Source organism: Psychrobacter sp. CR212 (assembly GCF_059693765.1).
Genome location: NZ_JCATIF010000002.1, coordinates 1 through 57,671 on the forward strand (window position 1 = coordinate 1; position 57,671 = coordinate 57,671).

Annotated in this window: 45 protein-coding genes, 2 tRNA genes and 1 rRNA gene (1 of these 48 running past the window's edge); 29 read left to right on the plus strand and 19 right to left on the minus strand. The window is 45.7% G+C overall.

What is annotated here, in order from left to right:
* The first annotated feature begins 50 nt into the window (after positions 1–50).
* The 5 genes from rrf (at position 51) to AC58CZ_RS04395 (ending at position 2,515) form a co-directional block, all read left to right on the plus strand.
* A 5S ribosomal RNA gene (gene rrf, locus AC58CZ_RS04375) occupies positions 51–164 on the plus strand.
* Between the two features lie 267 nt (positions 165–431).
* The gene (locus AC58CZ_RS04380; protein ID WP_494223957.1) at positions 432–836 is read left to right on the plus strand and encodes a hypothetical protein; all 405 of its coding nucleotides are present in this window, start codon (positions 432–434) and stop codon (positions 834–836) included.
* A 72-nt stretch (positions 837–908) separates the two neighbouring features.
* Entirely contained in the window at positions 909–1,322 is a 414-nt protein-coding gene (locus AC58CZ_RS04385; RefSeq protein ID WP_494223956.1) for an OsmC family protein, read from the plus strand.
* 4 nt (positions 1,323–1,326) lie between these two features.
* A complete protein-coding gene (locus AC58CZ_RS04390; protein WP_494223955.1) occupies positions 1,327–1,788 on the plus strand; it encodes a flavodoxin family protein in 462 nt (153 codons plus the stop codon).
* A gap of 67 nt (positions 1,789–1,855) precedes the next feature.
* On the plus strand, positions 1,856–2,515 hold the full coding sequence (locus tag AC58CZ_RS04395; protein WP_494223954.1) for a DUF938 domain-containing protein: 660 nt from the start codon (positions 1,856–1,858) through the stop codon (positions 2,513–2,515).
* A gap of 99 nt (positions 2,516–2,614) precedes the next feature.
* Here AC58CZ_RS04395 and AC58CZ_RS04400 read toward each other — a convergent pair whose 3' ends face one another.
* Positions 2,615–3,406: a dienelactone hydrolase family protein gene (locus AC58CZ_RS04400; RefSeq protein ID WP_494223953.1), complete on the minus strand. Its 792-nt coding sequence runs from the start codon at positions 3,404–3,406 to the stop codon at positions 2,615–2,617.
* Positions 3,407–3,831: 425 nt separating this feature from the next.
* On the opposite strand from AC58CZ_RS04400, the gene AC58CZ_RS04405 reads away from it, so the two are divergent.
* Entirely contained in the window at positions 3,832–5,919 is a 2,088-nt protein-coding gene (locus AC58CZ_RS04405) for a catalase (protein WP_494223952.1), read from the plus strand.
* A gap of 281 nt (positions 5,920–6,200) precedes the next feature.
* Positions 6,201–6,989, plus strand: a complete 789-nt coding sequence (locus AC58CZ_RS04410; protein ID WP_494223951.1) for an MBL fold metallo-hydrolase — start codon at positions 6,201–6,203, stop codon at positions 6,987–6,989.
* Between the two features lie 74 nt (positions 6,990–7,063).
* On the opposite strand, the gene AC58CZ_RS04415 is transcribed toward AC58CZ_RS04410, so the two are convergent.
* The 7 genes from AC58CZ_RS04415 to leuS all read right to left on the minus strand — a co-directional run bounded on the left by AC58CZ_RS04415 (position 7,064) and on the right by leuS (position 16,088).
* Positions 7,064–7,139, minus strand: a tRNA-Lys gene (locus AC58CZ_RS04415).
* A 202-nt stretch (positions 7,140–7,341) separates the two neighbouring features.
* Positions 7,342–7,417 (minus strand) — tRNA-Lys (locus AC58CZ_RS04420).
* A 194-nt stretch (positions 7,418–7,611) separates the two neighbouring features.
* On the minus strand, positions 7,612–9,561 hold the full coding sequence (locus tag AC58CZ_RS04425; protein WP_284719809.1) for a MacB family efflux pump subunit: 1,950 nt from the start codon (positions 9,559–9,561) through the stop codon (positions 7,612–7,614).
* A 250-nt stretch (positions 9,562–9,811) separates the two neighbouring features.
* Positions 9,812–11,131, minus strand: a complete 1,320-nt coding sequence (locus AC58CZ_RS04430; protein WP_494223950.1) for an efflux RND transporter periplasmic adaptor subunit — start codon at positions 11,129–11,131, stop codon at positions 9,812–9,814.
* A gap of 258 nt (positions 11,132–11,389) precedes the next feature.
* Complete coding sequence (locus AC58CZ_RS04435) at positions 11,390–12,475, minus strand: DNA polymerase III subunit delta (RefSeq protein ID WP_494223949.1); 1,086 nt, start codon at positions 12,473–12,475, stop codon at positions 11,390–11,392.
* A gap of 161 nt (positions 12,476–12,636) precedes the next feature.
* Positions 12,637–13,350 carry an LPS-assembly lipoprotein LptE gene (locus AC58CZ_RS04440; protein ID WP_494223948.1) on the minus strand — a complete coding sequence of 238 codons (714 nt, stop codon included), beginning with the start codon at positions 13,348–13,350 and terminating at the stop codon, positions 12,637–12,639.
* A gap of 50 nt (positions 13,351–13,400) precedes the next feature.
* Positions 13,401–16,088 (minus strand): leucine--tRNA ligase, encoded by a 2,688-nt coding sequence (gene leuS / locus AC58CZ_RS04445; RefSeq protein WP_494223947.1) that lies wholly within the window; start codon positions 16,086–16,088, stop codon positions 13,401–13,403.
* Between the two features lie 236 nt (positions 16,089–16,324).
* Between leuS and AC58CZ_RS04450 the strand changes: the two genes are divergently transcribed.
* The gene (locus AC58CZ_RS04450) at positions 16,325–16,696 is read left to right on the plus strand and encodes a Spx/MgsR family RNA polymerase-binding regulatory protein (protein WP_494223946.1); all 372 of its coding nucleotides are present in this window, start codon (positions 16,325–16,327) and stop codon (positions 16,694–16,696) included.
* Positions 16,697–16,979: 283 nt separating this feature from the next.
* Here AC58CZ_RS04450 and argB read toward each other — a convergent pair whose 3' ends face one another.
* The 5 genes from argB to AC58CZ_RS04475 all read right to left on the minus strand — a co-directional run bounded on the left by argB (position 16,980) and on the right by AC58CZ_RS04475 (position 24,146).
* Complete coding sequence (gene argB, locus AC58CZ_RS04455; protein WP_494223945.1) at positions 16,980–17,882, minus strand: acetylglutamate kinase; 903 nt, start codon at positions 17,880–17,882, stop codon at positions 16,980–16,982.
* A 74-nt stretch (positions 17,883–17,956) separates the two neighbouring features.
* On the minus strand, positions 17,957–19,846 hold the full coding sequence (locus AC58CZ_RS04460; protein WP_494223944.1) for a phosphohexomutase domain-containing protein: 1,890 nt from the start codon (positions 19,844–19,846) through the stop codon (positions 17,957–17,959).
* 163 nt (positions 19,847–20,009) lie between these two features.
* Positions 20,010–20,474 carry a dUTP diphosphatase gene (gene dut / locus AC58CZ_RS04465; protein ID WP_494223943.1) on the minus strand — a complete coding sequence of 155 codons (465 nt, stop codon included), beginning with the start codon at positions 20,472–20,474 and terminating at the stop codon, positions 20,010–20,012.
* 126 nt (positions 20,475–20,600) lie between these two features.
* Entirely contained in the window at positions 20,601–22,004 is a 1,404-nt protein-coding gene (gene mgtE / locus AC58CZ_RS04470) for a magnesium transporter (protein WP_494223942.1), read from the minus strand.
* A gap of 108 nt (positions 22,005–22,112) precedes the next feature.
* Positions 22,113–24,146 carry a UvrD-helicase domain-containing protein gene (locus AC58CZ_RS04475; RefSeq protein ID WP_494223941.1) on the minus strand — a complete coding sequence of 678 codons (2,034 nt, stop codon included), beginning with the start codon at positions 24,144–24,146 and terminating at the stop codon, positions 22,113–22,115.
* 801 nt (positions 24,147–24,947) lie between these two features.
* Here AC58CZ_RS04475 and ndhC point away from each other — a divergent pair.
* The 14 genes from ndhC (at position 24,948) to AC58CZ_RS04545 (ending at position 42,264) form a co-directional block, all read left to right on the plus strand.
* A complete protein-coding gene (ndhC, locus tag AC58CZ_RS04480) occupies positions 24,948–25,571 on the plus strand; it encodes an NADH-quinone oxidoreductase subunit A (protein WP_494223940.1) in 624 nt (207 codons plus the stop codon).
* Positions 25,572–25,708: 137 nt separating this feature from the next.
* Entirely contained in the window at positions 25,709–26,377 is a 669-nt protein-coding gene (locus tag AC58CZ_RS04485) for a NuoB/complex I 20 kDa subunit family protein (protein ID WP_058024548.1), read from the plus strand.
* Positions 26,378–26,520: 143 nt separating this feature from the next.
* Entirely contained in the window at positions 26,521–28,296 is a 1,776-nt protein-coding gene (gene nuoC / locus AC58CZ_RS04490; RefSeq protein ID WP_494223939.1) for an NADH-quinone oxidoreductase subunit C/D, read from the plus strand.
* 167 nt (positions 28,297–28,463) lie between these two features.
* Positions 28,464–28,973, plus strand: coding sequence for an NADH-quinone oxidoreductase subunit NuoE (nuoE, locus tag AC58CZ_RS04495; RefSeq protein ID WP_058024550.1), 510 nt, complete (start codon positions 28,464–28,466; stop codon positions 28,971–28,973).
* Entirely contained in the window at positions 28,970–30,394 is a 1,425-nt protein-coding gene (gene nuoF / locus AC58CZ_RS04500) for an NADH-quinone oxidoreductase subunit NuoF (protein ID WP_494223938.1), read from the plus strand. Before nuoE ends, nuoF begins: the two co-directional genes overlap by 4 nt.
* A gap of 10 nt (positions 30,395–30,404) precedes the next feature.
* Complete coding sequence (nuoG, locus tag AC58CZ_RS04505; protein WP_494223937.1) at positions 30,405–33,485, plus strand: NADH-quinone oxidoreductase subunit NuoG; 3,081 nt, start codon at positions 30,405–30,407, stop codon at positions 33,483–33,485.
* A 52-nt stretch (positions 33,486–33,537) separates the two neighbouring features.
* The gene (nuoH, locus tag AC58CZ_RS04510) at positions 33,538–34,530 is read left to right on the plus strand and encodes an NADH-quinone oxidoreductase subunit NuoH (protein ID WP_200960330.1); all 993 of its coding nucleotides are present in this window, start codon (positions 33,538–33,540) and stop codon (positions 34,528–34,530) included.
* 55 nt (positions 34,531–34,585) lie between these two features.
* Positions 34,586–35,134: an NADH-quinone oxidoreductase subunit NuoI gene (gene nuoI / locus AC58CZ_RS04515; RefSeq protein WP_494223936.1), complete on the plus strand. Its 549-nt coding sequence runs from the start codon at positions 34,586–34,588 to the stop codon at positions 35,132–35,134.
* Positions 35,131–35,874, plus strand: coding sequence for an NADH-quinone oxidoreductase subunit J (gene nuoJ / locus AC58CZ_RS04520; RefSeq protein WP_404692570.1), 744 nt, complete (start codon positions 35,131–35,133; stop codon positions 35,872–35,874). Before nuoI ends, nuoJ begins: the two co-directional genes overlap by 4 nt.
* Positions 35,875–35,972: 98 nt before the next feature.
* A complete protein-coding gene (gene nuoK, locus AC58CZ_RS04525) occupies positions 35,973–36,281 on the plus strand; it encodes an NADH-quinone oxidoreductase subunit NuoK (RefSeq protein WP_025653102.1) in 309 nt (102 codons plus the stop codon).
* 4 nt (positions 36,282–36,285) lie between these two features.
* Positions 36,286–38,160: an NADH-quinone oxidoreductase subunit L gene (gene nuoL, locus AC58CZ_RS04530; protein ID WP_494223935.1), complete on the plus strand. Its 1,875-nt coding sequence runs from the start codon at positions 36,286–36,288 to the stop codon at positions 38,158–38,160.
* A gap of 5 nt (positions 38,161–38,165) precedes the next feature.
* Complete coding sequence (gene nuoM, locus AC58CZ_RS04535) at positions 38,166–39,788, plus strand: NADH-quinone oxidoreductase subunit M (RefSeq protein ID WP_494223964.1); 1,623 nt, start codon at positions 38,166–38,168, stop codon at positions 39,786–39,788.
* Between the two features lie 3 nt (positions 39,789–39,791).
* Entirely contained in the window at positions 39,792–41,270 is a 1,479-nt protein-coding gene (nuoN, locus tag AC58CZ_RS04540) for an NADH-quinone oxidoreductase subunit NuoN (protein WP_071003293.1), read from the plus strand.
* A 178-nt stretch (positions 41,271–41,448) separates the two neighbouring features.
* A complete protein-coding gene (locus AC58CZ_RS04545) occupies positions 41,449–42,264 on the plus strand; it encodes a ferredoxin--NADP reductase (RefSeq protein ID WP_494223934.1) in 816 nt (271 codons plus the stop codon).
* A gap of 101 nt (positions 42,265–42,365) precedes the next feature.
* Here AC58CZ_RS04545 and AC58CZ_RS04550 read toward each other — a convergent pair whose 3' ends face one another.
* Positions 42,366–43,145 (minus strand): hypothetical protein, encoded by a 780-nt coding sequence (locus AC58CZ_RS04550; protein ID WP_227674292.1) that lies wholly within the window; start codon positions 43,143–43,145, stop codon positions 42,366–42,368.
* 351 nt (positions 43,146–43,496) lie between these two features.
* Here AC58CZ_RS04550 and AC58CZ_RS04555 point away from each other — a divergent pair, with 351 nt between their 5' ends.
* Together AC58CZ_RS04555 and AC58CZ_RS04560 are read left to right on the plus strand one after the other, a co-directional pair.
* The gene (locus tag AC58CZ_RS04555; protein WP_494223933.1) at positions 43,497–44,384 is read left to right on the plus strand and encodes a TonB family protein; all 888 of its coding nucleotides are present in this window, start codon (positions 43,497–43,499) and stop codon (positions 44,382–44,384) included.
* 159 nt (positions 44,385–44,543) lie between these two features.
* Positions 44,544–45,419, plus strand: a complete 876-nt coding sequence (locus AC58CZ_RS04560) for a mechanosensitive ion channel domain-containing protein (RefSeq protein ID WP_494223932.1) — start codon at positions 44,544–44,546, stop codon at positions 45,417–45,419.
* Positions 45,420–45,430: 11 nt separating this feature from the next.
* Here AC58CZ_RS04560 and ybeY read toward each other — a convergent pair whose 3' ends face one another.
* Both ybeY and AC58CZ_RS04570 read right to left on the minus strand, forming a co-directional pair.
* Positions 45,431–46,036 carry an rRNA maturation RNase YbeY gene (gene ybeY, locus AC58CZ_RS04565; RefSeq protein WP_494223931.1) on the minus strand — a complete coding sequence of 202 codons (606 nt, stop codon included), beginning with the start codon at positions 46,034–46,036 and terminating at the stop codon, positions 45,431–45,433.
* Positions 46,037–46,338: 302 nt separating this feature from the next.
* Positions 46,339–47,424: a PhoH family protein gene (locus AC58CZ_RS04570; protein ID WP_494223963.1), complete on the minus strand. Its 1,086-nt coding sequence runs from the start codon at positions 47,422–47,424 to the stop codon at positions 46,339–46,341.
* A gap of 608 nt (positions 47,425–48,032) precedes the next feature.
* Between AC58CZ_RS04570 and AC58CZ_RS04575 the strand changes: the two genes are divergently transcribed.
* The 4 genes from AC58CZ_RS04575 to AC58CZ_RS04590 all read left to right on the plus strand — a co-directional run bounded on the left by AC58CZ_RS04575 (position 48,033) and on the right by AC58CZ_RS04590 (position 52,016).
* Positions 48,033–49,340, plus strand: coding sequence for an FAD-dependent monooxygenase (locus AC58CZ_RS04575; protein WP_494223930.1), 1,308 nt, complete (start codon positions 48,033–48,035; stop codon positions 49,338–49,340).
* Positions 49,341–49,448: 108 nt separating this feature from the next.
* Entirely contained in the window at positions 49,449–50,708 is a 1,260-nt protein-coding gene (locus AC58CZ_RS04580) for an FAD-dependent oxidoreductase (RefSeq protein WP_494223929.1), read from the plus strand.
* Between the two features lie 81 nt (positions 50,709–50,789).
* The gene (locus AC58CZ_RS04585; RefSeq protein ID WP_494223928.1) at positions 50,790–51,407 is read left to right on the plus strand and encodes an OmpA family protein; all 618 of its coding nucleotides are present in this window, start codon (positions 50,790–50,792) and stop codon (positions 51,405–51,407) included.
* 12 nt (positions 51,408–51,419) lie between these two features.
* Positions 51,420–52,016 carry an OmpA family protein gene (locus AC58CZ_RS04590; RefSeq protein WP_494223927.1) on the plus strand — a complete coding sequence of 199 codons (597 nt, stop codon included), beginning with the start codon at positions 51,420–51,422 and terminating at the stop codon, positions 52,014–52,016.
* Positions 52,017–52,132: 116 nt separating this feature from the next.
* Here AC58CZ_RS04590 and AC58CZ_RS04595 read toward each other — a convergent pair whose 3' ends face one another.
* From AC58CZ_RS04595 to nadA, 3 genes are all read right to left on the minus strand, one after another.
* Positions 52,133–53,044, minus strand: coding sequence for a LysO family transporter (locus tag AC58CZ_RS04595; protein WP_494223926.1), 912 nt, complete (start codon positions 53,042–53,044; stop codon positions 52,133–52,135).
* A gap of 196 nt (positions 53,045–53,240) precedes the next feature.
* Positions 53,241–55,220: an L-aspartate oxidase gene (nadB, locus tag AC58CZ_RS04600; RefSeq protein ID WP_494223925.1), complete on the minus strand. Its 1,980-nt coding sequence runs from the start codon at positions 55,218–55,220 to the stop codon at positions 53,241–53,243.
* Position 55,221: 1 nt separating this feature from the next.
* The gene (gene nadA / locus AC58CZ_RS04605; RefSeq protein ID WP_494223924.1) at positions 55,222–56,361 is read right to left on the minus strand and encodes a quinolinate synthase NadA; all 1,140 of its coding nucleotides are present in this window, start codon (positions 56,359–56,361) and stop codon (positions 55,222–55,224) included.
* Positions 56,362–56,728: 367 nt separating this feature from the next.
* Here nadA and AC58CZ_RS04610 point away from each other — a divergent pair, with 367 nt between their 5' ends.
* On the plus strand, positions 56,729–57,671 hold the 5' portion of the coding sequence (locus AC58CZ_RS04610) for an NrtR DNA-binding winged helix domain-containing protein (protein ID WP_494223923.1). Its footprint extends 89 nt past the window's final position; 943 of the gene's 1,032 nt are visible here — the first part of the coding sequence; the start codon lies at positions 56,729–56,731; its stop codon lies beyond the right edge, outside the window.

Genomic DNA, 57,671 nt, shown 5'->3' on the forward strand with positions numbered 1-57,671 from the left:
CGTGGTACTTATCAAAAGTCACACAAACAGACTCATATCTAACCCCCTTTGCTGACGACAATAGCGCGATGGCCCCACCTGATCCCTTCCCGAACTCAGAAGTGAAACATCGTCGCGCCAATGGTAGTGTGGTTCGCCCATGTGAGAGTAGGTCATCGTCAGCTCTCTATTCCTGATTAGCCCCCAACTTAGTGTTGGGGGCTTTTTTTGTCTTAAACTTATCTGACTTCCCTAGAAAATCTCTTTATTTAAATGGTTTTATCTTTCGCTCGCATCAAAGCAGTTCTTCAACTCTTTCCTTGCCCAAATCATCACTAGCCTCTTATACCTAAAAGCCCCCGCTCACTCGAAGAGGGCTTTTTTATTGGCTTATTTATTAATAATAATTTATAACTATAGATGGTCAACTGAAAGTTTATTGAGATAATCTGATGATATTAGAAGAAACGGATAAATTGTATTTATATGACAGCTATGAAGATGCATATCTCATCGATAAAGAAAGCAGCGATATCTTATTTATTGATAGTTTTTACGATGGTCCATCTTGTGCTTTAATTGATCCAAATAACAAATATGCAATCGTAGCTGGTAAGCATTTAACTCTTTGGGACTGTTATGAGGGAAATAATAAGCTCACAAAATTTGAAACAGAACAGTTTTGCTGGATAGAAAGACTAAGGTTAATCAATGAAGGTACTATTCAAATATTATTAGATCCATGGTTCCAATACAGTGCTATATGGGAATTAACAGTTTCTAATAAGTCCTTATTTAAAATTTCAGATTTTATGAAGTATAAAAACCTACCTTATACTGATAATATAGTTTGGTGATTCATTATAAAACCACTATTTGAACCTTATAGTGGATTGTATATTTCTGAATTTTAGCTTAGGAAAGAACCTATGACTACCTCAAAAGTAACCTACCAAGGCGATTTGCGCACTACCGCCATTCATTTGCAATCAAATAATGAAATTATCACCGATGCCCCAACGGACAATCAAGGCAAGGGCGAGGCGTTTTCACCGACTGATTTGCTAGCGACCAGTTTGGCCAGCTGTATGCTAACGATCATTGGTATCAAAGCCCGTGACATGGAGATTGATCTTGCAGGCACCACGGCTGAAGTGACCAAAGTCATGGCCGCTGATCCAAGACGCGTGAGCGAGATCCATATCATCTTGACCTTTAATAAGGAGCTTGATGATAGAACGCAAACGATCTTTTATAACACCGCATTGACTTGTCCAGTCGCCAACAGCATCCACCCTGATATCACGCAGAACTTAACGTTCCGTATTGCTCGTGGCCTTTAATGCTATGGCAAAAACGTTATTGATTGTCGCTCATGCGCCGTCACCCAATACTGAGAAGTTGGCGCAAGCGGCGTATGGTGGTGCCAATCATCCTGATCTAGATATCAATGTCATTTTGAAGTCGCCGCAGGACACGCAGCCTGAAGATGTGTTGGCTGCTGATGCTTTGCTATTAGGCACGACTGAAAATCTAGCATATATGGCAGGGCTGACCAAAGACTTCTTTGATCGCTGTTATTATCCTGTGCTAGAAGAGAAGCAAGGCATGCCATTTGCATTATATATACGTGCAGGGCATGATGGTACGGGTACCAAGCTTGCAATAAAGACAATCACAACAGGGCTACGCTGGTCGTGGATTCAAGAGGCGCTGATACTACAAGGCGAGTGGCAGGATAGCTTTACCGAACAAGTAGAAGAGCTTGCCATGACGTTAGCCGCTGGCGTTGAAGGGGGTATTTATTGATAGCATATTTTGCCAATAATTCGCGAAAGATACTGCAAACCTAATGGGCAGTCTGAGGAGAATATCAATGCAAAACGATCATCTAAACAGTCAAGTGGATATCGACGCGTTGCCATTCTCTCAAGCGTGCGAGAACAATAAGCAGCCTATCCTAGAAGTATTGCAAAACGAGCTACAAGGCTTTACAAATGTGCTAGAGATTGGCTCTGGAACGGGTCAACATAGTGTTTACTTTGCTCCTCGTTTACCTGAGATACAGTGGCAAACCAGCGATGTCACGAGCAACCACCGTCATATAGAGGCTTGGCATCATGCTTATCCTGCGCCCAATCTATCTCTACCATTAGCGTTTGATTTGGCTTACGATTCTCTACCTATCAATAGTCAGTCAGTAAATAGCAATATAGCCAAGCCCTATGATGCGATATTTACGGCAAATACGCTACATATCATTAGCTGGGCTTTAGTTGAGCGGCTATTTTTACTGGTTGGTGATGCGTTACCTGTGGATGGTAAGCTGATTGTCTATGGCCCATTTAACGAACATGGTAACTATACCAGTGCGGGCAACCAGCGATTTGATGCGATGTTAAGGCAAGGTAATTCTGACAGTGGTATCCGTCATAAAGAAGACATTGTAAATTTAGCAAATATGCATCATCTAACGCTTAGCAGAACGTACGCGATGCCTGCCAATAATCAGCTGTTGGTCTTTCAGAAGTATTAAATGATTAGAACGTCAAAAAAAGACACCTCACCGATGATTCGTTGAGGTGTCTTTTTTTTGCATTGCTTATATGGTGACTGATATTTTTATACGATTAGATTATTTATACTCATCTGCTAAGAAGTCCAAATAACGTTTCCAAGAGCGCTCATCGGCGCGTGCATCATATCTGTCACTGCCAAATACGCTAAAGGCATGTGGTGCGCCGCTGTAAGTGACCATTTCATAAGGAACTTTTGCCGCTTCTAGCGTTTTGCCCAGAGTCGCAAAGCTCTCTAGAGAGACAGACTGGTCAGCTGAGCCGTGGAACACTAATATCTCGCCATTGGTCTTGTCATAACTTTGACCGGTCGGAGTATCAAAGGCACCATGGAAGGGGACAAAGGCTTTTTGCGGGAAGCCTGAACGTGCTAACTCTAATGCAACCGTACCACCGAAACAATATCCCATGGTCGTGCCGTTGCGCACATCATTGCCCTCCAGTCGTCCAGCATTTAACGCACCTTGTAGTATGCGGCGCATTTTGTTGCGATCATCGTAGAGCTCGCCTGTTAAACGCTTATTTTCTTCGACAGAGGTCGGACGAATGCCTTGCCCAAACATGTCTGCTGCCAGTACGTTGTAACCTTCATTCGCTAGCATATCAGCGCGTTTGCGCTCATAGTCGGTTAGACCATCCCAGTCATGAATCAACAAGATAAAAGGAGCGTAGGGCTTATTTGCTTTGGCGTAATAGCCCTCGTATGCTTGGTTATCCACCGTATAAGTGACGTTCTTGGTCGTGATAGCGGCAGCGGTTTGGCTGATGGTCAATGCCAGGAGCCCCATTGATGCACCCGCCAATAATGAGGGGTAAGGTTTTTTGGACGAGAAATTCGAAGTTGGTAACATAGTCGATAGCCTTATAGTTATATAAAAAAGAGATAAATATATGGCCAAAAACCATGCCAATGTTATTTATCGATGATCTCTAGTACGCCATAAAGCATACCTTAAAGAATAACTAAATTACAAGATTGGATTGTTAACGTTTAGGCTGGCTCAAAAGCCGTCAAGCGGTTGAGTGACTGTGCACGTAAACTTTAACCAAACATCAACAACTTTCACTATATACGCAACTATAAGCGACTTAGTTTTTGGGTAAGATAAACCGTATGCCTTTTATTCTATTCTCTTTTTTAATAATTGGTCATGCAGCATCACAGACAGATAATCGACAGATGAAGTCAGTATTATCCCAAAGGATACAACACCTGTGTAAGCACATTTTTAATGGTCTTAGAAGAGACTATTTTACTCATTAGATAGGATGTTTTATGAATAATAATATCGATCATACCGACCCAGCCAAAGATATGAATACTGAACGCGGTAATGGGGGCGAAACCCATCAGCGCGCAGGTGATGACACCAAAGTATTGACTACCCAACAAGGCGTGGCTATCAGCGACAATCAAAACTCACTAAAAGCAGGCGCACGCGGTCCTACGCTATTAGAAGATTTTGTACTACGTGAAAAGATCAACCACTTTGACCATGAGCGTATCCCTGAGCGTATCGTCCATGCGCGTGGTAGTGCGGCACACGGTTATTTTGAGCTGACCGAATCATTAGAAGAGTATACAACGGCCAAAATTTTGACTGAGACTGGTAAACAAACACCACTTTTTACCCGTTTTTCGACCGTTGCCGGTAATAAAGGCTCAAAAGACACGCCACGTGATGTGCGCGGATTTTCTGTCAAAGTCTATACCGAAGAAGGTAACTGGGACATCGTGGGCAACAACATGCCCATTTTCTTTATCCAAGATGCCATTAAATTTCCAGATTTGATCCATGCGGTCAAGCCTGAGCCAGATCGCGGATTCCCACAAGCGGCGTCTGCCCATGATACGTTTTGGGATTTTGTCTCATTGAGTCCTGAAACCATGCATAATCTGATCTGGTTGATGAGTGATCGTAGCCTGCCACGTAGCTTACGCATGATGGAAGGTTTTGGTATTCACAGCTACCGTTTGATTGATAAAGACGGTAAGAGCACCTTTGTACGTTTCCATTGGAAGCCAGTACTTGGCGTACAATCAACCACGTGGGACGAAGCCGTAAAAATCTCTGGCGCAGATCCTGATTATCATCGCCGTGATTTGTTTGAGTCAATTGACAATGGCATGTATCCTGAATGGGAGTTTGGCGTCCAGTTATTTACTGAAGAAGAAGCCGATCAGTTCCCGTTTGATCACCTCGATGCGACCAAGCTCATTCCAGAAGAGCTAGTGCCCGTGAAAATCGTTGGTAAAATGGTCTTGAATCGCAATGTAGATAACTTCTTTGCAGAGACAGAGCAAGTCGCATTCTGCCCATCACACGTAGTTCCTGGTATCGACTATAGTAATGATCCATTGCTCCAAGGCCGTCTATTTAGTTATCTAGATACGCAGTTGTCACGTTTGGGCTCACCAAACTTTGCGCAAATTCCAATCAATGCACCAAAATGCCCGTTTGCCAACAACCAGCAAGATGGCCATATGCAAATGCAGGTGCCTAAAACGCGGGTGCTCTATGAGCCACAAAGCCTTGATCCAACGCGTCCACGCGAAAGCGCCAAACGCGGATTTGCCTCATTCCAAGAGCAGATGGATGATGGTGTCAAAGGTCGCATCCGTGCCGAAAGCTTTGCCGATCATTATAGTCAGCCGCGCATGTTCTATCGCAGCCAGACAGAGGCAAGCAAGGCACACATTGCCTCTGCTTATGCGTTTGAGCTGGGTAAAGTAGATACTGCACATGTACGTACTCGTATGCTCAGCCATCTGCCGCATATCGATGAAGACTTGGCTAATCGTGTGGCTTCAGCCCTCGGTATGGAATTACCAAAGCCTGCTGATGCCGCTGCACCTGTACAGGATCTAGGCACGTCAAAAGCGCTGCAAACCATCGGTATCTCACCGAAGAGCCTAAAAGGTCGCTTAATTGGTATCTTAGTTGCTGAAGGTTCTAGCCATAGTGAAGTCAAGAAGTTTGAACAAGCCGCTATCGACGCTGGTGCTAGCGTCAAGATCGTCGCGCCTAATAAAGAAGTGACACTAGATGATGGTACACACATTCAAGCGGACGAACGTCTTGCTGGTGGCCCTTCTGCGCTCTTCGACGCTGTGGTCAGTATCATTATGCATCCACCAGCCAAAAAGCTGGCTATGGATAGTGCAGCACTAGATTGGTTCAACGATGCTTATGCACATTGCAAAGCGATTGCTTATTGCCCTGCGACTGAAGAACACATCTTGAGCAAATTGCCTATCGAAAAAGATAAATTTGTGACGCCACTGGATGATGTTGCTGGTTTCATCGAAAACGCTAAGACCCGTCTGTGGGAGCGCGAGCCAAAGGTTCGTGACCTTGCATAGTTGATAGCGTAATTGTTGGGATAAGCTTTAAACCTATAAAGTAAATGCTTAATGTAGAAGACCCAGCCTAAGCGCTGGGTTCTTTGCGTTTTTACTGGAAGTATAAACGTCGTCATTAATGATGTTACGCATTATGCGACTATTATCAACCGTATCTATAGTCACAAGCGTTCACTCAAAGTCATTTTGTTTGAATTGACGGGCGCTATACTAAATAGTATCTACGGAAGGGAGCACAAGCCTCATCATAATAATGAGGATGAATGCGGTAAGGAATACCAATGAGTCTATGTGAAATTGTACGTCTAGAGGGCTATATCCAAAGTAGCTACCTTGCGGTGTATCCAGATAAAATCATGCTACTAGACGGCTGCTGCCGTGCCGATGTGCCAATGGTGCTTGGGTATATCAAAGATACTCTAAATAGGCCGATAACAGACCTAAAAGTGGTGGTGGTCACCCATATGCATCCGGATCATGCGGGTGGTGCGCGCAAGTTTCGCCAAGAGACTGGCTGCCGCATTATCTCTGCTGACAAGAAAGAACAGTGGTACGGCGGTATTGGTGGACGAGCGATGCATCTGGTCGATATGAATCTTGCGTACTATGTGGCGCGGCGGCAAGGTCGCCCATTCAAAAATCTGTACTATTTGGCAAGCCTAAAGCCAGACATCACTGTCACAGACGGTGACTTTGTCCCAGAGTTTGATGAATGGCAAGTGTTAGAGACGCCAGGACATACGGATCGTGATCTGTCTTTACTTCATTTGCCCAGTCGTCAGGTATATACGGCTGATCTCATCATTAAATTGCGCCATAAGTTTGTGGCGCCATTTCCTGTCTATGATCCCAAGGCTTATAAGCAATCGTTAAAAAAAATCAGAGATTTAAAACCATCAATGGTAATGATGGCACATGGTCGAGAGCGGGCGATGAGTGAGGTAGAGTTTGATGCGTTCATCGACCAAGCCCCCAAGTATCCGCGCACGATTAAAGATACGATCAGACATAAACTGCTATGGCGTAAGAAAGGCAGCTTCCGACTTTTTAAACGGCGACATCATAAGTAGATATAAAATAAAGGATAGAAAGTGCAGACGAAAAAAAGCCCAGTTACTATCATAGTAACTGGGCTTTTCAAATATGGTGGGCTGTCCGCGACTCGAACGCGGGACCAATTGATTAAAAGTCAACTGCTCTACCAACTGAGCTAACAGCCCTGAGAAGCGTATAAAAATTGCACTGCAATTTTAGCTTCGCAAGAAAAAATTCTTTAAATAGAATTTTCTAAAAGTTATGCTAACAATAAATGTATATTATTGCCAACAAGAGTAACTCATTTAAAAAAGAGCTTTTTAAACTTAACTTTATTAAACAACTACCGGATAGGGTAGAACGATGAATAAAGGTTAAACTAAAATATGGTGGGCTGTCCGCGACTCGAACGCGGGACCAATTGATTAAAAGTCAACTGCTCTACCAACTGAGCTAACAGCCCTAACGTTTAAAGTGTTTGTATCCCTAAACGTGAGAGCACATTATATATATAATTCTGACAATTACAACCCCACATGATAAAAAAAGTGTAATTCTCTTATAAAATTGCCAATTTATTCCAGTTTCTTTAAATTTTTGCCATTATATCGATATTGACTGCTCTATTTTTGGCTAAAGCGAGTCAATAATCAATTATTAGTCTCGAGAAAGCGCCTCAACAGGATCTAGTTTGGCAGCATTACGTGCTGGCAAGAATCCAAATACTACGCCAATCAATGTCGAGCAAACAAACGCGGCAATAATAGAAGTCGGTGAGTAGATGACTTTGAAACTATCACCGCCCACACTATTAATCAGCTCACCAATGGCGAATGCCATTCCAATACCAATCAGTCCCCCTAGGATACAGACTAGAACGGCCTCAATGAGAAATTGCTGCATGATATCGCTTTGACGCGCACCTACTGCCATACGAACACCAATTTCATTAGTGCGCTCGGTGACAGAGACTAGCATGATGTTCATGACCCCAATACCACCAACAATCAACGAAATAACTGCAACTGATGAGATAAGTAGGGTCATCGTACCTGTCGTTGACTCAATGGTTTGACGGATAGAGTCTGAATTTCGTAGCTCAAAGTCATCTTTGCCATGGCGACTCTCTATCAAGTCAGAGATGGCCGTCTCTGCAGCACTAGAAGAGATACTATCATCTAACAACGCCACAAAGCGGTCGATATTGGTACTACCGGTGACGCGCGACATCACCGTTGTATAAGGCATATAGATAGTAGGCGTCGTTACACTGGGACCAAAGCCACCATCGCTCTCTTCAAGTACGCCAATCACGCGTCCAGGCACACTACCAACCAATATTACCTCGCCAACAGGGTTATCAATATCTGAGAAAAAGGTCTGTTTAGCGTTGTCATCGATGATGATATCTTGACTACGTAATGTAATGCTTTTTGCATCAAACCCTTGGCCCAGTGCTAATGTCTCACCAGTGACGGTTAGATAGTCTTCACCAACGCCATTGACGGTAGCATCCTCCTGTATATTACGATAGCGGACACTAGAGCTGGCATTTACCTGAGGGCTGACACTGATAATATAGGGCTGATTGCCGACCGCCTCTGCATCTTCTGGTGTCAAATTGTCATCGTTATAGCGGCGTCTAGGATCGCCTCTAGGGTAGCCATCATTGACGGTAATGGTATTGGTACCTAACGAGCTGATATTGGCAAGGATTTGCTGCTGAGAGCCTTGTCCAAGACCTACAATAGATACGACTGCGGCAATACCGATAATAATGCCGAGCATAGTTAGTAGAGTACGCATCTTATGCGCGCGCATGGCAAGCAAAGACATTTTGAACGCTTCAAGCAGTCGATCAATAAAACTACCAAAGGCACTTTTGCGATGCTCGCCAAGGATAGATTCTGGTTTTTTGTCTGTGTGCTTATAATGCTCAGTTTGATAGTCAGCGATGACATGGCCATCTTTGAGCTCAATCACACGCTCTGCTTGTGCTGCTAGTTTTGGATCATGAGTGACCATGATAATGGTATGACCTTGTGCGCTGAGGTCATGCAAAATCGCCATGACATCTTCGCCAGACTTACTGTCTAGGGCACCAGTTGGCTCATCTGCTAAGATAACATCGCCACCATTCATCAGTGCACGAGCGACAGAAACACGCTGCTGCTGTCCACCTGAGAGCTGATTGGGACGATTGTTGACCTTATTGCCAAGGCCGAGGTCAGTTAGTAGCTTCTCAGCACGATTGGTGCGTGCCTCGGTATCCATGCCTGCATACACGGCAGGGACGGCGACGTTGTCTTTGGCACTGATATCACCAAGCAAATGATAGCGCTGAAAAATAAAACCAAAGTGCTCACGGCGCAGTTCTGCTAGCTGATCGGCATCAAGCTTACGGGCGGATTGACCATAAATCTTATAATCACCAGCAGTGGCTTGATCTAGACAACCTAAGATATTCATCAAGGTGGACTTACCAGAGCCTGACTGTCCAATGATAGCGACCATCTCACCTTGGTGAATCGTCAGATTGATATCATGTAAGACGCGAATGGTTTGCTCACCAGCAGGGAACTCTCTGATAATGCCAGATAGTTCCATAATGGGCTTGCCTGATGCAGAGTGGTTAGCGCTATTGGTTTTTGCTGAGTTGCTTGAGCGATTAGCAGAAGTGTGTGACCCTAAGTTTTGAGCCGTGCTACTTTCAGAGCTATCTTCAGTCGACGGTTTAGGAGATTGAGATATAGTCATAGCAATGTCTTTAATAAAGGCTAATAAGCGTTATAGTGTTGTTATGAAAGGGCTGCTATGTTTAGCAAGCCTTTCTTACTCAACATAGTCAAAGCACAAGTTACATTTGAGGTCCACCAGGTACGCGGCCGCTATCTGATTTCTTACCGCTCTCTTCACTGATGATTACTTCTTCCCCTTCTTTCAAACCACTTAAGATTTGCGCATTTACTCGGTTATCAATACCGACTTCTACAGTACGCTCTTCTACGGTTCCGTCATCTTTTAATACACGTACAAACTTGCCCGTTGTTGATTTGCCTTTTTCTTTAGCTCGCTTTTCTTGTATCACTGTTGATGGTACTAATAGAGTATTTTTGGCTTCGTTGACGATGATATATATCTGTGCCGTCATATCGATTCGAAACAAGCGGTCAGGGTTTGGTACTTCTACGTAGCCGACGTAATAGATAGCAGCGTCTGTCGAGCTGGTGCTACTGATCTGCTCTGGGGCAGGTTCGATAGCGGTTAATGTCGCATCATACTGTTTGTCTGGATTACCGATAATATTAAAATAAGCAGGCATACCAGCACTGACGTTAATGACATCAGCTTCTGAGATTTGCGCGTTGATACGTACGGTCGATAAATCTGCTAACGTCACCAATGTGGGCGCCGTTTGGTTAGCATTGACCGTAGTACCTTGCTCAGTCGTAATAGAAACGACTGTACCTGATATTGGTGCACGAATCGTGGTATAGCTTAGATCTTCTTCAGCAGTACTGACGTTGGTTCGTGATTTGCGTAATGCTGCTTGCTGACTGTTGATATTGGCTTCTGTGGTCGCAATCGCGGCTTTAGCTGTGTCGATAGCCGCACGTGCATTGGCAACGGCTGCTTTTGCAGTCTCGACACTGGTCGCCTGCGTATCATATTCTTGTTGTGAGATAGCATCGATAGCGACTAAGTCTTGCAAACGGGCAAAATCAGACTGTGCTTGTTTGAGCTCAGATTGGCGGCTAGCAAGATCGGAATAGGCACTTTTTAGTGCTGCCTGTTTGCTGAGCGACTCTGCTTGCGCACTTTGTAGCGCGGCTTCACTTTGCTCAAGGCTGGCTTGTTCGTTGCTCAGGTTGTTTTTTTGGGTCACTTGGTCAATCTGTGCGATCAAATCGCCTTGCTTGACTTCATCACCGACTTCAACGTACAGGCGTTTTACCTCGCCAGATACCTGCGCGCCGACATCAACGGTATTTAACGCTTTTACCTTACCAGAGGCCATGACATTGTTTTCAATATCACCGACTTCAACGGTTGCGGTTAAATAGTTAGGTGCGGTTTCTTCTGGTTTTAAAAAAGTATAGGCCAAAGCCCCTAATGCTACGATAATTAAGGTGATGACACCCCATTTAATAGCAGATTTTCTGCTTATTTTGCGCATGACAACAATCCAATCACAATTAAATCAAGTGTAGATATAGTAGAGACTTCATGTGCGAAAGGGAATGATAATTAGTTTACGAAAGGTTAAGGCCTATGTAGTACAGATAACATGACAGAAAATAAGCGGCTGTTAATGGATAAATATGAGGAAAGGGTGGACATGATAAGAGGTAGTAAGGGAGAGGCCTTTAAAATGCTACTTGGTAAAATAAGGTATAGGGCGTGATAGTGAATGACGACTGGCTATCACGAAGTACTATCGTATGGTAAACAAACGCTTGCCTGCCAGCTCCAATGCCGCTTGCAGTAGTAACTCCCATGCTGGTTGGCGAATAAGGCCTTTGATGGCTTGGTCACAGCGATAGAGCAGAGCAGGCCATTCGCTCGTTTGTTCTTTTGACTGACGGCGGCACGCTTGTTGGTATAACCCTTGCTTACTACGCCAAATGCCTAATGCTTGAGGGTCTTGACCATCCAGCAGTTGCATAATTTGACGCATGTCTTTGCTAATAGCCCAGAGTACTAAAGTAGTAGGCTCATCGGTCGACTTTAGCTGAAACATGATTTTGGCAACCTGCGTGCTATTACCTGCAAGCATCGCATCAGACAAATCAAACACACTAAATTGCGCGTCGCTGACTAAGGCTGCTTGTAAGTCTGCAATATCCAATGCCACATTATTTACCGGCTGTGTAAAACTATTAGAGTGCTCGTTATCTTCATTATTATCACTATTGCTAGTAGCTAATTGGGGTGCAAACAGATAAGACAGGCGCCATAGCGTTTGATAAGCACTGAGTAGGTGGTGCTCAGTGTGTGACATAAGAAGTTGCCACGCTTCTTGTGACAGTCGTAATCCAAACTTCTGAGCTTGTATTTGCAACAACTGCTGGCGCTGCTGCTCGTTGTATAAATTGCAATCAATGACAGTGCCGTATTGAGCAAAAGGGGCAAACCACTTGCTGCTCTGACTGCGTTTGTCTTGCTTGGGTGTTAGCCATAATACGCTATGACTGTGCGCACCTGTTTGCGCCTCAACAGCAAAGCGCTCAAGCTCAGCAATAACTGCTTTATCAGGTTTATGATTGCCAGTCACGATTACCGCACTGGCATCATCAAATAGAGACTGGCTACCAAGCTCTGACAATACTTCTTGCCAACTCTTCACCGATATCAGCTCTATACGTTTGATAGCATAGTTTTGCGCGCGCCAATGCGGACGCAGCGCGTCAATGAGCCACTGACTGAGTAACGGCTCGTCACCATGCGCCAGCCACAAGCCCGCAACTGAAACCGAAGGCTGCAGGAGTTTGGGATAAGCTTGTATAAAGGTGTTTTGCATAGCGTGGTGGGACACAGGTTGGTAAGCAGATGATAGCATTTGCAAAAATATGACGAGCGCTGTCGAACTTGCTTAGCTGACTAAGTTAGTGCGTACGCTCGTTGTTCTTCATACTTAAATGGCTGCAAATGATAGAGCTTAATAACAGTATTTGTTAAAAGTTACTTCTCAGGTACGACGACAACCGTTGGCGTTGCGCCTTTATTCATCAGTACAGACTGCTTGGCAGCAGGTGCAACTTTTGGTAGCGAAATCGCCACATATTGATCCGTGATACGGCGTGCTAAGCTGTCATAGAGCCAATCACGAATCTGGTCGCCTTGCTGGTCATCAGTACTGACGGATGCTTCATTGTATTGATAGCTGCGCTCGACTTGAATGGGATTGGTAAGCGTGACGGGCTTGCCATTCTCGATCGTCTGGTAGCTGACATCAGCAGAGAGTACCAAGCGAATCTCTGTCAATACACCCACCAACTCGTAACGTTTAAAACGCACGTTACTGATATCGATCGCTGCAATCGGTTTAGCACCAGCTTGTTGATTGCTGCGAATCACATCATCAACTGTCATATTGCCAATGACATCGACACCTAATGTGGTTAGGCGACGCGTCAATGGCAATTTTAGAGGAAATGAGGTGCGATTGTCTTCGATAATGACGGCTGTTTTGTTGGCATTGAGCAGCATTGGCGAATCATAGCCGCGTAGCTGAAAACCGCAACCACTTAGACCTGCCGTTGCACCCAATATCGCAAACATAGGTAATGCTGTGAGCAATGCCGTCGCAAGCTTCTTTCCACCAGATTGTTTTGTACCAAAGTGCCGTGCGCTTGGCGTTGGTTGTGACTGCCCAGCTCGATGCTTATACGACATAAACGCTATCCTCATATGATAAAAAGGCTTAGAGCACTAAGCCTAGGCGACTAGCCTGCAACCACGATATTAACCAGCTTGTTGGGTACGACGATTTCTTTTTTGATCTCGCCTGTGATGAATTTTGCTACGCTTTCCATAGTGCGGGCTTGCTCTTTTAGTTGCTCAGGATCGCTGTTCGGTGCGACATCCATCTTACCACGCATTTTACCATTGACCTGAACGACCATCGTAATCATGTCCTGTACCAGCGCACTTTCATCAACAGTCGGGTAATCTAAGGTTAAAGTATCAAGGCCGAGCTGCTCAAGCAAATGCTCACCAACGTGCGGCGCATAGACAGACAGCATAATCAGCAGATTGGTCAACGCTTCGTGTTTAACGTGTAGCTCTTGCTCGCTACTGGCGTTAAAGGCAGTCAACTCGTTGGCAAGTTCCATCAAGCTTGATACTGGAGTGTTGAGTGCTAAACGATCACCCAAATCACTATCAATCTTGGCGATGGTTTCGTGCGTTTTACGGCGTAAGTTTTTGGCTTCTTTGCTCAATCCCTCTGTGTTCAATGTCGCACCCTTCAGCGTATCAATGCTGATATTGGTGGCCGTTAGCGCTTGCATGTGATCATTAGCGATGCGCCATACTTTTTTCACAAAGTTGTAAGGGCCTTTTAGCGCGTCATCTGACCATTCAAGCGTCTGATCGGCAGGTGCAGTGAATAGCGTATATAAACGTACCGTGTCCGCACCGTATTTATCAATAGTCAGCTGTGGATCGACACCGTTGTTTTTTGATTTAGACATTTTTTCGATTTTGCCAATCGTGACTGGCTGACCATCCAGCTTTAAGGTCGCTTTGATCGGCTGTCCACGGTCGTTGTAGTCGATGTCGATGTCTTCTGCAAAGTAGTAAGTAGTACTGCCATCCGCGTTGACACGGTAGAAGGTGCCAGCGAGTACCATACCTTGCGTCATTAGGTTGGCAAATGGCTCGTCGCCAGTGACCAAGTTTTCATCTCGCATGAGCTTATGGAAGAAGCGCGCATACAACAGATGCATCACTGCATGCTCAACACCGCCCACGTATTGATCGACTGGCAGCCATTTATTGGCAGCAGACTTGTTGACCATGTTTTGTGTGTCAGTTGGACTAGCAAAGCGGGCGTAATACCAGCTTGACTCTACAAAGGTGTCAAAGGTATCGGTCTCGCGCTCAGCAGGGTTACCACATTTAGGACAAGTGGTATTGACAAATTCTGGTATATTCTTGAGTGGATTACCACGACCATCAGGTACGACGTCGGTTGGCAACACAACGGGCAAGTCTTGCTCTTCAACTGGCACCGTACCACAATGCTCACAGTTGATCATTGGGATAGGGCAGCCCCAATAGCGCTGGCGCGACACGCCCCAATCCCGCAGGCGGTATTGGATTTTTTTCTTAGCCAGCGATTTTGGCTCAAGTTTGGCAAGCATGGCATCAAACGCCTGCTCAAAATCTAAACCGTCAAACTCACCTGAATTGACCAGAGTGTTGCGCTCGGTATAAGCAAGATTGACCTCAGTATTGTTTGCTTTGGCATCCGCTTTTGCTTCGTCAAAATAGTCATCAGGGGTATTGATGACTTGTTTAATCGGTAGGTTGTACTTCACCGCAAATTCATAATCACGCTCATCGTGAGCAGGCACAGCCATGACCGCACCTGAGCCGTAGCTCATCAGTACATAGTTGGCGACCCAAACAGGCACTTCTTCGCCAGTTAAAGGGTGCGTCACAGTTAGACCTGTATCCATACCGATTTTTTCGGCTTTAGCAAGATCGGCCTCAGCTACTGAGCCTTTTTTGCAAAGGGCACAGAACTGGGCAATCATGTCGTCTTTTTCAGCAGCGTATTGGGCGAGTGGGTGTTCTGCGGCAACCGCGACATAAGTCACGCCCATCAAAGTATCAGGACGAGTGGTGAACACATCTAAGGTGTTTTCTTCGCCAGCAATCTCATAAGGGAAATGTACTTCCATACCGGCACTACGACCAATCCAGTTGCGCTGCATGGTCAATACTTCAGAGGGCCAATGACCTTCTAGTTGATCCAAATCGTCGAGCAATTCATCGGCATAGTCAGTGATGTTGAAGTAATACATGGGGATGTCACGTTTTTCGACTGCCGCACCACTACGCCAGCCTTTGCCATCGATGACTTGCTCGTTTGCTAAGACAGTATTATCAACGGGATCCCAGTTGACCGTCGATAGCTTTTTGTAGACTAGACCTTTTTTGTATAATTGCAAAAATAGCCACTGCTCCCACTGATAATACTCAGGGCTACAAGTGGCAAACTCGCGTGACCAATCAATAGACAGGCCTAGTAATTTAAGCTGTGCGCGCATGTTGTCGATGTTGGCAAACGTCCATGCAGCAGGTGGCGTTTGATTGGCAATTGCTGCGTTTTCTGCTGGCAAGCCAAAACCATCCCAGCCCATTGGCTGCATGACCTCATACCCTTTTAGGCGGTAATAACGGCTTAAGACGTCAGAAATCGTATAGTTACGTACGTGGCCCATATGCAGCTTGCCGCTTGGGTAGGGGAACATTGACAGCATATAACGACTTGGTTTGTCGCTTGGCTCATTGCTGACTTCAAAGCGCTTGTCAGTGGCCCATTTGGTCTGCTGCGCAGCTTCGATCGCTTGCGGGTTATAATGATGATTGTCGGTTTGGTCTGCTGTCACGGCGTTGCTCATAGTCGGCTCGAAATTGGTTGATACTGATTTATTTAAGACGGATTTGTTTAATACTGTTCAAAATAGGTGGAATTTGACAATGCCATAGCATAGCGTAATTTGGCGAAAATTGCGACGATATGATGCATTTGCTCATCAGGTTTGACGATTAAAAGTGAGGTATTTTTTATATCCAGTCAGCCTCCGGTATAATAGAAACGTTCACCAGTATTTATGAGTAATGATAAGGAGTCACCATGACTATCACCATTTACGGCATCAAATCATGTAGCACGATGAAAAAGGCGTTCACTAAGCTTGACGAGCTGGGCGTTAGCTATGAGTTTCATGATTATAAAAAACAAGGTGTCGATAAAGAAACAATACAGCGCTGGGTAAACGCGTTAGGGGTTGATAAAGTGCTTAATAAGCGCGGTACGACATGGCGCAAGCTGACCGATGAGCAAAAGCAAGCAGCTGATGACAGCATAGATAAAGCGATAGATTTGCTGGTAGAAAATACCAGCATGATTAAGCGTCCGATTGTAGAAGGTCAATTAGCAGATAAAGATCAGCCGATATTGCTGTACGGTTTTGATGAAGCGGAGTTTGAGCGCGTGTTTGGTTAAAAACGGGCATAAAGAGCCTGAGCTAATAATAAAATCTTAGCTCAGGCTTGATAACGCCAACAATAAACCAAATCACACTAAAGCCCTAAATAATGAGCACATAGAGGCGGATTTGCTCCGCCGTCCAATCAAGGGCAAACCAGTCAATCATAAAAAACGACTTCCAGCCCTCTATCCAGCGCGCACCGCCGTAGCCAATGACCCACCAGCAGTAGATACTTTCTAATATAAATAGCAGAGATCATAGCGGAAGAGACATGACTGATTCCTGTTTTTAGCTGAATTAGGCCTCTATCTCACGGCTAATCAGTGTACCAACCCCTTCGTTAGTGAAAATTTCCAGTAACGTGGCATGAGGCACACGGCCATCGACGATAACGGCACTTTTAACACCGCTACGCACGGCATCAAGCGCACACTGTATTTTGGGAATCATACCGCCTGAGATCGTCCCATCTTCGATTAAAGCATCGACTTTCTTGGGCGTTAGCCCAGTCACTACCTCGCCGTCACGGCCCAATACGCCTTTGATATTGGTCAATAGCATCAGTTTCTCTGCTTGTAAAAACTCAGCCACTTTACCAGCGACTAGGTCTGCATTGATATTATAAGTATTGCCTTCTTTATCGACACCAAGTGGTGCGATAACGGGAATGAAATCAGAGGCAATGAGCATATTGATGACGTCTTTATTGACACTGACTACGTCGCCCACAAATCCTAAATCTACGGGAACCGCGACACCGTCGTTACCGATTTTTTCCATCATCAGTTTTTTGGCACGGATCAAATTGGCATCTTTGCCCGTGAGGCCAATTGCGCGACCGCCGTGCTTGTTAATCAAGCTAACAATCGATTTGTTGACACTGCCGCCAAGCACCATTTCTACGATATCCATCGTGCTTTTGTCAGTCACACGCATCCCATCGATACGATCAGACTGACGCCCCAGCTCTTTTAGTAAGTTATCAACTTGTGGGCCACCACCATGTACAACGACTGGATGCATGCCGACCGTTTTCAGCAAGACGATATCACGAGCAAATGAGCTTTCGAGTTCAGGATCGGTCATGGCATTGCCGCCATATTTCACCACGATGAGTTTATCAACAAAGCGCTGAATATAGGGCAGTGCGGTGGTTAATACTTCAGCGGTGTTTTTGGCGTCATCTAAATTAAGTGTCATTCCTAACTCCTAAAGGGCGGGTTTTAAATGGGTTGTTCTTTTTAGCATATTTAATCGATACAGGTTTAATGCCGTTATTCAGCAGGCATGGCGATAATCTGTGTTGCCAGCTCTGCATCAAATGGGCGACACAACGCGGCAAAGGTCGCTTGAATGTCTTTTAGATCATCCATGCTGTCACCAGCGAAGCGTGCAGTCAGGCTATTACTGGTATTTGATTGACGCAACACGCCAAAGCCATGGGCAAAATCTAAGCGGACACCATCAATGCAGCTAAGTCTAGTGCCTGCTGGCAATAAAGACTTGGCTTGTTCGACAGCTATATGGGATCTGATAGTGGAGCAAGTACAGACTGGTGACGCACATAAAGCAGTTGGTAGATTAGCGGCGTCTAGTCGGTAATTAGAAATATCAAACGAATCAGCATGAGTCGTCACGCTCGCTAGCTGCTGCAAGTAGGTACAAACCCTCGTTAATTGCTCCATGATTGAGCAATCTGTCCTAGCAGTCTGCGGCATCGGCAAATAATGATCTGCTGTACTGACCATGGCGGGCAAGCGTTGGAGAATATCTGATAGTGCATTTTTATCATCTAAGATATTACGAGACTTGGCAAACCAATGCAGTAAGCGCAATGCAGCATATATGGCATCATCATAAGGGATAAAGCGGCCATCATTAAAAATAAAATGCCCTGATAGCTCACCTGCAAAGACAATTTGACTATCAGGATGCTGTACCTGTTGGCGCATAAAGCTGCTACCGGTTTTGCTAATCACTGGCATCGCGCCAAGATCCGCCAGTAGCTTTGGCAGATGATGCGCGCATTTAATATCAAATAGCACCTCAGACGCTAAGGAGCTGGTCAAAGAATCAGGACGTTCTGTAATGGCAATGCGTGCTAACAAGTAGAGTAGGTGATCAGGCATGACAACTTTGCCGTTATTATCAACGATCATCAAACGATCACCATCACCATCAAATGCCAGACCAATATCGGCACAATGAGAAGCAACAGCTTGCTGCAGCGCTGTCAGACGGTTGGGCTCGGCTGGATCAGGATTACCAAGAGGAAAGCTGCCATCTGGCGTGTCATTGAGCACAATGACATGCTGGCAAAAACGGTCAAATAAGCGCTGAGTGATGTTGCCAGTGGCACCGTGCATACAATCAATAACCACAACCAAATCAAGCTTAGACGCTGTTTTTCGGTTGTTTGTAGGTGCTGTCTGATTATCCTGAGTCAACTGGCAAAAGACTTGCTCAATAGCCGCGATATAGACATCTGCTACTTGCTTGGCAGGCAGCTCTTTAAGCAAAGCTCTAGACAATTCAGTATTGCTGCTAATATTTATATAGTGTGAGTCTGGTTCTGAGTCTAAAGTTGCTTGCTCGACCTGATTTTTAGATAAGTAATGAGTATGAGAGATTAATTGTTGATAAAGGGCTTGTATCTCTAAGCTACTAGGAGATTTATGATTGACCAACCACTTGATACCCAATATGTCTTTGGCAGAGTGGCTGGCGGTTACAATAATGCCATGACCTTGATACTGCTTTGCCCAAAACGCCATCATGGGTGTGGTAACAAGACCGAGCTGGATAACGCATAAACCCTGTTGGGCTAATACAGTAGAGAGTGTACGTGCAATCGATTCGCTGCCATGACGCATGTCATAACCAATAACGACGATATTCTTAACATTAACATCGTCAACGCCAGTATTTTGTGTAGTATCTATGGGCGTATCGGCATTACTGTCGATAGCGGTAATAACATTTGTATCAATACTGGCATCACTGGTACTGGCATTACTATTTTTTGTGAATTGGCTGCGTTGAGGGCCATAGAGCTGAGCAAAACGATGGCCCAGCGCTTGTACAAACTCATCGGTAAAATGCGTGTTTGTACCACGGATGTCATAAGCACGAAATAAGGATTGCTGCGCCGCAAAAGATGGCATGGCTTATTCTCCTTATTGACGTGGTAAATAGGTGATTATGAATACAAAATGGACAGCGCAATATTCTATTAATGTAAAAAATAAATTCTAATCGCTATCTTGGTTACGATTTGGCTTAGTGATGACCTAAGTCGCTGTCCAAAACTTACTTGCCAATGAGTAGTTACTGACGACCCGAATGCCCGAATCCCCCAGCACCGCGTACGCTTTCATCACTGAATTCTGCAACCACTTCAAACTCAGGACGGGCAACAGGCACCACGATATACTGTGCCATGCGCTCTGCAGGGCTCAGAGTAAAGTCTTCGTTACTACGGTTCCAGATGCTAACCATCAGCTCACCCTGATAGTCGGCATCAATCAGCCCAACCAAGTTACCCAAGACGATGCCATGCTTATGGCCAAGTCCTGAGCGCGGTAGAATCATGCCTGCATAGTTAGGGTCTTGAATATAAACAGCAAGGCCCGTACCTATCAAGTGAGTTTCGCCCGCTTTGATCGTTAAAGGCTCATCAATACAAGCGCGCAGATCGATACCAGCACTGCCATCGGTAGCGCGAGTCGGTAGAGAAAACGCGTCATCTTGCGTGATTTTAGGGTTGACCACTTTCACTTGTACAGCTTGCATAACACACTCACTTAACGATTTAGAAGTTTTATAAATTAAGACTATTTAACAATATTGTATAAACAACAATGATATATAAATAGCAATGCTGTGTTTTTATTGGATACTTTATTATTTAGCAATTCACTAGAGTATTAACACACTCGCCAAGCCTAAAAATGACATAAAACCGACAATATCTGTGACAGTGGTTAGAATCACTGAGGCGGATAGTGCAGGATCGATATTCATACGTTTTAGCATCAGCGGTATACTAATTCCCGAGACATTCGCCGCCGTCATGTTGATCGCAATGGCAAAGCCAATGACAGCACTAATTTCGATGTCATGAAACCATAATTGGGCAATAAATGCCATGATTATCGCCCAAATGATACCGTTTATCGCGCCAACCCACAGCTCTTTATTAAGGAGCCAGACTCGGTTAGAACCACCGATTTGACCCATTGCCATACCGCGGATAACGACGGTCAAGGTTTGCGAGCCTGCAATACCGCCCATACTAGCGACCACAGGCATCAATATCGCCAGCGCCACCACTTCTGCCAACACTTCCTCGAACTGTCCAATCACTGCGGCTGCTAAAAGCGCGGTGCAGAGGTTAATGCCCAACCAGACACTACGGCTTTTAGCACTGGTTAGAATAGGCGCGAACAGCTCTTCATCTTGGCTAACACCAGCAAGATTTTTCATAGTGCTATCGACATCATCTTGGATAATCTCCATGATGTCTTCGCCATTTAGCTGTCCAACCAGCTCGCCGTAGCTGTTCGTCACGGGCGCAAAGCGGATATCTTCTGAGCGAAAAATTGCCGCAGCATCTTGGATATCTAAGCGATCATTAATGGTGATGGCCGTATCAATCAGTTCTGAGACCAGCGTATTTTGGTCATGTTTAATCAGATCTACCAGGCTCAATAGCCCAAGTAATTGCTGGCTTTGATCGACCACGAGTAGCTCTTGGCTTTCGTCATCGAGTAGATCCTCGTTTTCGCGTAGCCAATCCTGTACATCCGCCAGACAGATATCATCCCGTATTTGGATAATATCGGGATCCATGTAGCTCCCAACTTCCCAGTCATCATACGTATCAAGTTTATTGACTTGGACGCGCGTTTCTTCATCGAGCGTTGCCATGACTGAGGTACGTACGCTCTCAGTGACAGTATCCAAAATCTCAGAGATGTCTTGGGCGTCAAGATCTTGGGTAAACAGCGAGATTTCTTGAGAGGTGATATTCTCCATCAATGGCTGGCGGGTATCATACTCAAGCTCAGCCAGTACTTCCCCTTTGAGGCTTTCTGGTACTTGTTCCCAAATCAATAGGCGGTTTTGAGCCGGGAAGGACTCTAGTAGGCTTGCAATCTCATACTCAGATTGCTTCTCCAGAAATTCAGTAATCGCCTCATATGCTTTATCAGCAACCAAATCCTGCAAATACAGAAGCTTATACTCAGCGTTGTATTCTGCTGGGTTGTAGTCTCCTGATAGCGTGGAGGGTTGTTCCTGATCGGGCATCGGGGTAGGCATAAAAGTTCCAATATCTCTTAAAAAATGTTAATAATGGCAACGCATCAAACGTTGGATGGGTGTTTGCTCAGGGTGTTGTCATTGGTGTCAATCGTATTCGCATCCCTATTAGCGTTTACCCAATAAAGCGCGAATATTGGCCAAATATTCATCAGCCACTTTTGCCGGATCTTTAGTGGCTTGTTTCTTTTTGGCTTTGGCAGGCCAGTCGATATGATCTTCTGGCAGCTCATCCAAAAACCGTGATTCTGAGGTCACGCGCATTTGACCACCAGCACGGCGCTGGGTTGCCAGTGTCAGTGTCAGCTCACGGCGCGCACGGGTGATGCCCACGTACATGAGGCGACGCTCTTCTTCGATCGTCTCACTCATAATAGAGTTACGATGTGGCAGCATTTCTTCCTCAAGCCCCATGATATAGACAAAGTCAAACTCCAAACCTTTTGCAGCATGTAAGGTCATTAGATTGACTTTGTTGGTGTTCTCTTCTTCTTGCTGCTGCTCAAGCATGTCTAGCAAGACGAGCTTACGGATGATGGTATCAATCGTCCGATCCTCGTCCTCTTCCGCGCGATTAATGAGCGATTGAATACTGGTATAGAGCATATCGATATTATCAATACGGTTCTTTTCTTGCTGCGGCGTTTTGGCATCGCTACGGACAAAATCTATATAGCCCGTCTCATTAATCATTTGGCGGACGATTGGCACAGGGTCAGGGTGCTGATCCAGCTCAAGCGTATAGTGTTCGATGAATTCGCCAAACTCTTTGATCGTGCCATACGCTTTTGACGGCAACACATGAGCCAAGCCGGCATGAGTACAAGAAGCCAGTAGCGAGATACTATGCTCTTGAGCAAATAAGCCAAGCTTTTCTAGCGTCGCAGGTCCCATACCGCGCTTGGGCGTATTGATAATACGCAAAAACGCGCTGTCATCTTCAGGGTTCAAAATCAGGCGTAGATAGCCCATGATGTCTTTGATTTCACTACGGGCAAAGAAGGATTGACCGCCTGATAGCTTATAAGGGACTTGTAGCTGGCGCAATTGTGCCTCAAGCATTCGTGCCTGAAAGTTACTGCGGTAGAGCACCGCATACTGCTCCCACTCATTGCCAAACCGCAATTTGTGCGTGACAATCTCTTTAGCAACGCGTTCAGATTCATCGTCATCATTACGGCAATTGATGATACGAATTTTTTCGCCTTGGCCTTTATCTGACCACAGTTTTTTTTCAAATAAATGCTCGTTGTTCAGAATAACGGCATTGGCTGAGGTCAAAATACGCGTGGTTGAACGGTAATTTTGCTCAAGCATGACGATTTTTAGTTTTGGAAAGTCCTCTTTTAGCAGCGCCATATTTTCAGGTTTTGCCCCGCGCCACGCATAGATAGATTGGTCATCATCACCCACCACGGTAAAACGACCTTGCGGACCAACCAAATGTTTAATCATTTCATACTGGGCGGTATTGGTATCTTGATACTCATCGACCAATAGATAACGAATACGATTTTGCCATTTGTCTCGCAGCTCTCTATTTTCACGCAAGATTTTGGTCGGCAGTACAATCAAATCATCAAAATCGACGGCATTATACGCACGCAAGTTACGCTCATAAAGGGCGTACAAGGTCGCAAAAATCATGTCTTCTGGATCGTCTAACGTTTCCATCGCCTTGTCAGGCTCGATCAAATCGTTTTTCCAATCAGAGATCATCTTGATGGCTTTGCCGACCAGCTCACGACTTTCAGCACCACTTAAGTTGTCGCGCATCATCAGCTCCATCAAGAGGCGCTTACTATCATCGCTGTCCATGATAGAGAAGTTGCCTTTTAGCGGCGTATGCATCAGCTCATAGCGCAAAAACTGGAGACCAAATTGGTGAAAGGTCGATACAGTCAAGCCGCGCGTTTTTTCGCTTGGGAGCAGTTTGCTCACACGGGCTTTCATTTCACGTGCCGCCTTATTAGTAAAGGTCACGGCAGTGATGCGCTCAGCTGGCATGTCGCACTCTTGAATCAGATACGCAATTTTACGCGTGATCACCGAGGTCTTACCGGAGCCAGCACCTGCGAGCACAAGTAGTGGGCCGGATACGTAGAGCATGGCTTCTTGTTGTTTGGGATTGAGTTGACTCATAACGTGACCTGTAAGACAAAAGCAAAAAGAGGGTAGCGCTGATATAGCACAAGTAGATGAACGCGGTGCGTATCACCAAAATTGATATCGTAGTGATATCTTAATAATGTTTGTTATAAGGATAATAGAATTTAAGGTTTGATGATGACATATCGTAAAATTAGGTGGGTCATTATAAAGCAAAAACGGTCACTTTGGGGGAGGAGTTGGGTGATGAAAATAGGGTATGAGCGCACTTGATTTTTGGTAAATAGCGTGACAGCGTTTGCGTATCGAACAAAGCATGGATTTGGGGTTAATATAAGGTAACGTCTATATCATAATTTTTGGTAAAAAAAACACATTTTGTTTCATAGAAAATGACCGTCGAATACAGTTAAAAACTAGCTTTTAGGCACTGATATGCGTATAGTACGTAAATAATTTATGCCAGTTGTCACGTCATTATTAACCACGTGTAATGAGCTATTAAATCAATTAAGTACGCAGTCAGATATGATATTGATTTAATACGTTGATCTTACGTTGTTAGAAGATGCGTTGGGCGACCAGCCTTTATCCGCGTGCATACCGGAATCTCTACCGTTGGTCAGGTCTGACATCGTCGTTAATAAGCTTGATAATTGGTTATTACCAGCAAAATACCTAACATGTGACTCAATGACAGTTACTTAAACACAGTGTCAGTGAATGACAACTGCTTTGTGTTTTCGTCTGCGTTATACCTGTCGTGAGGCGGCCTTAATGGGTCAGTGCCTGCGCTGTGTCTAACACTCGATTGGGTGAGGAGCACGTATTATCATGTCTGCTTTTAATTGGTCAGCAGTTGCTTTTATCTTAGCCGCCATTGGGCTAGTTGTCTTTATGCTGGTGGTACCGCGTTTACTTGGCGGTCGCTCTCAAGGCTCACAAAAAGAAGAGATATTTGAAGCGGGTGTTGTCGGATCTGGCAACGCCCGTATTCGTTTGTCTGCTAAATTCTATTTGGTCGCGATTTTCTTTGTGATTTTCGATTTAGAGGCGCTGTATCTCTACGCGTATTCTGTGTCAGTGCGAGAGGCCGGCTGGCTTGGTTTTGCCGCTGCTGCTACCTTTATCACTATTCTGATTATCGGTTTGATTTATGAGCTGAGCTTGGGTGCGATGAACTGGGCACCTGCTGACAAGCTGCGTAAAAAGGCACGCTTATATACCGCGCCTGCTGGCTTTAACTTAGCAGATATCACCAAGTTTGATGGTGCTCATGAGCTGATGGTCGATCCTACTGGTAAAGTACCCGCACAATCATCCGGTCAAATCAATGTCTCAAACAATATCGAAGCCAATCGCCGTCATCTACAAAACATCGATCATATTAATATCACAGGTAATGTGACGTCTGTGGACTTTGCGACGTCTGCACAAAACGACAAGCCTGCGCACTAGTGAGTGGTGCTGGCTTTCGCTGATCGCATTTTGTTGCAACGATTGCTTGTGATTGGCCCCTTATTAATAACGAAATTTTTGGCGACAGCGTATACAAGATGAGTATGACGCCAAGCCTAATATAAAGGTTGTATGTTATGAAATACACATTAACAAAAGCCAACCCTGATGCAGATACCTACCCTGCACAGACCCGCCAAACGGTCAATGATCCTATCGAAGATGAAGTCAATAAAAACGTCTTTATGGGTCGTCTCGAAGATCTTGTTCATTCAACAGCAAATTGGGGACGCAAGCACTCGCTCTGGCCATTTAACTTTGGTACGTCTTGCTGTTATGTTGAATACGCCACTACCTTAACCGCCGTTCATGATTTGTCACGCTTTGGGGCCGAAGTTATCCGCGCCTCACCCCGTCAGGCAGACGTTATGATCGTTGCTGGTACATGTTTTGTCAAAATGGCCCCTGTTATTCAGCGTCTTTATGAGCAAATGCTTGAGCCAAAATGGGTCATCTCTATGGGTGCTTGTGCCAACTCAGGCGGCATGTATGATATCTATTCTGTCGTACAAGGGGTGGATAAAGTGATCCCTGTCGATGTGTATGTGCCAGGCTGTCCGCCGCGTCCAGAAGCATTGATTCAAGGCTTGATGTTGCTACAAGAATCTATCACCAAAGAGCGTCGTCCGCTGGGCATCCATGTCAATGAGCAGGGTATCTATCAGCCGCAAATGACGCCTGAGCGTGACCGTAAGCAAGCAGATCGTATCGCTGTCAAAAACTTGCGTAGCCCAGACAGCATCTAAATTTAGACAGTATCTAAATTTAGATAGCATGTAGATTTAGCAACCTTAATATTTTATGCGCTCATCATAGTTTGGTTATGACTGACATAGCCTCACTGTGATTGACATCGCTCAGTTATGATTAATGAAGGAATACATCATTCATGGTCACGGTAGTCGAAAACACAGATCCTAAGATCAAGCCCGTCCCAGCTGTCATCACAGAGCTGGAGCAAAAGTACGCTGGTAAATTTGTCGTACAGCACACTGTGGATGAGATTCCAACGGTTTGGGTGGCGCGTGCAGATTTATTAGACGTGCTTTTATTTTTGCGCAAACTGCCCAAGCCCTACGTCATGCTATTTGACTTGTCAGCGATAGATGAGCGTCTGCGTCAGCATCGTGCGGGTTTGCCTGACAGTGACTTTACGGTGTTTTATCATCTGATGTCGCTTGAGCGCAATAGTGATATACGTGTCAAGGTCGCACTGAGCGAAGATGACCTCGATGTGCCAAGCGCGACCAATATTTGGCCAAATGCCAACTGGTATGAGCGCGAAGTGTGGGATATGTTCGGTATTGTCTTTACAGGTCATCCGCATTTGACCCGTATTTTATTGCCAAAATACTGGGAAGGTCATCCACTGCGTAAAGAATATCATGCGCGTGCGACTGAATTTACCCCGTATTTCTTGAATACCGCCAAGCAGCAATACGAGCAAGAAAACCTACGTTTTGTCCCAGAAGAGTGGGGCATGAAGCGCTCAGGTCGTGATGAAGACTTTATGTTCTTGAACATCGGTCCTAACCACCCCTCCGCTCACGGTGCGTTTCGCTTGGTACTACAGCTAGATGGCGAGGAAGTCGTCGATTGTATTCCAGATATTGGCTATCACCATCGCGGCGCAGAAAAGATGGCTGAGCGCCAGACATGGCACTCATTCATCCCTTATACCGACCGTATCGATTATTTAGGCGGTGTGATGAATGAGCTGCCTTATATCATGTCGGTTGAAAAGCTCGCTGGGATTACCGTCCCACCTCGCGCCGAGACTATCCGTGTGATGATGAGCGAGTTTTTCCGAATCACCAACAATTTGCTATACGTCGGTACATTCATTCAGGATGCAGGTGGTATGACCCCTGTATTTTATATGTTTACCGATCGCCAAAAAGCCTATGACGTCATAGAAGCCGTGACAGGCTACCGTATGCATCCAGCTTGGTTCCGTATCGGTGGTACGGCGGCTGACCTACCTCGTGGCTGGCAGCGTTTGGTGCGTGAGTTCTTAGATTGGATGCCTAAGCGCTTGGACGAGTATGTCAAAGCAGCATTACAAAACAGCGTGCTCAAAGGTCGTACCCAAGGCGTCGCTCAGTATAATGCCAAGCAAGCATTGGCTTGGGGTGTGACGGGCGCTGGTCTGCGCGCGACAGGTGTGGATTTCGACCTGCGTAAAGCGCGTCCATACATGGGCTATGAGAATTACGATTTTGAAGTGCCAGTTGGTTACAACGGTGACGCTTATGATCGCTGTATGGTCAAAGTTGAAGAGATGCGTCAGTCATTACGTATCATTCGTCAATGTATGGACAATATGCCACAAGGTCCTTACAAAGCGGATCATCCACTGGCCGTACCACCGCCAAAAGACCGTACGCTAAATGATATTGAGACATTGATTAATCATTTTATCTCAGTATCCTGGGGTCCTGTGATGCCAGCAGGTGAATGTACGACGATCGTCGAGGCGACCAAAGGTCTGAACAGTTATTACATCACCTCAGACAAGGCCACGATGAGCTATCGTACCCGTATTCGTACACCGACATTTGCGCATTTACAGCAGATGCCATCGGTCATTAATGGCTCACTGGTTTCTGATGCCATTATGTATTTGGCATCGATTGATATTGTGATGGCGGACTGCGATCGTTAAGATTTTGATCTTTAAGGTTAAACCGCTGCTTCAAAAGTATTTGTTCATCAATATATTATTGCCTGATGGCACACCAAAATGCTGTCGCTTGTCGATATAACCACGGTTTTAAGCAGACTGATATTGGCTTGTGATAGAGCAGGATGAGTGAGGAAAGACAGAAGATTATGAAAATTGTTTCCGACAAAATGCCAAAAGTAGATGTGGAAAGCATCCTCACCACTGAGGAAATTGCTGCCATTCATGAGTTTATGCACCATTACCCACAGGCGCGTGCTGCCTCATTAGATGCGCTAAAAATTGTGCAAAAGCGCAACGGCTGGGTCGATGATGCGCAAGCAAACGCTATTGCCAACATCCTAGACATCCCGATGTCAGACATGGATGGGGTCGCCACTTTCTTTAACCGTATCTATCGCCAGCCTGTCGGTCGCCATGTGATTCTCATCTGTGACTCTGTGGCTTGTTATTTGACAGGTTATGAAGCGCTGTCAGCTGAGATCAGATCACAGCTGGGTATTGAGTATGGTCAGACAACTGCTGATGGCCGTTTTACGCTATTACCGATTTGCTGCTTGGGTAACTGTGATAAAGGCCCTGCGGTGCTGATAGACGAAGACACTTACGGCCCTGTCCAGCCATCTGAGGTCGCGCAATTATTGGAGCTATACGCATGAGTTTAACGATTTCAGAGCAAATTGCTCGTCGCGGTCAAGGCCAAGCGCCAAGCCAGCTAAATGCACAGCGTGTTCCAATCTATGGTGACAAAGCGACCGCCACTAGCGAAACCAAGCCATTGACGTGGCGTTTGGCGCATCATGATGCGGTGCTTGATTTAGCCACTTATGAGTCTCTAAAAGGCTTCACTGGTCTAAAAGAAGCGCTATCTAAATCGCCTAAAGACGTCGGCAATATGATTAAAGCGGCCAATGTTCGAGGTCGCGGTGGTGCAGGTTTTAACGCGGGTCTAAAGTGGTCATTTATGTCGCCGCCGGATGGTTTGCCACGTTATCTCATCTGTAATGCGGATGAAATGGAGCCAGGTACGTTTAAAGATCGCCTCTTAATGGAGCGCCTACCGTTTCAGCTGATCGAAGGTATGCTTATTACCGCTCATGCGATTGGTGCTACTGACGGTTATATCTTTATCCGCGGTGAGTATATCTTGGCCGCTGAGCGTTTGGTCGCTGCTATCGAAGAATGTTTGGCCAACAACCTCATGGGCGACAATATTCTAGGCTCAGATTTTAGCTTTAATTTGCACGTGCATACTGGCGCTGGACGTTATATTTGCGGTGAAGAAACGGCACTGATTAACTGTCTAGAAGGCCGCCGTGCTAACCCACGTACCAAGCCGCCGTTCCCACAAATCTCTGGTGCATGGGGTCGTCCAACCGTTGTCAATAACGTTGAAACGCTGTGTAATATGCCAGCGATTTTGAATCACGGCGTTGAGTGGTATCAGTCGTTATCTGAAATAAAAGGCAAAAGCAAAACGCCGGGCACCAAATTATTTGGCTGTTCAGGCTTGGTCAATGATCCAGGTCTCTGGGAGTTACCCTTTGGTTATACGGCACGCGAAATCATTGAGGATTTAGCGGGTGGCATGAAAGATGGTAAAACGCTCAAAGCATGGCTACCAGGCGGCGCCTCGACTGACTTTTTGACTGCAGAACATTTGGACGTGGTCGTAGATTTTGACACCATTCAAGAAGCGGGTAGCCGTATGGGTACTGGGCTTATCATGGTCGTTGATGAATCACAAGACATGGTGCCATTACTGCGCAATCTTGAGATTTTCTTTCAACGCGAGTCGTGCGGTTGGTGCACGCCATGCCGTGATGGTCTGCCGTGGGGTGTCAAGCTGCTGACCGCTATCAATAACGGTGAGGGACAAGTGGGCGATGTCGAGAAACTAGAGGGTCTGACGCGTGATTTATGGATTGGCAAGACGTTTTGTGCCCATGCACCAGGTGCGGTGGAACCCCTCATGAGTGCGATTAAATATTTCCGTCCAGAGTTTGATCAAAAAATCGCGCAGGCGGTTGGTGTCGATGTTATTGATGCGGCAGCCAACCAACAGCCAGCAGTGAAATAAGGAGAGCGGCATGGCAGTCATACATATTGATGGAACCACTGTCGAAGTAGATAGCGCAGACAACTTACTACAAGCCTGCTTATCACTCGGCATTGATGTGCCGTATTTTTGTTATCATCCAGCCCTAGGCTCAGTAGGCTCGTGCCGTCAGTGCGCGGTCAAGCAATTCCAGAATAAAGACGATATGGAAGCAGGTCGTGGTCGTCTCGTCATGTCATGTATGGTCGCCCCTGGCGATGACATGTACATCTCTGTGACTGACGATGAAGCCAAAGCATTCCGCAAGTCGATGGTTGAGCTACTCATGACCAACCATCCACATGATTGTCCAACTTGTGAAGAAGGCGGACATTGTCATTTGCAGGACATGACTTATATGTCAGGTCACAGCCGTCGTCGCTATCGCTTTACCAAACGCACGCACCACAACCAAGAGCTTGGTCCATTTATCGCTCACGAGATGAACCGTTGTATCGCTTGCTATCGTTGTGTACGTTTTTACAAAGACTACGCAGGCGGCGAAGATTTGGGTGTTTATGGCTCAAACAACCGCGTGTATTTTGGCCGTGATAAAGATGGTCAGTTTGAAAGCGAGTTTTCAGGCAACTTAACCGAAGTGTGCCCAACTGGGGTATTCACTGACAAAACGCATTCTGAGCGCTACAACCGTAAATGGGACATGCAGTATGCGCCAAGCATCTGTCATGGTTGCTCAGCTGGTTGTAATATCTCACCGGGCGAGCGTTATGGTGAATTGCGCCGTATCGAAAACCGCTACAACGGCGACGTAAACCGTTACTTCTTATGTGACCGTGGCCGCTTTGGTTATGGTTATGTCAACCGCGCTGATCGTCCAACCCAAGCGCTTGAACGTATCAATGACAAGCATGTCAAAATCAATATTGACTACGCACTTGATGAAACCATCAAACGTATCAAAGATAAAAAAGTTATCGGGATTGGCTCACCACGTGCCAGTTTAGAGACTAACTTTGCGCTAAAAAATCTGGTCGGCTTTGATAATTTCTCAACAGGTCTGAACCATCAGCAGCAAGCACTGGTCAATAAGTGCATCGAAGTGCTTAGCACTGAAGGCATTTATAACCCTAGCATGACTGATATCGAGACGCATGATGCAGTGCTCGTATTAGGTGAAGATATCACGCAAACGTCATCACGTGTCGCGCTGTCAGTACGTCAAGCCGCAAAAAATGAAGGTTTGAAAATGGCAGCGGCGCTGCAAACGCAACCTTGGCTTGCTGAACCCGTCAAACGTATCGCTCAAGATGCGCTAAGCCCAGTCTATGTCATCGATGTAACCCAAACCAAGCTAGAAGACATCAGTAAAGTGAGCGTAGTGGCGACCCCTGAAGACATCACTAAACTTGGCTTCAAAGTCGCTGATGAGATTGCGAGCTTCGCTGATGACTTAGCAGACATAGCAGATCCACAAGCAGCTGAACAAAATGCTGATGCCAGTACTGAAACTGATGGTATGCAAGCGTTGGCGCAGCAAATCGCTTATGACTTGATTCAAGCTGATAAGCCGTTAGTTGTCTCAGGTAGCAGCTTGTCTTCTACCCCACTCATAGAAGCGGCGGCGCAGATCACCCAAGCGTTGACCCAAAAACGTGTAGCAATCAAAGCGACTGAGCAGCAGCAGGTTGAGGCACATAATGCCAAAGTACAGGCAGCGCAAGCGAAAGCGGCTAATGACCAACCTGAAGAAGACCAAGATTTATCTGCTAAGCCAAACAAACCGGAAACGGGCGTAAATACAGAAGCGCAGGATAATGTCGAACGCGCACCTGCTGAAAACCTTGAGTTAAAAGAAGTGAACGCACAGTATCAGGCACAAGCAGGTATCTATCTAACGGTTCCTGATGCCAATAGCATTGGCGTTTGTATGCTTGGCGGTCAGTCAGTTGAAGAGCTGCTAGCCTCTGATTACGATGTGGTTGTGGTTGCAGAAAACCAGCTAACAGATGCGATTGATGCCAATAAACTCACGCAGCTACTGACTGATAAAACGGTCATTGCGTTAGATCATCAGCTGCTTGATTGGCATAAGGACGTCGATATCGTACTGCCAGCGGCTAGCTTTGCAGAAGCGGATGGCACATTGATATCAGCTGAAGGTCGTGCGCAGCGTTTCTTCCAAGTTTATGACAACGAATACTACCATCCGATGAGCAGTATTAAAGAAGGCTGGCGCTGGATACATGCTGTGCATAGCAGTATTGAAGGTCGTGATGTCGACTGGACGCAGCTAGATGATGTTATCAATGCATTGATTGCCACCCATCCTAAGCTTGCAGGTATCAAAGGCGCGGCGCCTGAAGCGGACTACCGTATGACTGGTCTGAAAATCGCGCGTCAACCGCGCCGTTACTCAGGTCGTACTGCTATGCGTGCGCCAATCTCAGTGCATGAGCCGATGCAGCCAAAAGATTTGGATACTGGTTTGACCTTCTCAATGGAAGGTTATAGCGGTAAAGAAGCACCAAGCTCGATGATTCCTTTTGCCAATGCGGCAGGTTGGAACTCACCACAAGCATGGAACAAATACCAAGACAAAGTCGGCGGACATCTGAAAAATGGTGATTCAGGTGTGCGTTTGTTCGATCAGCTAGAGCGTCTAGCCACTCGTCAATATGTGGCGCCAGAAGCCATGTCTTCGAATACAACTGACTTACAGCAAGGCCAAGCGAAGCTAGTACCGATTCATAATATCTATGCCAGCTCAATGATGGCATCACGTAGCCCAATCGTCGCAGAGCAACTACCAGTTGCAGCATGGCGTATCGGTATAGATGATGCCAAAGACTGGAATATTGCTGCTGGTGATTACTTGGCGATTGAAATTGACAAGCAACAAATCACCTTGCCAGTACAGCTGGTTGGTTATCTAGCAGAAGGCTGTATCGGTTACCCAGTTGGGCAGGTGAGTATCATCCATCCATCAATGCCAGCGTCGGTACGGAAAGTAGATGCACCAGTAACGATGATGGGTAGCATGGCTAACGATATGATGAACAATAACGACACAGCGCAAATGAACGCAGCGCCGACCACCACACAGGAGGTGTAATATGCAAGTTACCCGTATTATCCCTGATGTGCCAAGCTTTTTGGCGGGTAGCATGAGCTTTGATACTTGGTCTATTCTGTTTTTGGTGGGTCAATCGCTAGTCATCTTTTTGGTCGTGGTATTGGTTGCCGCAATGATGATTGTCTATGAGCGCCGTATGCTGGCATTATGGCAAGATCGTTATGGTCCAAACCGTGTTGGGCCTTTTGGTTCGTTGCAGTTAGTCGCTGACATGCTAAAAATCTTCTTTAAAGAAGATTGGACACCAAACTTTACTGATAAGTTTATGTTCACCTTGGCACCTGCGGTCGCAATGTTTACTGCCTTGGCTTCATTTGCCATTATTCCTATCTCGCCAACACTTGGCGTGGTTGATTGGGATATTGGTATTTTGTTTTTCTTTGCCATGGCGGGTATTGCGGTATATGCCGTGATGTTCGGTGGTTGGGCGTCTGCCAACAAATTCTCGCTACTCGGTGGTTTGCGCTCAGCTGCACAGACGATCAGTTACGAAGTGTTTTTAGGTTTGTCGTTGATGGGCGTTGTTGCACTGACAGGTTCATTTAACTTACGCGCCATTGTTGAGTCACAAGTCGACGGCTGGTATATCATTCCGCAGTTTTTTGGGTTTTTAACCTTTGTGGTCGCGGGTGTGGCGGTTACGCACAGACATCCATTTGACCAACCAGAAGCAGAGCAAGAACTGGCTGAAGGCTATCATGTCGAATATTCGGGCATGAAGTTTGGTATGTTCTTCATTGGTGAGTATGTCAACGTTGTCTTGATTTCCGCCTTGATGACTTGCTTGTTCTTTGGCGGTTGGCTTGCGCCGTTCAATTTAGATATCCCATTTATTCCACCAGCTTTTTGGTTCATGATTAAAACGCTGTTCTTTATGACCATGTTTATTTTGGCTCGAGGCTCACTCATGCGTCCGCGTTATGATCAGGTGATGAACTTTGGCTGGAAAGTATGTCTGCCAGTAACGCTGATTAATCTATTAATCACTGCTGCGGTCATTTTGATCTTTTCCCCAACGTTATAGTCATTACTAGCCATCACTGATGAACTAGGGTAAAGCTGATAAGGATAATAATCCCATGTTTACTACCATAAAAAAGACCGTCATTGGTATATTTACCATTGTCCGCAGCATGTGGATGGTCAATAGTCATGCGCTCAGACCGCGTGACACCATCCTTTATCCTGAAGAGCCGGTACCTGTGCCGCCGCGTTTTCGTGGACGTATTGTCCTCACGCGTGATCCTGATGGAGACGAGCGCTGTGTCGCTTGTAACTTGTGTGCGGTGGCATGTCCGGTAGGGTGTATCTCATTACAAAAAGCCGAGCGTGAAGATGGACGCTGGTATCCAGAGTTTTTTAGAATTAACTTTTCGCGTTGTATCTTTTGTGGATTGTGTGAAGAAGCCTGTCCAACGACAGCGATTCAAATGACCCCAGATTTTGAGCTGGGTGAATATAATCGCCAAGATTTGGTCTATGAAAAAGAGCATTTGCTCATTTCAGGACCAGGTAAATACCCTGATTATAACTATTATCGTGTGACAGGTATGGCGGTAGCAGATAAACCAAAAGGCGCAGCACAAAATGAGTCTGCACCGATTGATCTAAGGAGCTTGCTACCATGATGAATATTTTGAACCATCCTGAACTGGCTGGGTTTTATTCGCTTGCAGCAGTGGCAGTATTTGCCAGTCTGCGCGTAGTGACTCAGGCCAATCCAGTGCATGCTATCTTATCGATGATTGTATCGTTGCTGGCAATTGCTGGGATATTTTTTGTATTAGGAGCGCCGTTTGCGGGTGCGCTAGAGATTGTTGTTTATGCTGGTGCCATTATGGTGCTATTTGTCTTTGTCATTATGATGCTTAATTTGGGCATGAGCAATGACGAGCGCGAAGAGCGTTGGCTTGATGCCGGCACTTGGGCGATACCGACAGGATTGACGATAATCATTGCCGTTGTGCTCTATGCGATGATTGGTCTCAATCACGATGAAGCTGTCATGATGGGTGGCACGACTATCTCTGCCAAAGCAGTGGGTACGGTGCTATTTACCAAATACATTATGCTCGTTGAAGTGGCGGCGTTGCTACTGCTAGCAGCACTGGTTGCGGCCTATCATTTGGGTAAAGAGTCGATTGATGAAGAGATCATTGGTAACGATAGCCAAGACTTTCAGCCAAGCGTGGGTAGTATTGAGCTGTACGATAACGACAGCACTCACACAGAGTATGACGCGGTACAAATGGCTAAGCCTTACGAATATAAAGATGTCGACCCGCATGACTATGTTGGTATGAAGGTTGGCACGAAGGGAGGCAGTCAAGTAGGTGCGAACAAAGTGACGCGCAAGGAGTCAGACTAATGGTACTAGCAGCGAGCGTGGCACAAGATGTGTCAAACGTGCCGTTTGCCCACGAGGTGGCAGGCTTAGTACAGCCAGTTGCTGAGGCGCAAAACGTACTGGGTATGATACCCATGAGCCATGGACTGATTTTGGCAGGAATTTTATTTGCCATTGGTCTATGCGGTGTCATGGTACGACGCAACTTTCTATTTATGCTCATGAGCCTTGAGATCATGATGAATGCGGCGGCACTGGCATTTGTGGTGGCGGGGAGTCGCTGGGTCGATCCAGACGGACAGATTATGTTTATCTTTATTTTGACGTTGGCTGCGGCTGAAGCGTCAATTGGTCTGGCAATATTATTGCGGTTTTATCATCAGCGTGGGCATCTCGATGTCGATAGCGCCAATGAGATGAAAGGATGATGTCATGAGTTTATTACCATTAACCTTTATATTCCCGCTCATTGGCTTTTTGATTTTAGCCTTTATGCGTGACAAATTATCAGAGACGGTCGCAGCGATTGTTGGTGTTGGTAGCATGCTGTTATCAGCATTATGTACGCTGGTCGTTAGCTATACCTTTTTGACCACCAATCCCGCTGGAACGGTCGTACAGGTTCCACTGTGGACATGGTTCCAAGTGGGCGACTTCGCGCCGCATTTTGGCTTGAGTTTTGATGGCTTAGCACTGACTATGACCGGCGTTATCACTGGCATCGGCTTTTTGATTCATCTATTTGCTTCTTGGTATATGAAAGGCGACACTGGCTTTGCCCGATTCTTTAGCTATATGAATTTGTTCGTGGCCAGTATGTTATTACTGGTGCTAGCAGATGACTTGTTCTTGCTTTATCTCGGATGGGAAGGCGTGGGTATCTGCTCATATTTGTTGATTGGTTATTATTACCATGACAGAGCCAACGGTCGTGCGGCTATGAAAGCCTTTACCGTCACGCGTGTTGGTGATGTGTTCTTAGCCTTTGGTTTATTTTTATTATTCCGCGAATTCGGTACGCTTAATATTCAAGAGATTATTACGCGCGCGCCAGAAGTGTTTGATGTCAACAACCCAACGATGATGCTAACCACGATGATGTTGGTCGGCGGCGCGATGGGTAAATCAGCGCAGTTGCCACTACACACATGGCTTGCTGATGCGATGGCAGGTCCAACACCCGTATCGGCATTGATTCACGCGGCAACAATGGTAACGGCTGGCGTTTATCTGATTGCCCGCTTGCATCCATTGTTTGAGTTGACCCCAGGCATCTTATTATATTGGGTTGGTGGCGTCGGGGCATTGACGCTGGTCGTTGCTGGATTCTGTGCGCTCGCGCAAACAGACATCAAACGTATCCTTGCGTATTCAACCATGAGTCAAATTGGCTATATGTTCTTAGCGCTTGGCGTGGGTGCGTGGCAAGGGGCAATCTTCCATTTGATGACCCATGCTTTCTTTAAAGCATTGCTATTCTTATCATCAGGTGCGGTTATTCTTGCGGTACATCACGAGCAAGATATCTTTAAGATGGGCGGTCTGCGTAAAAAGATACCATTGGTATTTTGGTGTTATATCATTGGTGGCGGTGCGCTCGCTGCGATACCTTGGGTCACCGTTGGTTTTTATTCTAAAGAAGCGATTCTTTGGGAAACTTATGCCACAGGTCACTTAGTATTATTCTATATGGGTGTGTTCGGCGCATTCTTAACCGCAATCTATACATTCCGTATGATTTGGATCATATTCTTCGGTGAAGAAAAAACCCATGCGCACAAGCTATCAGGGGTGTCGTACTGGTTACCTTTAACGGTATTACTTGTATTGTCTACCGCTGTTGGTGCTTGGATTACGCCGCCACTACAAGGTGTATTGCCAGAGAGCGTGGGTCATCTATTAGAAGTCGCGGGTCAAGACCATGCTAAGCACACCGCAGAGTATATCGCGATGGGTGCGATGGTGGCCGGTTTGATATTGGCAGCACTATTATATGTCGTCAATAAAGGTCGCATGCTCACGAGCTTTAAGCGCTCACGTATTGGCGGGGCGCTATATCATTGGTGTTATCACGGTCTAGGTTTTGATGCGCTATACGATATAATTTTTGTAAAGCCCTTTTTGTTCATCGGCCGCTTATTAAAAGCCGACCCTATCGATAAAACGTGGCTATTCTTGCCTAAGCTGGCTTCGGCAGGTAATAAAGTATTGTCTGCGACGCAAACAGGGTCTCTTCGAGGTTATGCCACAAGCTTTGGCTTGGGTATGGCTGTATTGCTGGTGCTGGTAATGATAACGGTGGTGTAAAGATGATGGAGTTACAACAAACGTGGATGCTGCCAGCATTAATCGCAATTCCTTTTATTGCAGGATTGCTATGCTGGTTGGTGGAGCGATTTAATAAACGTCTGCCGCGCTGGATTGCCTTGATCGGTATGATGTTGACCTTTGCTTTGTCATTAGTACTTTGGCAGCAGGGTGATTTTAGCGGTATGAGTAAGCAGGTCATCGCGCCAGATGCTGCCGTGCCTTGGGTCGCTGAATTTAGTGTGCCGTGGATACCGAGCTTTGGTATTAGCTTTCACTTGGCGCTAGATGGTTTGTCACTGATGATGGTAGTCTTAACAGGCTTGCTTGGTGTGGCAGCTGTTGCCTGTTCGTGGAATGAGATTCAGCGCCGCGTTGGCTTTTTCCACCTAAACTTGCTATGGAGTTTGGGCGGCGTTATCGGGGTTTTCTTAGCGATTGATCTGTTCTTATTCTTCTTCTTTTGGGAGATGATGCTGGTTCCTATCTATTTCTTGATCGCGCTTTGGGGTCATGATGTGGTTGGCAAAACCAAAGAATACGCCGCAACCAAATTCTTTATCTATACCCAAGCGTCTGGGCTTATCATGCTCATCGGTATTTTGGTATTGGTCATTATCAGCTACGCCCAAACTGGGGTGGTCAGCTTTAACTATAATGACTTGCTCGGTACGTCACTTGGCGGCTGGGAATATCCCATCATGCTGTGCTTCTTCATTGGTTTTGCGGTGAAGTTGCCTATTGTACCTTTTCATGGCTGGTTGCCAGATGCGCATGCGCAAGCACCAACGGCAGGTTCGGTGGATTTGGCAGGTGTGCTCATTAAGACTGCCGCCTATGGTTTGATTCGTTTTGTCTTACCATTATTTCCAGCCGCGTCACAAGAGTTTGCACCGATAGCTATAACTCTAGGTACGATTGGTATCTTCTACGGTGCTTGGCTCGCGTTTATGCAGACCGACATGAAGCGTTTGCTAGCGTATACCAGTATCTCGCACATGGGCTTTGTGGTATTAGCAATCTATGCTGGAACATTACTCAGCTTACAAGGTCTGATGATTCAGATGCTTGCTCATGGCTTGAGCTCAGCCGCACTATTTATCATGGCAGGGCAGCTATATGAGCGTCTGCATACACGTGATTTGACCTTGATGGGTGGTATGTGGGGACAGTTCCGTTACTACGCACCGATATTGATGTTCTTCTGTGCAGCGTTGCTGGGTATTCCAGGTACAGGTAACTTCATTGGCGAGTTCATGATTTTGTTTGGCTCCTTTGCTCAGTATCCTGTGTTTGTGGTATTTGCGACATTCAGCTTGGTGCTTGCAGGTCTATACTCACTTATTTTGATTCATCGCGCGTTATTTGGTGAAAACAACATCGCTGCATTGGCAGAGCGAGAGACTAAGTCACATGGTTTGCCTGCACGTAGATTAAAAGATTTGGGCAAGCGCGAGCTGTCATTACTATTGATGTTAGCGGCTGGTTTGGTATGGCTCGGATTATATCCACAGCCGTTCCTTGATACCTCAAGTCACGCGATGCAGTGGATCAACAACGCATATATATACAGTCAAGTGACACAGGTAGATGCGTCGCAACTGCTTGATGTAATGGAGGCACGTTAAGTCATGAATGAGATTACAATGAATGATTTGATAGGGCTTGTGCCTTACGCGCCGATTATCGCCGTAGTGATTACGGTACTCGTGGTGATGATTGCCATCACTATCAAGCGCTCGCATATGGTCACTGGTACAATCACCGTGGTCGGTTTGAATATTGCTCTGGTTACGTTACTTGGGCAAATGACAGGCTTTATTGAAAGCGGTGCTATTGCGCCAAATGCTGAGCAGTTATTTGTGATTGATAACTTTGCTCAGTTCAATATGGTGATAGTTCTAGTTTGTGCCTTGGCGTGTTGTACGCTATCGTATGCGTATCTGGCCGATCTAAAAGACAATAAAGAAGAGCTATACTTGCTCATGCTGCTATCGACCATTGGTGCATTACTCATGGTAAGCGCGCAGCATATGGCATCATTCTTTATGAGTCTAGAGATGCTGTCAGTGCCTTTATATGGTTTGCTCGCTTATACTTATATGCGTAACCGCTCGCTTGAGTCAGGACTAAAATATCTAGTATTGTCGGCGACAGCGTCAGCGACTTTACTCATGGGTATGGCCTTTATCTATGCAGAAGTAGGCTCGTTGGCATTTAAGCCAATCAGCATGGTGCTAGGCAATATTTTTGAATCGCCACTACTGATATTGGGTGCGGCGATGATGATGTTTGGTATTGCCTTTAAACTCTCGGCTGCGCCCTTTCATATGTGGACGCCAGATGTTTATGAAGGCGCGCCTGTCCCTATTGCGACCTTTTTGGCGTCTGTCTCAAAAGTTGCCATGATGGCGCTAGCGGTTCGATTCTTAATCGATACCTCTTTATTGGCATTGCCATCGGTACAAATGTTATTAATGGTGATGGCAACCTTGTCTATCTTGGTAGGTAACTTGTTGGCTGTGCGTCAGACCAGCCTCAAACGTCTATTGGGTTATTCATCCATTGCGCATATGGGTTATGTGATGATCGTCATCGTCAGTATTGGCGCTGCTGCTGATAGCATCTCTAGTATGTATATGGCGGTGTATGCCTTTACGTCTATCGGTGCCTTTGGTGTGGTGACATTGATGTCGAGTCCATATCGCCTATCTGGTGAGGCCGATGAGTTGACACATTATCAAGGGCTATTCTGGCGTCGTCCAGTATTGACGGCTGTGATGACTATCATGATGTTATCACTGGCTGGTATTCCATTGACCGCAGGCTTTATCACCAAGTTATTTGCGATATTGGCTGCTGTACAAGGAACCAACTGGTTCTTAGCAGCGATGATTATCCTAGGTAGTGCGATTGGTCTATTCTACTACTTGCGCGTGTTACTCACACTGTTCAAACGTCCTAAGCAGTTCATCGAGTTTGACGTGTCCGGACAATGGGGTATTCGTACCGGCGGTATTATGGTTATTGCGGTGACGGCAATTATCCTGTTCTTTGGTATTTTGCCAAATAGTATGATCGAATGGGCAAGCTTGGCTCGTATTTGGTAGATTCAATGATTTATGCGATAAGATAAGCCATTTGTTGCTTATCTGTTGTTACGGTTAAAAAACCAAGATGCGCCCGCTTTATGATAAGCTTGGCGCATCTTTTTTTTGCTTAATTTTTGTCTTTGGCAAAGCTATCTTATAAAAATACCATTTAATAAAATATGAGTGATGAACAGTTATGAGTGATAATATTCAAACGGTAACGGTGCTCAGCAAAACCACATGGACGCCAAATTTATTTAGCTTTACCGTCAGCCGTCCTGATAGTTTTAAGTTTACTGCCGGACAGTTTGTGCGCTTGGGTGTCAATCCGAGTCAATTAAAATATTACCAACAGGTTGAGGCAAGTGATGAAGCATTGAATGAAGATATCTTTCGAGCGTATTCGATTGTGTCTTCGCCATTCGATGAGGTGCTAGAGTTTTTTTCTATTGTGATTCCTGATGGTGCCTTTACCTCACAGCTGCAACATTTACAAGTGGGCGATGAGTTACTGCTTAATACCATGCCATTTGGATTCTTAACGTTAGCGCGTTATCAAAAACCATTGCCAAAGGATTTGTGGCTGCTCGCGACAGGGACTGGTCTTGCACCATTTTTATCGATGCTACAAGACCTAAAGACATGGGAAGATTACGAGCATATCGTACTAGCCTATAGCGCACGCTCGACGGATGAGCTTGCGTACGTTGAGCAAATCGAGCGCTTGCAAGACGATTTTGGCTCGCTGGTTGATAATCCAGCAAAGCTGATCTTTATTCCTATCGTCACCCGAGAGACTGTCGACGGCGCGTTATCAGAGCGTCTGCCAAAGCTGTTATTAGAAGGCACGTTGCAAGCGCGCGCGGGTATCGATTTGGATGTCGATACGACGCATGTCATGCTATGTGGTAATCCAGATATGGTAGAAGACACTAAAGAAGCGTTAAAGACACTAGGATTGGTGATGAATCGACGCGGTGAGGGTAATATCGCTGTTGAGAACTATTGGTAGGGGCAGCTAACGATTGTCTTATTTAATAAAAAACGCTACATCTATCAGGCTAACAACCTGTGAGATGTAGCGTTTTTTTTGGAGACATCGTTTATGGATCGTTATTCTTGGCTGGGTTCGGTGGCATCGTCTACAGGGTTGATAGGGCCTTGCATCAATTGCGGCTCATCATCGTCGCTAATGATATCTTCGTTATTGCTTGAGGCCAATAAGTCACGATAGTTAATCTGCGCCTTCAAAACCATTTGCTCTTCTTCAAGCTTTCCATAGTTGACCTGTACTTTATACAATGTACTCATGATCTTTTTGTTGTTTTTTAGCCAGCGGTTAATATCGAGGTAAATCACTTCGTCTTTTGGGCGAGCAATATTGACGTAGGAGAGAATAAAGCCCAATGGGTCTTTTTTGAGGACGCTATGATAAAACCAAATAGCAAGCTTGATCCCTTGGCGCTTAACAAAAGACTCGCAGCGTAGATTTAATATATCAGTATACGTCTGCTGACCAAACACAAAACGTTGGACATTACGATCGAGCTGCACATGTATCAAACTAAAATTACTGGCCACTTCGGCGTAAATACCGCCAGCATCAACCGTACAGTATAAGCGAAACCAATCATCATGCATTTCAACGCGCAGCTCTAGTATGGCTTTTACATTATCCGTTACAAAGCTTTGTAGCGCCTCGTTGACGTATTTTTGTGCGACTGGTAGGGATATCTCATCTTCGAGTTTGTCTGTCGTTTTATGATAGATGTCTTTAACCGATTGAGCGATACGCTCCCAACCACTATCAAGTGACTCGTCAAAACGATAGCCGATGTTCTCAAAGAACTCGTCAAAACTGTCTGAATTATTCACGTTATCAAAGTCGCTCAAACTTATTATCCTTATAATTATAGGGCTTAGCACCAGCGTTTTAAAACAGTATATAACAAATACAGTGGCTTCAAAATGGACACATGCGTTTTATGACAATTCATTTGATATCATGAGTGTTATACCTGTTTTATAATGTTTTTGTCGATATAGTTTTTCTTAAGGCGATAAATGTTTTATTAAATGAATCAAAGGTCATAAACACTGAAGGATTAGGTCAAAACTATGCCATTGATGGTTAGGCTAGCGACATAGTTTTATGTCATGTTATGATAGCGCCGACATATATCGTGCATATCACTACATGCTCATTTATAAACCATACGCCTTACCTATCAGCTGAGACCCATTGTGGCCTATATCAAAGACTCACAAAGCTACCATTTTTCGGCGCAGCCTCCCAAGCGTGATGTGAGCTTACCTGTAGCGATTGTCATTGCGGTCGCCATACACGTACTGATTATTTTTGGTATCAGCTTTTCGATGGGTAAAGACCCGGCGGCAATGATGCAAGATGTGGCAAAAGCGCTCACCGACAATATGCAGCCAAATGATGACGCTCATTTTATTGCCAACGCCTCACAAGAAGGCGGCGGCACCATAGAGGAGCGACTGAGACAAGAGAATGACCAAATGAGTCCATTGTCTGCTGAGCAAATGAGCGAGACACAAGACGTCATCAATCTACAGCGCCAAGTTCGACAGCAGCGCTATCAAGAGAGCTATCTGCGCACCACGTTAAGCTGGCGTCGGGCGAGCGTAGAGTCGGATAATGATAGCAAACAAGCACAAGATGACATCATGGCACAAGAAGCGCGTCTGCGTAAGCAAATCGCTACTTTAGAAGCGCAATTGTCTCAACGTCAGCAAGTCTATGCGACCAAATCCAAAGTGGTCACTATGGATAGTAACTCGACCACGCGCGGGGCAGCAGCTGACTATATCAATACCTTCCGTGAGCATGTCGAGCGTGTCGGCAATCTGCATTATCCTGTTCAAGCACGGGCGCAAGGCATTACGGGTGAAGTGCGGCTCATGGTCATCATTAGTAATAATGGCAATATTAAAGCCATTCGTCTGCTAGAAAGCTCAAATTCGACGATACTGGATGAGGCCGCAAAACAGTCAGTACGACAAGCAGCACCTTTTGGACAATTCACCAAAGAGATGAGTGATATTGTCGAGTTACGACTGATACGTACTTATCGCTATAGCGACGAAGTGGATGTCACCTACTAACGCCACAAAACTAAAACTACAAAACTAAAGCGATAAAGAATCAGTGACACGATAAATAAACATAGAATATCAACGAATACGTCATAATATTTGACGACAATAATTAAGATTAATCGACACCCAAATTTATAACACACCGCTATCGAGTAAAGAGTTAGTATGGAATTTTTAGGTTTTACAGTAGATGTTGCAACGCTCACCAGCAATGCCCTAGAGATCGTCATTAAAGTGGCTTTGGCAATAATTATATTTATCGTTGGACGTTGGCTTGCCAAAAAAGCAGTCGACTTTTCTGGCCGTCTCATGGCGCGTAGTCATTTAGATGAAACAGTCTCTGGCTTTTTAAGCCGTCTGTTGTATGGCGTGCTATTGGTTGTCGTAGTCTTAGCCGCACTTAGCAAAGTTGGCGTACAGACCACCTCGGTCGTTGCTATCTTGGGCGGTGCCGCGGTTGCAGTTGGTTTGTCACTAAAGGATCAATTATCAAATTTTGCCGCTGGCATTATGATCGTGACTTTTCGCCCATTTGTACGCGGTGATTATGTGCAGATCAGCAGCTATACGGGTACAGTGACCGAGATTACCTTGATCAACACGCATCTAACGACCATTAACAATCATGACATCATTATTCCTAACAGCGACATCACAACCTCAGCGGTGGTCAACTATACAGCACTACCCAATCGCCGCGTCGATATCACCGTGGGCATTGGCTATGATGCAGATATCAAAACGGCCAAAGATCTGATGCTGAGCCTCGCCAGAAATAACCCGTTATCTTTTACCGATCCTGAGCCTATTGTACGAGTGACCAATCTTGGTGACAATTCAGTTGATTTGACATTGAACGTGTGGACAACCAATGCTGACTGGTGGACCATGCAGTGCCAGTTGCTTGAGCAGTTCAAACACGCATTGGATGATGAGGATATTGAGATTCCATTCCCGCAGCGTAGTGTTCATGTCAAAGGCTTGGATCAAATGATCAATCAAATGGGTCAAGCGCAAAAGCTGCTGACCACTAAAGATTGATTGAGACTGAATCAAAGATAAGGATTTGGTAGGTTTAGGCCTGCCAAAATCTCAATCTCAAAGCGCTCCATCTCATCTTGCTCGGCCTCTCCGAGTTCATGATCAAAACCCAGTAGGTGCAGTATGCCATGTATCAGCAAATGGCTAATATGCTGCACCAAGGTTTTGTCTTGCTCTTGTGCCTCACGTACCATGACCTCATGACAGATAATAAGCTCACCAAGAGACAGTGTTGGCATTAGTCCGATGATGGCGACAGGCAACTCACTTGGATAAGACAAAATATTGGTCGCATAGTCCTTACCGCGCGCCTCTAAATTGAGGGCTTGGCCTTCGATTTCATCTGTAATATATATATCCAAAGTTTTAGGTTTTTCTTGCCACAGCTCAGAATCGATATCTGCAAAGTAGGGTAGTGTCACACCTTCATTGATGCGCGCGTTCATATAATCTAAAGTCGCCATCATGACATATAATAGATACTTACGATCATAAAACGTATCAAGCGTCTCATCATCGATACTATCGGCTGCATTAATATCCAGTGCTACCAAGCTGTCATCATCATTAGTGGCACTATGATCTTGGTGGCTATTATTACTGTCAAATTGGTTCATATCGTTGTCCTGTTTTATTATAAATGGGCGTGTTTAGTTGGCTATACTCAATCTAGACCATGCCTCACCCAAGTAATGCTAAACCTAAGCAATCTCTGCCAAGAAAAAACCGGACTACTTTAGTAATCCGGTTTTTCTATGCAAAATAAATCTTTATAGTAAATTGTTCCAGCATTATTATAGTTGATCCAATTTAAGAGCGGTACAAGGCAACCGAGTGCAGATGTATATGTCATACTTCAAGCGAGGTTAATGCTATAACGCTTTTAATGCTATAACGCTTTTATAGTGGATTGACTATATTATAGTTTGGCAGCAGCATTAGCCACAGCTTGTCTACGTTCTTGTTCTTTGATACGTTCAAACTTACGTTTTTCTTCTAGAGCCAGTTGCTCTTCATCGTATACGTCATAAGCTTCAACGATTTGTTGTACCAACTGATGGCGTACCACGTCTTTTGAATCAAATTTGGTGATATGAATCTCTTCGATGTCTTTTAAGATCTCCATCGCCTGCGCGAGACCTGACTTATGACCGCGCGGCAAATCGACCTGCGTGATGTCACCAGTAATCACTGCACGTGAGCCAAAGCCCAAACGTGTCAAAAACATTTTCATCTGTTCAGGCGTCGTGTTCTGTGCTTCATCCAAAATGACAAATGAGTTATTGAGCGTACGACCACGCATATAAGCAAGTGGGGCGATTTCAATAATCTGACGCTCGATCATTTTACCGACTTTTTCAAACCCGATCATCTCATACAGCGCGTCATACAATGGACGTAAGTAAGGGTCAATCTTTTGCGTCAAATCACCAGGCAAGAACCCCAGCTTTTCGCCAGCTTCTACCGCTGGACGTACGAGTAGGATACGCTCAATCTCGTTACGCTCAAGCATATCGACCGCACAGGCAACCGCCAGATAGGTTTTACCAGTACCAGCAGGGCCAATACCAAATGAAACATCAGAGCTTAAGACGTTTTTTACGTAGCGCTGCTGATTGCCACCGCGCGGTATGATGCGACCTTTGCGCGTACGCAGACTGACAGGCGTAAACTCATTAGCCTCATCTGATTCTGCATCCTCGATATCATCATCCTGCTCGTCGTCGTCCATATCCTCATCACGCGAGATGCTAGATTGAATAATCAGATGCAGCTCTTCTGCGCTGATATCCTTGGTGTTTTGGGCTTCATCGACCATCTTGTAGATGATACGCTCACCGCGCTCGACAGCAGTCACATCGCCACTTAAGCAAAAATCGCCTTGGCGTTGGATGATTTTGATATCGAGGCGTTCTTGGATGTATTTCATGTGATTGTTATATTCGCCAAGCACGGTTTTGAGCTGTGCTGGCGTTAGGGATTCGAACTTTATACGGCGGCTCATGGTATCAGTCAAGCGATTATCCTTGTATTGTGTGCCCGGCGCTGTGATTTCATTTTGATAGCGTCACGGGTTTCAGAGATAAAATGGTTAATGGCGTTATATGGGTGTTGAGTAGTTATAGTAAATACTAAAAATGACGGTAATATTATTGTTGGTTTTGTGGAAGATAATAAATAAAAGTCTTGCCTTCATTATGGTAGAGAATTTTTAAAATTCAAGCGATACATTGAGCAGATAGCGTTGTTTTTGTATGTCGATTGCAATCAACACAAAGGCCTACTCCAAATCGAGTCAACAGCATGTCTATTAAGTTCATTTATCAGTTAGATAACATCATTAGTGAAAAGTAACGCTCGCATTGAAATATTGATAAGTTGAGTTTTTACTGATTTTACTAATATAAACCTTGCTTGCGATGAGGATGGACGAACGATTTGTCTACGGTTAAGAGCGCAGCATGATAGGCAATTTGTGGTAATCTATGAGCGATATTACAGCACTTTACGATTGAGTCAGAAGCGGCCTTTACCAGATAAAGGCTATCCAATAAAACACCTATCAATCGCTAAAGACGTGTCTGCCCAACAATTATAATAGGAACAACAACGATGCAAGAGACAGGTTCACCTTTATCCAATTCTAAAAGCCTACCTGAAAGAAGAGAAGCAATCACCGACCAGCAAGTGCTTATCGTCGGTGGCGGTCATGTCGGTTTGTCTTTTGCCTTACTACTGGCGCATCACGGCATTGCTAGCACGTTATTAGAAAAAAACCGTTATCCAACCATCAGTCCGACCGATGACCGTACGCGCAGTCATTATCTAGACAGTCGTAATACAGCGTTATCTCGGCGTACGGTACAGATCTATCAAGAGATTGGATTGTGGGATGAATTGCAAAGCCATGCGTGCCGAATTGATAGCGTGCAAATTAGTGAGCAAGGTAGCTTTGGGCGCGCGCAACTGAACAAAGTCGAAGAGAAAGTAGAATCCTTTGGACAAGTCATTGAAAACGCGTGGCTAGGGCGTAAGCTCTTATTAGCCGCACAGCAGTCGCCACTTATTACCTTGATTGATAATGCCAGTGTCAACGCCGTTGCCCAACAAGCGGACGGCGTGACGCTGAGCTTTAGCAACGATGACGCAGTAGAAAATGAGCAACAGCTACAAGCCAGCGTGTTAGTCGCTTGTGATGGACGCGATTCTACGGTACGTCAGTTGTTAAATATCGGCACCACAACCTATGACTATCAGCAAACCGCTATCGTTGGTGTGGTAGAGACCGATAGACCGCATGAGCATGTGGCGATTGAGCGTTTTAGCCCAGCAGGGCCGCTAGCTGTGCTGCCACTGACGGATCCAGAGGGCGACGGCAATGATGAATATCAACACGGTTATAGACGATCTGTGGTTTGGGTCTGTCCAACAGGTGAAGAAACCAAATATCTAGAAGACGACGCGCAGTTCTTGCAGACGCTACAGCAAGCGTTTGGACAACGCGCGGGCACGTTTGTCGCCGCTGGTCGCCGCGGCGCGTATCCGTTATCGCGTGTGCTAGCAGATAAGCAGGTCGAGGGTCGCTGCGTTATCATGGGCAATGCCGCTCATACTTTGCATCCTGTTGCGGGTCAAGGGTTCAATCTGTGTATGCGAGATGCTCATGTATTGGCGCAGATGATGAGCGCACAAGTGCTCAAAGGCGAGGACATCGGTAATGCACAATTACTAAAGCGCTATGAAAAAGCGCGTCAAACGGATCAAAAACGAGTGATTCGCTTTTGTGATGCCGTGGTACATGGCTTTACCCATCCTAATCCCGCCATTAAGTTTGTACGTAATATGGCATTACTGGCCTTTGATAAATTGCCAAATATCAAGCCATTGGTGGCAACCTACGCGATGGGTCTAAAGTCATAACAGCGTATCAAAATACGATTTTCTCAAAATATACAATAAATAAGAGGGGAGTCGTCCGTGCATCATTTATAGGATGATGGATGGACAATGCTCCAAAAAGGAGAGTTTATGAAAGACAATCATACGCTGATTATCGGTGGCGGTATCGTTGGGGCAACGCTCGCGTTAAAGCTGGCACGAAATAAAATGCCAGTGACATTGGTTGATGCCCGTCCTGCGCGTGACGAGTCAGCGTGGCAACAAATGCTTGGCAAGCGAGATGCCCGTGTTTATGCGCTGAGCCTCGCCAGCATTGCGCTGTTAAAAGACGTAGGCGCTTGGCAAAAGATAGCGCTATCAGGACGCAAGGCGGATTACTCGCAAATGCAGGTTTGGCAGTTGAACGGCATGGGCGAGCTATTATTTGGTGATAGTCATGACCAGAGCGCTGCGCCTGAGATACTCGGTAGTATGGTGGAGCCAGCCGTTATTGAGCACGCCTTATGGCAGCGTTTGCATGAAGCGGATGTCAGCGACTATCTGACCGTTATCGCTGGGCATAAAGTGGTCAATATGGACTGGCTAGGCGCGCGACAAGGCTACCGTGTAACCTTAGATAATGGAACAGCGATTGATGCGCGTCTGTTGGTTGGGGCTGATGGGCGTGGCTCATTTGTCCGTCAGCAAGCAGGCATTGGACTTGATACGCTTGATTATAATCAAACAGCGATTTGCTGTGCGATTCAGACCGAGAAACCGCACCAAGCGACTGCTCGTCAAGCCATGTTGCCAACGGGGACGCTAGCGCTATTGCCGCTAGCGGATATTACTGATGACGATAAGGCAAATCCACAACATTGGCAATCTATCGTATGGACATTGCCGCGCAATCAGGCATTGGCATTGATAGAGGAAGACGAGCGCGTGATCGCTGATAAATTGGCCGCTGCCAGTCATTATGAGCTGGGCGCAATCGAGCAGATAGAGTCCATCGCCAGCTTTCCACTGACTGCGCAGCAAGCGAAGCGTTATGTACAGGACAACTTGGTACTAATAGGCGATGCCGCCCATGGCGTACATCCGCTGGCAGGTCAAGGGTTGAACCTCGGTATGCTCGATGTAAAAGTGTTGTGCGAGCAGTTGATGCATGACTTTACCCGTAGTGGTGGCACGCTGTGGGGCAGTAATCAAACGCTGCGTCATTATGAGCGCTCGCGTCGTCCGCATAATAGCCTGATGATGCATAGTTTCTCGGCACTGAACTGGCTGTTTGCAGGCTCGCTTGCGCAGATGCGTCCGATTCAGCAGATTCGCAGCGAAGGCATGTACCGCGTTGGCAAGATAAAACCACTCATGCGATTGTTTGCGAAGCAGGCGAGTGGGGTTTAGTTTGCTTGTTCTTAGTGACACAGAGTTAGTGACATAGCATGAGTATAAGTATGACCTATCATAACCAGTAAGGCATTCACTATGACAAAGTTTAAGACAACAAAATTCTCTACTGCCTTATGGATGATAGGAGCTGTGGTAATAGCAGGCTGCCAATCAGTGACTCCAGCCACAAGTAACATAGCACAAGAGGTTTTAAAGCCCTCCACTTGCGTGGTTGAACCGCCACCTGTTGATGAAAATGGCAAACCTATGCCAGTAGATTTGGACGATACATTGTCTATGGAGTTACGAGTGTTTTTCGATAAAGATAGTGCCGAAATAAAGGAACAATATACTCCGGAATTGAATAAGATCATAGCGTTCGCGGATCGCTGTTCTAACCTGACTTTTTTTGTCCAAGGGCATACCTCCAAAATTGAACAACAAGCCATTGACGAGAAAGCTCTACATCTCAAAAGCTCGTCTCAGCCACTGGAATTTATCTCATTAGCGAGTGCTCGTGCACAAAGTATCAAAAATTATTTGGCTAATCTTGACCTGCCAGCGCATAGAATTCGCACCTTTGATTGTAGCGCTGATAATCCTATTGCTCCTAATGATACCGAGGAGGGATCTATTATGAATCAGCGAGCGTTCGGTTGGATATCAGCGCGAGATAGGTATGATCAAATGTTACTCGAATGCAGAGAGTTTTAAAGGAAAAATATTATGAAAACTCAATTGGGAAATGCATTTTTAATTTTGGTAAGTGCTTTGGCGTTATCAGCCTGCCAAACATCTGTTTCACAAAATCAAGCAACTCAAACTATTAATGCCCCAGTTGCTAAAGTTATTTTAGACAGCGACGGTGATGGCGTACCTGACGATATAGACGAATGCCCAGGCACTCCAATAAACATAGTACCAGATGAACAGGGATGTCCTTCTTATAGTGACGATAATTTAGGTGTTAAAATAGAATATAGAGCTTTTTTTGCCAAGGGAAGTAGTGAGCTATCAAAAGAGTATCAGCTAGAGCTTGATAAAGTAGCCCAAAAGCTGCAAGAGTACAATACGGCAACGATGCGTATTGAGGCGCACGCTTCAACAGATGAAGTATCAGCTGTTGATGCAGTTTTGCAACCAAATGCTCTATCAAGAAATAGGGCGCTTATTGTCAAAAACTATCTAATAATGCAGCATCAAATTGATCCTAATCGTTTAAGTACTGCCAGTTATGGTGCTCAGCGGCCTATAGCCTCTTCTGATACCGAAGAGGGTAGGTCTATGAACCGCCGAGTTTATGGGTTAGCTCAAGAGCCTTAAAGCAACTTGTTTTATATCTCGATAAACGATTTGTGTACAGATTAATACGTTGAGTTTTAAGTAAATTTGCTATCGGTCTTAGCTATCAGCTGAATTAGCGACTATTAAATCTATACTTACCCCAACGCCGAAAAGAACACCATTAGCACGGGTGAGACAATATTAATCAAAAAGCCAAAACTAATCGCCAGTGGTACAACCTTTAGACCACCTGACTGTTGAATGATAGGCAAGGTAAAGTCTAAGCTGGTCGCACCGCCAAGCCCGACAGCAGCCGAAGGATATTTGCGCATAAATACAGGAATGAATAGCAGCGCAAAGAACTCCCGTACCAAATCATTAAATAGCGCGACACTGCCCCATACCGCACCATAAGCATCGGTCATGACAATTGCTGATAGTGAATACCAACCAAACCCCGACGCCATTGCCAAGCCTTTTGTCCACGACACATCGGTAAATAGTAAGGCAAACACAAGCCCGCCGATCAACACCGATAGCGTAAAAATAACGCTCATCTCGACGCCGCGCTTGTTGAGCATGACTTCTTTTAGTGTAATGCCTGAACCCTTTAAGCCAATACCGACCAACAAAATCAAAATCATCAGCATGACCGTCATGGTGTTTTCAGGCGGCATATAATCAGCAGGCAAGAAGTAGCCAATCACCATGCCAATTACCACGCAGACGACCTGTAATAGGCTACCTCGAATACTGACACGATGCTCTTTAGATTTAACGCTTGGTTTTTTGGCATGCCACGGTCGCACATGATCAAATATCATCAGTGCAGACAATCCTGTGCCAATCGTCAATATGGATAAGACAGTCACGTACAGTGCAATTTCGCCAACTTGATTACCCAGCCCTTCTACCTGTGATAGCTCAATACCGATCAGTGCCAAGATAAGATAGACCAAATAAGACAAGCCCGTATCGGCAAGTTTAGTCATGGTTGGGTTAGAGGGAATGGCAAAGCCAATAAACATTGGCATCAAGACCAAAACGAGGGTAATTAGGCTTTGCATGGTGGTCAGCTCGCAGCGATTTTAACAAGACATTTTAGGAAGCTTGCGATTGTACCATAACCCTGACCGAATACTAAAAACCCACTAGGTAGCCTGCATGGATTGATATTTTGTGAGCTGATAGGACTTGCGGCAAGTCAATCAATCACTGCTATTGGCTGAATTTTTCTGGGACGTTGATGTGCACACTGCTCCGTCAAGCAATCAACGTTTTCCACATATTGTTTAGCGTTTTCGATATATTTATATATTGAGCAGCAGAGATATGCTCCTGATATGGCTCACGCTGCGGCTCAACCACACTTGCCCGAGGTATATCCGATAGCTTTGGATAATCATGGCGATAATGTCCGCCGCGACTCTCCATACGCTGATAAGCAGACTGAATAATTAAGGTCGCTAAAGCAAGCTGTCTGGTTAATTGAAAATATGCCAGCTCATGTATGTTCGTGGGGCTGTCATTTTTAATGATATTTTGTTGTCCAAGCTCAGTACTGGCAAGCGAAACTTGCCACTTTTGTATTTGGGTTAATGCTTGTTCTAATTGTCCTGCACTACGGGTTATACCCATGTTAGTGGTCATGAGCACTTTTAGTGCGGCAGTGATTTTGGTCATGTCCGCCTCAGCGCCAGATAGCTTGTCATCCTTGTCATCCTTATTACCCTTATCATATTCGGACGCTGTAAATAACGTATCATTCAAAATGACTGACTGCGTGTCTGTAAGCGTAGGCGCTGACCAAGATTTAATGACGGATTGATTTATGTCACGATAAGCATCATTACCTATCTTCTCTGCGTTTGCTAAACGGGCGACATACTGAGGCAAATGGTCTGCGATATTACGACCAACCACCACACACTCCAACAGCGAGTTACTTGCTAAGCGGTTGGCACCGTGTAGCCCCGTATAAGCCACTTCACCAGCCGCATAAAGTCCTGGTACATCCGTCAATCCATTGGCATCAGTCACCACGCCGCCACAGCTATAATGCGCCGTCGGGGCAACTGGAATAGGATCTGTCGTGATATCAATCCCAAGCGTTAACAGTGTTTGGTAAATCTGCGGGAAATGCGCTTTTACAAAGTCTGTGGCTAAGTGACTGACATCAAGATGCACGTAGCCAAGCCCATTGTTATCAATCTGCGCGGCTATCGCCCGAGCGACGATATCGCGCGGTGCCAATTCAGCACGTGCGTCCACGTCCAACATAAAGCGTATACCCGTCTTTGGACAATATAATCGTCCCCCTTCACCGCGCAGTGCCTCAGATATCAAAAAGCTGCTGTCACCTAACGCTAAGCCTGTTGGGTGAAACTGAATGAATTCCAAGTTTGCCAAGCGGCAGCCTGCTTGCCATGCCATCATCACGCCATCACCGACGCAGACATTAGGCGCGCTGGCACGCTTGAATAATTGACCCAATCCACCACTAGCCAGTACCACTGCACGACTATGAAAGGTGAGCGGGCGCCCATTGATATGATCAAAAACAAGCGCCCCTCGGCAATGCTTAGCATCGCTATTATCTGTAAAAAAAGGCTGACTGCTCGCTATAGGTAATGTCAGTAACTCAAGCGCTTCATGATAAGGCAAAATAGTGATATTGGTAGCAGCTTGCGCTTTGATGGTTAATGCGTCCATCACGTGTCGACCCGTTGCATCGTCCGCATGGGCCACGCGTCTACAGCCGTGACCGCCTTCTTTTGTTAAATGCAAATCACTGGTCTGTAACTGAGAAAATTCCTGTGCGCTTGTATTATCCAAAGCGTTAGGTGAGTTCTGCGTAAAAGGGACACCTTGCGCGCATAGCCACTGAACCGCTTGCTGTCCTGCACCCAAAATACTGGCAGTATTATCCGGTGTGCAAAGCCCTGCACCAGCCACTAAGGTATCAGCAACATGGTCAGACACAGAGTCATCTTTGTCTAGACTAGCGGCAATACCACCTTGAGCATAGTGACTTGAGCAAACCTCAAGTGCCGCTTTACTCAAAACCGTGATATTCAGTGACTTTGGTAGCGATAACGCTGTACTCAAGCCTGCCAGTCCAGCGCCAATGATAAGGACGTCAGTTTTGACAATATGGCTCATGTGACTACTCCTATAGTTATCAGGAATACAGTTATCAGGGATGGTTGTACGGGTTTGATTGGCTGAGTGCGGCTGACTCATGCTAGGCTGCCCCAACATTGGCAAACAATGCACGGTCTTGGACGATATCGCCACTGGCGGCCACACGTTGCTTTTGTGATTCAGCAAAATCAAGCATACGTTGTAAGGGTTTTCTAGCGGCGGCGGCAAGCTCAGGCGTCATTAGTACCTCACCGCTGTTATTGGTCAAGCATTGCTCGATACCTTTGAGACCATTCATCGCCATCCAAGGACAAAAGGCACAGCTCTTACAGCTCGCGCTTTCACCAGCGGTAGGCGCGGCCAAAAAGCGTTTGTTCGGTGAGCGTTTTTGCATTTCATGCAATATGCCTAGGTCAGTTGCAACGATAAAGGTGTCAGCATCCATCTCATACGTTGATTGCAACAGTTTACTGGTTGAGCCAACAACATCAGCAAGTGCCACCACGCTATCGGGCGACTCAGGATGTACCAAGACCTTGGCTTCTGGATGTTCGGCTTTTAATTGCAGCAATTCAGTGGCTTTAAACTCATTATGCACAAGGCAAGACCCTTGCCAAAGCAGCATATCTGCACCCGTCTCACGAGCGATGTATTTACCCAAATGACGGTCAGGTCCCCAAATGATCGGCTCACCTTGCGCATGCAAATGACGGACGATATCGATACCGACAGACGAGGTTACAACCCAGTCAGCGCGGGCTTTTACCGCGGCGCTGGTATTGGCATAAACGACGACGGTACGCTCAGGGTGGGCATCACAAAATGCGGAAAACTCATCAGCAGGACAACCCAAATCGAGCGAACATTCCGCCTCCAAATCTGGCATAAGCACGGTCTTTTCCATACTTAAAATCTTTGCCGATTCGCCCATAAAGCGTACACCAGCGACGACTAGGGTCTGGGCGCTATGGGCTTGTCCAAACCGAGCCATCTCAAGCGAGTCACCGACGCAGCCACCTGTCGCGAGGGCTAAGTCTTGAATAAAAGGATCGACATAGTAGTGTGCAACGAGTACCGCGTTATTGTCTTTCAATAATTTTTTGATGTTTTCTTCAACCACGAGTCTTTCGGCACGAGGCAAGTCTGCTGGCATTTTTGCTCTGGCATAATCGATGTTCATCTGAGTAGCAATACGGTTGTCGGTACTCATGATGGGTGCGTCGTAAGGATAAATTTTCATAATGGCAACCTCTGTTGGCGCTATAGTGATAAATGGTGTGCTAAAACAAGATATTTGGTTAAATAAAATTAATCCGTTGTTTTAATTATGCTCATTTTGAGCATAAATACAAGTGTTTTTTGTATATCTGTTGATTAAGTACATTTATTTTCATTACTTGTGAGTTAGCCAAATGGACTTTATTTTTAGTTTACCTTTATGTGGAAGCTGATTTTTAGCGACTGATTTTGATGTTCTATGATTACAACGCCAGACTATGATATTTCAAGATTCACGTTATACTGTTTTAGATTTGAGGCGTACCATCACTATCAGCCTTGAGAACCCTTTTATGCCATTTTAAAGAGACAGGATAATCCCCAAAACTATGACGTTGTCTTATTCACATGCGCACCAGCAAGGTAGCGGCACAACTGAAGTGGTCGCTGTATTGGTCGCGATTACCGATCATATCGCTCGTGTCCTAACCGTTGACCAAGGCAAACTGTTGCCAAATGGGCCGCTTATGCCATTACATCGCTCGCTACAGGCAGGCGTGCGTCAATGGGTAGAAGAGCAGACGCAGCAGCCGCTCGGATATTTGGAGCAGCTATATACCTTTGTTGATACCAACAGACGTAACGTTGATGGTCATGCATTGGTGTACGTCAGCTACCTTGGTTTGGTACAAGAAACTCAAATGCAGGCATTGCAAAGCCAAGCGCTATGGCGAAATTGGTATGATTATTTCCCATGGGAGAACCATCTAGATGGTATGCCTAGTATCATTACGGACTTTATCGTCCCTATGCTATTGGAGTGGGCGAGTAGCGCTGAAGACTCAGTTGCCCGGCAGCGCAGGCATCAACGTATTGGTTTGTGCTGGGGACTTAGCGAAGAGTTTTTGACAGATAGCGAGTTCATAGAAACTGAACCAGTTGGCGATAAGGCTGATGAAAGCAGAGAATGGATCGCAGAGCATGTGCTGCTGCGCTACGAGATGCTGTATGAAGCAGGACTGATACCAGAAGCGCCCAATTATCCGCCTAATTACCAAACGGTTCAATTGCCAAGCGACTGGTCTCAGCGTGTCGGCATACCGATGTATTACGATCATCGCCGCGTGATTGCCACCGCTATCTCCAGACTACGCGCCAAGATTGAGTATCGACCGCTTATCTTTGGGTTGATGCCAGATGTGTTTACTTTATCCCAATTGCAGCAAAGTGTTGAGGCCTTATCAGGCATACGCTTGCACAAACAAAACTTTCGCCGTTTGCTGGAATCTCAGAATCTTGTGATGGAGACAGGAGAGAGTAGTAGTGCTCAGC

Bases quoted from the DNA above. Each gene is read 5' to 3' on its own strand.
- AC58CZ_RS04380 (WP_494223957.1), top strand. From the start codon at position 432: ATGATATTAGAAGAAACGGATAAATTGTATTTATATGACAGCTATGAA.
- AC58CZ_RS04385 (WP_494223956.1), top strand. From the start codon at position 909: ATGACTACCTCAAAAGTAACCTACCAAGGCGATTTGCGCACTACCGCC.
- AC58CZ_RS04390 (WP_494223955.1), top strand. From the start codon at position 1,327: ATGGCAAAAACGTTATTGATTGTCGCTCATGCGCCGTCACCCAATACT.
- AC58CZ_RS04395 (WP_494223954.1), top strand. From the start codon at position 1,856: ATGCAAAACGATCATCTAAACAGTCAAGTGGATATCGACGCGTTGCCA.
- AC58CZ_RS04400 (WP_494223953.1), bottom strand. From the start codon at position 3,406: ATGTTACCAACTTCGAATTTCTCGTCCAAAAAACCTTACCCCTCATTA.
- AC58CZ_RS04405 (WP_494223952.1), top strand. From the start codon at position 3,832: ATGAATAATAATATCGATCATACCGACCCAGCCAAAGATATGAATACT.
- AC58CZ_RS04410 (WP_494223951.1), top strand. From the start codon at position 6,201: ATGAGTCTATGTGAAATTGTACGTCTAGAGGGCTATATCCAAAGTAGC.
- AC58CZ_RS04425 (WP_284719809.1), bottom strand. From the start codon at position 9,561: ATGGAACTATCTGGCATTATCAGAGAGTTCCCTGCTGGTGAGCAAACC.
- AC58CZ_RS04430 (WP_494223950.1), bottom strand. From the start codon at position 11,131: ATGCGCAAAATAAGCAGAAAATCTGCTATTAAATGGGGTGTCATCACC.
- AC58CZ_RS04435 (WP_494223949.1), bottom strand. From the start codon at position 12,475: ATGCAAAACACCTTTATACAAGCTTATCCCAAACTCCTGCAGCCTTCG.
- AC58CZ_RS04440 (WP_494223948.1), bottom strand. From the start codon at position 13,350: ATGTCGTATAAGCATCGAGCTGGGCAGTCACAACCAACGCCAAGCGCA.
- leuS (WP_494223947.1), bottom strand. From the start codon at position 16,088: ATGAGCAACGCCGTGACAGCAGACCAAACCGACAATCATCATTATAAC.
- AC58CZ_RS04450 (WP_494223946.1), top strand. From the start codon at position 16,325: ATGACTATCACCATTTACGGCATCAAATCATGTAGCACGATGAAAAAG.
- argB (WP_494223945.1), bottom strand. From the start codon at position 17,882: ATGACACTTAATTTAGATGACGCCAAAAACACCGCTGAAGTATTAACC.
- AC58CZ_RS04460 (WP_494223944.1), bottom strand. From the start codon at position 19,846: ATGCCATCTTTTGCGGCGCAGCAATCCTTATTTCGTGCTTATGACATC.
- dut (WP_494223943.1), bottom strand. From the start codon at position 20,474: ATGCAAGCTGTACAAGTGAAAGTGGTCAACCCTAAAATCACGCAAGAT.
- mgtE (WP_494223942.1), bottom strand. From the start codon at position 22,004: ATGCCTACCCCGATGCCCGATCAGGAACAACCCTCCACGCTATCAGGA.
- AC58CZ_RS04475 (WP_494223941.1), bottom strand. From the start codon at position 24,146: ATGAGTCAACTCAATCCCAAACAACAAGAAGCCATGCTCTACGTATCC.
- ndhC (WP_494223940.1), top strand. From the start codon at position 24,948: ATGTCTGCTTTTAATTGGTCAGCAGTTGCTTTTATCTTAGCCGCCATT.
- AC58CZ_RS04485 (WP_058024548.1), top strand. From the start codon at position 25,709: ATGAAATACACATTAACAAAAGCCAACCCTGATGCAGATACCTACCCT.
- nuoC (WP_494223939.1), top strand. From the start codon at position 26,521: ATGGTCACGGTAGTCGAAAACACAGATCCTAAGATCAAGCCCGTCCCA.
- nuoE (WP_058024550.1), top strand. From the start codon at position 28,464: ATGAAAATTGTTTCCGACAAAATGCCAAAAGTAGATGTGGAAAGCATC.
- nuoF (WP_494223938.1), top strand. From the start codon at position 28,970: ATGAGTTTAACGATTTCAGAGCAAATTGCTCGTCGCGGTCAAGGCCAA.
- nuoG (WP_494223937.1), top strand. From the start codon at position 30,405: ATGGCAGTCATACATATTGATGGAACCACTGTCGAAGTAGATAGCGCA.
- nuoH (WP_200960330.1), top strand. From the start codon at position 33,538: ATGAGCTTTGATACTTGGTCTATTCTGTTTTTGGTGGGTCAATCGCTA.
- nuoI (WP_494223936.1), top strand. From the start codon at position 34,586: ATGTTTACTACCATAAAAAAGACCGTCATTGGTATATTTACCATTGTC.
- nuoJ (WP_404692570.1), top strand. From the start codon at position 35,131: ATGATGAATATTTTGAACCATCCTGAACTGGCTGGGTTTTATTCGCTT.
- nuoL (WP_494223935.1), top strand. From the start codon at position 36,286: ATGAGTTTATTACCATTAACCTTTATATTCCCGCTCATTGGCTTTTTG.
- nuoM (WP_494223964.1), top strand. From the start codon at position 38,166: ATGGAGTTACAACAAACGTGGATGCTGCCAGCATTAATCGCAATTCCT.
- nuoN (WP_071003293.1), top strand. From the start codon at position 39,792: ATGAATGAGATTACAATGAATGATTTGATAGGGCTTGTGCCTTACGCG.
- AC58CZ_RS04545 (WP_494223934.1), top strand. From the start codon at position 41,449: ATGAGTGATAATATTCAAACGGTAACGGTGCTCAGCAAAACCACATGG.
- AC58CZ_RS04560 (WP_494223932.1), top strand. From the start codon at position 44,544: ATGGAATTTTTAGGTTTTACAGTAGATGTTGCAACGCTCACCAGCAAT.
- ybeY (WP_494223931.1), bottom strand. From the start codon at position 46,036: ATGAACCAATTTGACAGTAATAATAGCCACCAAGATCATAGTGCCACT.
- AC58CZ_RS04570 (WP_494223963.1), bottom strand. From the start codon at position 47,424: ATGAGCCGCCGTATAAAGTTCGAATCCCTAACGCCAGCACAGCTCAAA.
- AC58CZ_RS04575 (WP_494223930.1), top strand. From the start codon at position 48,033: ATGCAAGAGACAGGTTCACCTTTATCCAATTCTAAAAGCCTACCTGAA.
- AC58CZ_RS04580 (WP_494223929.1), top strand. From the start codon at position 49,449: ATGAAAGACAATCATACGCTGATTATCGGTGGCGGTATCGTTGGGGCA.
- AC58CZ_RS04585 (WP_494223928.1), top strand. From the start codon at position 50,790: ATGACAAAGTTTAAGACAACAAAATTCTCTACTGCCTTATGGATGATA.
- AC58CZ_RS04590 (WP_494223927.1), top strand. From the start codon at position 51,420: ATGAAAACTCAATTGGGAAATGCATTTTTAATTTTGGTAAGTGCTTTG.
- AC58CZ_RS04595 (WP_494223926.1), bottom strand. From the start codon at position 53,044: ATGCAAAGCCTAATTACCCTCGTTTTGGTCTTGATGCCAATGTTTATT.
- nadB (WP_494223925.1), bottom strand. From the start codon at position 55,220: ATGAGTCAGCCGCACTCAGCCAATCAAACCCGTACAACCATCCCTGAT.
- nadA (WP_494223924.1), bottom strand. From the start codon at position 56,361: ATGAAAATTTATCCTTACGACGCACCCATCATGAGTACCGACAACCGT.